The sequence below is a fragment of the Caballeronia jiangsuensis genome, from assembly GCF_046030135.1.
Taxonomy (GTDB): Bacteria; Pseudomonadota; Gammaproteobacteria; order Burkholderiales; family Burkholderiaceae; genus Caballeronia; species Caballeronia jiangsuensis.
Map to the genome: position 1 here is coordinate 1 of NZ_JAQQDB010000049.1, position 57,671 is coordinate 57,671.

The 57,671-nt window shown below is 62.8% G+C and carries 49 protein-coding genes (1 of these 49 running past the window's edge); 18 read left to right on the forward strand and 31 right to left on the reverse strand.

Features of this window, described 5'->3' with window-relative positions; translation table 11 throughout:
• Positions 1–606: 606 nt before the first annotated feature.
• The gene (locus tag PQR08_RS33240) at positions 607–1,989 is read right to left on the reverse strand and encodes an FAD-containing oxidoreductase (protein WP_250483648.1); all 1,383 of its coding nucleotides are present in this window, start codon (positions 1,987–1,989) and stop codon (positions 607–609) included.
• A gap of 210 nt (positions 1,990–2,199) precedes the next feature.
• Between PQR08_RS33240 and PQR08_RS33245 the strand changes: the two genes are divergently transcribed.
• Together PQR08_RS33245 and PQR08_RS33250 are read left to right on the forward strand one after the other, a co-directional pair.
• Positions 2,200–3,513, forward strand: a complete 1,314-nt coding sequence (locus PQR08_RS33245) for a cation:proton antiporter (protein ID WP_187604674.1) — start codon at positions 2,200–2,202, stop codon at positions 3,511–3,513.
• A 31-nt stretch (positions 3,514–3,544) separates the two neighbouring features.
• Complete coding sequence (locus PQR08_RS33250; RefSeq protein WP_238218501.1) at positions 3,545–4,126, forward strand: P-loop nucleotide/nucleoside kinase family protein; 582 nt, start codon at positions 3,545–3,547, stop codon at positions 4,124–4,126.
• A gap of 6 nt (positions 4,127–4,132) precedes the next feature.
• On the opposite strand, the gene PQR08_RS33255 is transcribed toward PQR08_RS33250, so the two are convergent.
• The 3 genes from PQR08_RS33255 to PQR08_RS33265 all read right to left on the reverse strand — a co-directional run bounded on the left by PQR08_RS33255 (position 4,133) and on the right by PQR08_RS33265 (position 6,861).
• Entirely contained in the window at positions 4,133–5,242 is a 1,110-nt protein-coding gene (locus PQR08_RS33255; protein ID WP_250483649.1) for a saccharopine dehydrogenase family protein, read from the reverse strand.
• Positions 5,243–5,394: 152 nt separating this feature from the next.
• Positions 5,395–5,850, reverse strand: a complete 456-nt coding sequence (locus PQR08_RS33260; protein WP_187604671.1) for an Lrp/AsnC family transcriptional regulator — start codon at positions 5,848–5,850, stop codon at positions 5,395–5,397.
• Between the two features lie 120 nt (positions 5,851–5,970).
• Positions 5,971–6,861, reverse strand: a complete 891-nt coding sequence (locus tag PQR08_RS33265; protein ID WP_035507845.1) for a LysR family transcriptional regulator — start codon at positions 6,859–6,861, stop codon at positions 5,971–5,973.
• 163 nt (positions 6,862–7,024) lie between these two features.
• On the opposite strand from PQR08_RS33265, the gene PQR08_RS33270 reads away from it, so the two are divergent.
• Both PQR08_RS33270 and PQR08_RS33275 read left to right on the forward strand, forming a co-directional pair.
• A complete protein-coding gene (locus PQR08_RS33270) occupies positions 7,025–7,543 on the forward strand; it encodes a Spy/CpxP family protein refolding chaperone (protein WP_238218498.1) in 519 nt (172 codons plus the stop codon).
• A 119-nt stretch (positions 7,544–7,662) separates the two neighbouring features.
• A complete protein-coding gene (locus PQR08_RS33275; protein WP_250483650.1) occupies positions 7,663–8,091 on the forward strand; it encodes a PGDYG domain-containing protein in 429 nt (142 codons plus the stop codon).
• Here the strand turns inward: PQR08_RS33275 and PQR08_RS33280 are convergent.
• The 8 genes from PQR08_RS33280 to PQR08_RS33315 all read right to left on the reverse strand — a co-directional run bounded on the left by PQR08_RS33280 (position 8,088) and on the right by PQR08_RS33315 (position 16,359).
• Positions 8,088–8,453, reverse strand: coding sequence for a DUF3022 domain-containing protein (locus PQR08_RS33280; RefSeq protein WP_035507842.1), 366 nt, complete (start codon positions 8,451–8,453; stop codon positions 8,088–8,090). The two genes, PQR08_RS33275 and PQR08_RS33280, sit on opposite strands and share 4 nt — an antisense overlap.
• A 40-nt stretch (positions 8,454–8,493) precedes the next feature.
• Positions 8,494–9,285 (reverse strand): YhfC family intramembrane metalloprotease, encoded by a 792-nt coding sequence (locus PQR08_RS33285; protein WP_250483651.1) that lies wholly within the window; start codon positions 9,283–9,285, stop codon positions 8,494–8,496.
• Entirely contained in the window at positions 9,286–10,374 is a 1,089-nt protein-coding gene (locus PQR08_RS33290) for a LacI family DNA-binding transcriptional regulator (protein ID WP_187605054.1), read from the reverse strand. It abuts the gene before it with no gap.
• A 104-nt stretch (positions 10,375–10,478) separates the two neighbouring features.
• The gene (locus PQR08_RS33295) at positions 10,479–11,447 is read right to left on the reverse strand and encodes a 2-hydroxyacid dehydrogenase (RefSeq protein ID WP_250483652.1); all 969 of its coding nucleotides are present in this window, start codon (positions 11,445–11,447) and stop codon (positions 10,479–10,481) included.
• Between the two features lie 702 nt (positions 11,448–12,149).
• Positions 12,150–13,430, reverse strand: a complete 1,281-nt coding sequence (locus PQR08_RS33300; protein ID WP_187604664.1) for an MFS transporter — start codon at positions 13,428–13,430, stop codon at positions 12,150–12,152.
• 44 nt (positions 13,431–13,474) lie between these two features.
• Positions 13,475–14,476, reverse strand: a complete 1,002-nt coding sequence (locus PQR08_RS33305) for a sugar kinase (protein WP_250483653.1) — start codon at positions 14,474–14,476, stop codon at positions 13,475–13,477.
• Between the two features lie 43 nt (positions 14,477–14,519).
• A complete protein-coding gene (locus PQR08_RS33310) occupies positions 14,520–15,335 on the reverse strand; it encodes a sugar phosphate isomerase/epimerase family protein (RefSeq protein WP_250483654.1) in 816 nt (271 codons plus the stop codon).
• Positions 15,336–15,468: 133 nt separating this feature from the next.
• Positions 15,469–16,359, reverse strand: coding sequence for a LysR family transcriptional regulator (locus PQR08_RS33315; RefSeq protein WP_035507833.1), 891 nt, complete (start codon positions 16,357–16,359; stop codon positions 15,469–15,471).
• A 115-nt stretch (positions 16,360–16,474) separates the two neighbouring features.
• Between PQR08_RS33315 and PQR08_RS33320 the strand changes: the two genes are divergently transcribed.
• The 4 genes from PQR08_RS33320 to PQR08_RS33335 all read left to right on the forward strand — a co-directional run bounded on the left by PQR08_RS33320 (position 16,475) and on the right by PQR08_RS33335 (position 22,235).
• On the forward strand, positions 16,475–17,548 hold the full coding sequence (locus tag PQR08_RS33320) for a YeiH family protein (protein ID WP_035507832.1): 1,074 nt from the start codon (positions 16,475–16,477) through the stop codon (positions 17,546–17,548).
• Positions 17,549–17,614: 66 nt separating this feature from the next.
• A complete protein-coding gene (locus PQR08_RS33325) occupies positions 17,615–20,545 on the forward strand; it encodes a molybdopterin oxidoreductase family protein (protein ID WP_250483655.1) in 2,931 nt (976 codons plus the stop codon).
• 11 nt (positions 20,546–20,556) lie between these two features.
• Complete coding sequence (locus PQR08_RS33330; RefSeq protein ID WP_250483656.1) at positions 20,557–21,276, forward strand: 4Fe-4S dicluster domain-containing protein; 720 nt, start codon at positions 20,557–20,559, stop codon at positions 21,274–21,276.
• A 20-nt stretch (positions 21,277–21,296) separates the two neighbouring features.
• Positions 21,297–22,235 (forward strand): dimethyl sulfoxide reductase anchor subunit family protein, encoded by a 939-nt coding sequence (locus PQR08_RS33335; RefSeq protein WP_250483657.1) that lies wholly within the window; start codon positions 21,297–21,299, stop codon positions 22,233–22,235.
• Positions 22,236–22,342: 107 nt separating this feature from the next.
• Here the strand turns inward: PQR08_RS33335 and PQR08_RS33340 are convergent, their stop codons facing one another.
• From PQR08_RS33340 to PQR08_RS33370, 7 genes are all read right to left on the reverse strand, one after another.
• Positions 22,343–25,318, reverse strand: coding sequence for a hypothetical protein (locus PQR08_RS33340; RefSeq protein ID WP_408163759.1), 2,976 nt, complete (start codon positions 25,316–25,318; stop codon positions 22,343–22,345).
• Between the two features lie 107 nt (positions 25,319–25,425).
• Entirely contained in the window at positions 25,426–25,995 is a 570-nt protein-coding gene (locus PQR08_RS33345) for a hypothetical protein (protein ID WP_250483659.1), read from the reverse strand.
• Positions 25,996–26,032: 37 nt separating this feature from the next.
• Positions 26,033–26,527, reverse strand: a complete 495-nt coding sequence (locus tag PQR08_RS33350) for a hypothetical protein (protein WP_250483660.1) — start codon at positions 26,525–26,527, stop codon at positions 26,033–26,035.
• 123 nt (positions 26,528–26,650) lie between these two features.
• Positions 26,651–28,036, reverse strand: a complete 1,386-nt coding sequence (locus PQR08_RS33355; protein WP_250483661.1) for an HlyD family type I secretion periplasmic adaptor subunit — start codon at positions 28,034–28,036, stop codon at positions 26,651–26,653.
• The gene (locus tag PQR08_RS33360; RefSeq protein ID WP_250483662.1) at positions 28,033–29,760 is read right to left on the reverse strand and encodes a type I secretion system permease/ATPase; all 1,728 of its coding nucleotides are present in this window, start codon (positions 29,758–29,760) and stop codon (positions 28,033–28,035) included. Before PQR08_RS33360 ends, PQR08_RS33355 begins: the two co-directional genes overlap by 4 nt.
• Positions 29,757–31,154 (reverse strand): TolC family outer membrane protein, encoded by a 1,398-nt coding sequence (locus tag PQR08_RS33365; protein WP_250483663.1) that lies wholly within the window; start codon positions 31,152–31,154, stop codon positions 29,757–29,759. Before PQR08_RS33365 ends, PQR08_RS33360 begins: the two co-directional genes overlap by 4 nt.
• Positions 31,155–31,357: 203 nt before the next feature.
• Complete coding sequence (locus PQR08_RS33370; RefSeq protein WP_250483664.1) at positions 31,358–32,599, reverse strand: cystathionine gamma-synthase family protein; 1,242 nt, start codon at positions 32,597–32,599, stop codon at positions 31,358–31,360.
• Positions 32,600–32,791: 192 nt separating this feature from the next.
• On the opposite strand from PQR08_RS33370, the gene PQR08_RS33375 reads away from it, so the two are divergent.
• The 7 genes from PQR08_RS33375 (at position 32,792) to PQR08_RS33405 (ending at position 40,222) form a co-directional block, all read left to right on the forward strand.
• Positions 32,792–33,526, forward strand: coding sequence for a glutathione S-transferase (locus tag PQR08_RS33375; protein WP_250483665.1), 735 nt, complete (start codon positions 32,792–32,794; stop codon positions 33,524–33,526).
• A 34-nt stretch (positions 33,527–33,560) separates the two neighbouring features.
• Positions 33,561–34,364 carry an aldo/keto reductase gene (locus PQR08_RS33380; RefSeq protein ID WP_250483666.1) on the forward strand — a complete coding sequence of 268 codons (804 nt, stop codon included), beginning with the start codon at positions 33,561–33,563 and terminating at the stop codon, positions 34,362–34,364.
• A 145-nt stretch (positions 34,365–34,509) separates the two neighbouring features.
• The gene (locus PQR08_RS33385; protein WP_035507824.1) at positions 34,510–36,246 is read left to right on the forward strand and encodes a ClcB-like voltage-gated chloride channel protein; all 1,737 of its coding nucleotides are present in this window, start codon (positions 34,510–34,512) and stop codon (positions 36,244–36,246) included.
• 228 nt (positions 36,247–36,474) lie between these two features.
• Positions 36,475–36,741: a hypothetical protein gene (locus PQR08_RS33390; RefSeq protein ID WP_035507822.1), complete on the forward strand. Its 267-nt coding sequence runs from the start codon at positions 36,475–36,477 to the stop codon at positions 36,739–36,741.
• 38 nt (positions 36,742–36,779) lie between these two features.
• On the forward strand, positions 36,780–37,022 hold the full coding sequence (locus PQR08_RS33395; RefSeq protein ID WP_035507820.1) for a DUF2795 domain-containing protein: 243 nt from the start codon (positions 36,780–36,782) through the stop codon (positions 37,020–37,022).
• A 519-nt stretch (positions 37,023–37,541) separates the two neighbouring features.
• A complete protein-coding gene (locus PQR08_RS33400; RefSeq protein WP_284508950.1) occupies positions 37,542–37,931 on the forward strand; it encodes a DUF2946 domain-containing protein in 390 nt (129 codons plus the stop codon).
• A gap of 191 nt (positions 37,932–38,122) precedes the next feature.
• Positions 38,123–40,222, forward strand: a complete 2,100-nt coding sequence (locus tag PQR08_RS33405) for a TonB-dependent receptor family protein (RefSeq protein WP_250483668.1) — start codon at positions 38,123–38,125, stop codon at positions 40,220–40,222.
• A 15-nt stretch (positions 40,223–40,237) separates the two neighbouring features.
• On the opposite strand, the gene PQR08_RS33410 is transcribed toward PQR08_RS33405, so the two are convergent.
• Positions 40,238–42,610 (reverse strand): AsmA family protein, encoded by a 2,373-nt coding sequence (locus PQR08_RS33410; protein WP_250483669.1) that lies wholly within the window; start codon positions 42,608–42,610, stop codon positions 40,238–40,240.
• A gap of 136 nt (positions 42,611–42,746) precedes the next feature.
• Between PQR08_RS33410 and PQR08_RS33415 the strand changes: the two genes are divergently transcribed.
• Together PQR08_RS33415 and PQR08_RS33420 are read left to right on the forward strand one after the other, a co-directional pair.
• Complete coding sequence (locus tag PQR08_RS33415) at positions 42,747–43,460, forward strand: ABC transporter ATP-binding protein (protein ID WP_250483670.1); 714 nt, start codon at positions 42,747–42,749, stop codon at positions 43,458–43,460.
• Positions 43,457–44,272 carry an ABC transporter permease gene (locus PQR08_RS33420; RefSeq protein ID WP_250483671.1) on the forward strand — a complete coding sequence of 272 codons (816 nt, stop codon included), beginning with the start codon at positions 43,457–43,459 and terminating at the stop codon, positions 44,270–44,272. Before PQR08_RS33415 ends, PQR08_RS33420 begins: the two co-directional genes overlap by 4 nt.
• A 1-nt stretch (position 44,273) precedes the next feature.
• Here the strand turns inward: PQR08_RS33420 and PQR08_RS33425 are convergent, their stop codons facing one another.
• The 11 genes from PQR08_RS33425 to PQR08_RS33475 form a co-directional block, all read right to left on the reverse strand.
• Positions 44,274–44,750 (reverse strand): VOC family protein, encoded by a 477-nt coding sequence (locus tag PQR08_RS33425; protein ID WP_250483672.1) that lies wholly within the window; start codon positions 44,748–44,750, stop codon positions 44,274–44,276.
• 29 nt (positions 44,751–44,779) lie between these two features.
• Positions 44,780–45,250 (reverse strand): VOC family protein, encoded by a 471-nt coding sequence (locus PQR08_RS33430; protein ID WP_035507810.1) that lies wholly within the window; start codon positions 45,248–45,250, stop codon positions 44,780–44,782.
• A gap of 132 nt (positions 45,251–45,382) precedes the next feature.
• Positions 45,383–47,320, reverse strand: coding sequence for a hybrid sensor histidine kinase/response regulator (locus PQR08_RS33435; protein ID WP_187604643.1), 1,938 nt, complete (start codon positions 47,318–47,320; stop codon positions 45,383–45,385).
• A gap of 74 nt (positions 47,321–47,394) precedes the next feature.
• Entirely contained in the window at positions 47,395–47,859 is a 465-nt protein-coding gene (locus PQR08_RS33440) for a response regulator (protein WP_035507806.1), read from the reverse strand.
• Positions 47,852–50,221 carry an ATP-binding protein gene (locus PQR08_RS33445; protein WP_250483673.1) on the reverse strand — a complete coding sequence of 790 codons (2,370 nt, stop codon included), beginning with the start codon at positions 50,219–50,221 and terminating at the stop codon, positions 47,852–47,854. The genes PQR08_RS33440 and PQR08_RS33445 overlap by 8 nt, the downstream gene beginning before the upstream one ends.
• Positions 50,221–50,850: a biliverdin-producing heme oxygenase gene (locus tag PQR08_RS33450; protein ID WP_250483674.1), complete on the reverse strand. Its 630-nt coding sequence runs from the start codon at positions 50,848–50,850 to the stop codon at positions 50,221–50,223. The genes PQR08_RS33445 and PQR08_RS33450 overlap by 1 nt, the downstream gene beginning before the upstream one ends.
• Before the next feature lie 204 nt (positions 50,851–51,054).
• On the reverse strand, positions 51,055–51,306 hold the full coding sequence (locus PQR08_RS33455) for a hypothetical protein (protein WP_238214424.1): 252 nt from the start codon (positions 51,304–51,306) through the stop codon (positions 51,055–51,057).
• Between the two features lie 73 nt (positions 51,307–51,379).
• On the reverse strand, positions 51,380–54,079 hold the full coding sequence (gene ligD, locus PQR08_RS33460) for a DNA ligase D (RefSeq protein ID WP_408163766.1): 2,700 nt from the start codon (positions 54,077–54,079) through the stop codon (positions 51,380–51,382).
• Positions 54,080–54,105: 26 nt separating this feature from the next.
• The gene (ku, locus tag PQR08_RS33465) at positions 54,106–55,002 is read right to left on the reverse strand and encodes a non-homologous end joining protein Ku (protein ID WP_187604638.1); all 897 of its coding nucleotides are present in this window, start codon (positions 55,000–55,002) and stop codon (positions 54,106–54,108) included.
• A 313-nt stretch (positions 55,003–55,315) separates the two neighbouring features.
• A complete protein-coding gene (locus PQR08_RS33470) occupies positions 55,316–55,867 on the reverse strand; it encodes a DUF6013 family protein (protein ID WP_187604637.1) in 552 nt (183 codons plus the stop codon).
• 152 nt (positions 55,868–56,019) lie between these two features.
• Entirely contained in the window at positions 56,020–57,036 is a 1,017-nt protein-coding gene (locus PQR08_RS33475) for a zinc-binding alcohol dehydrogenase family protein (RefSeq protein WP_250483676.1), read from the reverse strand.
• Between the two features lie 99 nt (positions 57,037–57,135).
• Between PQR08_RS33475 and PQR08_RS33480 the strand changes: the two genes are divergently transcribed.
• Positions 57,136–57,671: the 5' portion of a LysR family transcriptional regulator gene (locus PQR08_RS33480; protein WP_250483677.1), read on the forward strand. Its footprint extends 421 nt past the window's final position; 536 of the gene's 957 nt are visible here — the first part of the coding sequence; the start codon lies at positions 57,136–57,138; its stop codon lies beyond the right edge, outside the window.

Below are 57,671 nucleotides of genomic sequence, written 5' to 3' on the forward strand. Positions count from 1 at the left end.
CAGTTACTTTCTTTGCTGCTGCAAAGAAAGTAACAAAAGAAAGCAGCTTCTCACCGCCCGCAGTTACACGCACGTTGGCCATGCTTGCCAGCCGTCGATGGCACTCGCCTAAGTGTCGCCCTCGAAGGCCCAATCGGGCTTGGCTCGCGCACGGTCTTTCGCCTCGCACCGCTTCACTGACTGGTTCAGCACCAAACGGCTCCGTCCCGCTCCGCGGCCGATGGGTCAATCGGGTTTGCGGGCGCACGGGTACTGCTACGCTTCCATCTCACTGCATTCGTGATTCGTTGGTTTCCCTAGCATACCCAACGGCAGCGCGTAGCGCTGTGCCGAAGCTCTTTCGTGCTGAACCAGCGCGCTAAAACATTTGGGCCGGCAGACCGTGCGCGAGCCAAGCCCAATTGGGCCTGTGAGGGCGACACTTAGGCGAGGGCCACCGCGGGCTGGCAAGCATGGCCAACGTGCGTGTGACCTCGGGCCTGAACGAGCTGCTTTCTTTGGTTACTTTCTTTGCAGCAGCAAAGAAAGTGACTGCCGCCCCGCACAGGGGCAGTGCCAATAGACCGACACGAATACGGGACCCAGCGAAAGCAAAAACAAAAAAACTCACCCCAACGGCCTCAACCCCTCCAGCAAAGTAGGAATCAACTCACTCACCGTCGGATGAATATGCATAGCCCGCTGCAAAGTCATAAACGGCGCATCCGCATTCATGATATCGATGAACGTATGAATAACCTCATCCCCTTCGATGCCATAAATCGCCGCACCTAAGAACCTTTGCGTCCTGGCATCGACGAGCGCCTTCATAAAACCATCGGTTTCACCGCGCTCTCTCGCGCGCCCCACCCGCGACATCGGCATGGTCGCAATGAGCGCCTCGCGGCCGTCCTTGCGCACCTCTTCCTCGCTCATCCCAACACGCGCGAACGGCGGATCGACGAACACCGCGTAAGCCATGATGCGCGTATCGACGCTTCGCGACTCCCCATCGAGCAGATTCGAAGCGATGATCTCGTAGTCGTTCCAAGACGTATGCGTGAACGCGCCGCGCCCGTTGACATCGCCGAGCGCATACACGCCTTCCACCTGCGTGCGCAACTGCCCGTCCACGTCGATCATGCCGTGTCTGTTCACCGCGATACCCGCATGCTCCAGACCGAGATCGTCGGTGTTCGGCGTGCGTCCCGTCGCGAAGAGCAGATGCGACGCGTCGAGGGTTTCATCGCCGCAGACGATGCGCATGCCACCCGACGACGGCTCCACGCGCTCGATCTGCGTCCCGAACCGGAACACGACACCTTCGCGCACGAGCACGTCCTGCATCGCGCGCGCAACGTCTTCGTCTTCACGCGTCAGAATGCGCTCGCCGCGCACGAGCAAGGTTACGCGGCTGCCGAAGCGCCGGAACATCTGCCCGAATTCGAGCGCAATATAGCTCGCCCCGACGATCACGAGATGCTCGGGCACTTCGGTCAGTTCGAGAATCGTCGAGTTAGTCAGATACGGCACACGTTCGAGACCATCGACCTTCGGCACCACAGCGCGGGTGCCCGTGTTGATGAAAACGAGATCGGCGTCGATGTCTTGCGTCGAACCGTCGGCCGCCTCGATGGAAAGCGCGTGCGGCGCCGTGAAGCGTGCATGTCCTTTGAATACCGTGACGTTCTTCGTCCCGCGCAGCCACTTCTCGATGCCCGTGCGCGAGCCTTCGATCACCTCGTCCTTGCGCGCCTTCACGCGCGCCATGTCGATGGTGATATCGCCGCCGATCATCACGCCATACTGCGCCGCCGTTCGCGCGACATGCGCGGCGCGCGCGCTCGCCACGTACGTCTTGGTCGGCGTGCAGCCGACGTTCACGCAAGTGCCACCGAACAGATGCCGCTCGATCACGGCCGTGCGCTTGCCGCTTTGCGCGAGCCGCACGGCAAGCGGGGAGCCACCCTGCCCCGTGCCGATGACCACTGCATCGAAATGCTGTGCCATGCTGGGTTCTCCGTGCGAATGAAGCAGATGACGAATCGCGATGCCGCCATCGAAATGCATCTTACGCGCAAGTCGATGAACCGGCAGACACGCTGTACGAGGCGTGTCCCGCGCAAACGGGCATGGCGCGTGCTGTCGCTGTTACGAACGTGACGCGCGTCACGGCGCGCGGTCCGCTCAACCATCAGCACACGAAGTCCGAAGGCATTCATGATCGAGACGATCTGGTTTCTCGTCGTCGGCGGCGTGCTCATTTTCATGGGCCTTGCCAGCTCGACGTTCAAGCGCCTGCCGATCAGCACCGCGATGTTCTATCTCGCGATCGGTTTCGCGATGGGCCCCGGCGTAGCCAATCTGCTGACGCTCGACCTCGCGGCCGATGCAACCGTTCTCAGGCGCATCACCGAAGTCGCGATGCTCGTGTCGCTATTCGCGATCGGCCTGCGGCTGCGCGTGCCGCCCATCGACCGCCTCTGGATTCTGCCGATCCGGCTCGGCTTCGTCGCGATGGTGCTCACGGTCGCCGTCCTCACGCTCTTTGCCGCGTACGCGCTCGGCCTCAACTGGGGACCGGCGCTGTTGCTTGCCGCGATGCTAGCGCCGACCGACCCCGTGCTCGCCCACGACGTGCAAGTGGAAGCACCCGGCGACATCGACTTGCTGCGCTTCTCGCTGACGGGCGAAGGCGGGCTCAACGACGGCATTGCGCTGCCCTTCGCGCTGCTCGGCATCGCGGTGTGCAATGTCGATGCGACCCCGAACGAGGCGTCGCTCGGGAGCTTCGCGTTGCAGGCGATGTGGGGCATCGCAGGCGCGCTCGTGAGCGGCTGGCTGCTCGGCGCCTTGTCGGTGCGGCTCGTCGCCTATCTGCGCACGCGCCACGGCGAAGCGCTCGGACCGGAAGGTTTCTACGCGCTCGGGCTGATCGCGCTGTCGTATGGCGTCGCCGAGCTGCTGCATACTTATGCGTTTCTCGCGGTCTTTGCGGCTGGTCTCTCGATGCGCCGTGTCGAGCAGAAAGAAAGCGGCGGCAAGTCCGCGCGCCAGGCGGTCGGCAACATCGATGCAGAGGATGTCGGCGCGGCCGCTGCCGATCCGGCGCGCGCGCACGCGTTCATGGCCGAGCGCGTGCACGGCTTCACGATCGAGCTGGAACGCATCGCCGAAGTGGCGGTCATGCTGATGGTCGGCGCCGTGCTCGCGACGATGTGGCGCGACCTGCTCACCTGGAAAGCGGCTGCGCTCATCGTCGCGCTATTCTTCGTGTTGCGGCCCGCGGCGGTCGAGGCATCGCTCATCGGCTCGCATGCGACAGGCGCGCAACGGCGGCTCATGAGCTGGTTCGGCATACGTGGCGTCGGCTCGTTTTATTATTTGCTTTATGCGCTCGAGCATGCGCCGCGTGATGTGGCCGCGCCGCTCGTGCCGCTCGTCATCGCGACCATCGTCGCTTCGGTCATCGTGCATGGCATCACCGCCACGCCGCTCATGAACCGCTATCAGCGCGCGCGCCCGGATGAATGAGTTTGCAACTTCTCTCGAGGACCGATCAGGCGTGAAGCATCTGATTTTTTTCTGCGGCCATGCCGGCACCGGCAAGACGACGCTCGCCAGGCAGCTTTTCGCGCCGCTCATGCAGGCGACCGGCGAGCCCTTCTGCCTGCTCGACAAGGACACGCTCTACGGCGCCTACAGCGCGGCGGCGATCGGTGCGCTGACCGGCGATCCGCACGATCGGGACAGCCCGCTTTTCATCGAGCATTTTCGCGATCCCGAGTATCGCTGTCTCATCGATACCGCCGCTGAAAATCTCGCGCTCGGCGTGAGTGTCGTGATCGTCGCGCCGCTCACGCGCGAGGTGCGCAGCGCACGCCTCTTCGATCGCGCATGGCTCGGCATCGATGACGATGTCGTCATTCGCGTCGTCTGGGTGCATGTGGATGAGAGCGTGGCGCGCGAGCGCATCGTCGCGCGAGGCGATCCGAACGATGCGTACAAGCTCGCGCATTGGGAAGAATATCGTCAGCGGCTCTTCGTGCCGGACGCGGCGCTCGCACAGACGCTCGTCATGTTCGACAACACCGCTCCGTCCGATCAGGCGCGCGACGCATTGCTCGCACGCCTGATCGCAACGTAACCAAGCTCAGGCAGCGGCCAGTTGCCGCGCCGTCACCACCGCGTTCGCGCCTTCGTACAGCTTGCCGAAGCGATTGTTGAGGAACGCGTCGAGCGGCACCTGCTCCTGACGCACGAAGCCGCTTTGCGGCAGCACGCCTTCGCGGAAGAGATCGAGTTCCGCGCAGATCGCGCCGGCGGTCGTGATCTGGATCGCGCTCATCGGCAAGCCGCACACGTCCTTCGCGAAGATCTTGCGCGTGAAGACGTCCTGCACGAGTTGCCCGCGACGCATGCCCGTCACCGTGACGAAAATCAGCACGACATCCTGCGCCGTCGATGGCACCGCGCGCTTCAACATCGTCTTGAGACCGTCGCGGTCGGATGACATGCGCAGATCGTCGAGCAGAAACTTCATCAGGTCGCGATGCCCCGGATAGCGCACCGACTTGTAGTCGAGCGACTCGACCTTGCCCGCGAGCGTTTCGCACAGCGTGCCGAGTCCGCCCGACGTATTGAACGCCTCGTACTCGATGCCATCGAGCGAAAAATGTTCGACGCCTTCGAGCGGCTGCACCCATTGCGTGCGCCCTTCGCGAATCGCCTCGCATGGCTGGCAATATTCATTAATAAGGCCGTCGATGCTCCAGGTGAGGTTGTACTTCAGCGCGTTCGTCGGAAACTCGGGCAGCGCGCCGACGCGCATTTTCACCTCGCGCACGTCGTCGAGACGCTTCGCCAGATCGTGCGCGACGATGCCGATGAATCCCGGTGCGAGCCCGCATTGCGGCATGAACGCGACCTCAGAATCGTCGGCGATCGCGCGGATCGCGTGGGTCGCGCGCACATCCTCGGTCAGGTCGAAGTAATGCACGCCCGCCGCTTTCGCCGCCGACGCGACATTGATCGCGAGGTAATACGGCAGCGCATTGACGAGCGCATCGAAGCCGATCAATGCCTGGCGCAGCGCGGGCGTGTCGGCGGAATCGACGCGGCGCGTCGGGATGCCTTGCGCATCGAGAAGCGCGAGCGCGTGCTCGTCGCGATCGAACGCGACGACGTCGAAATCCCCCGTTTCACGCAGCAAATGGGCAATGCTTTGTCCGATCAATCCGGCGCCGACGAGGGCCACTTTCATATTCATCTCCTTTATGTGTGCGGATGGCGGGCGATCCAATGCCCTTCTTCACACAGTTTAGGAGCGCGCGAATACTGATCCTAGACACAAAATGATGCGCTTCGACGATGCTTTTCGTCGTTTCGACGATCGAACGCTGCGATATGTAGCGCTCAGCCGACGCGATCGATCTTCCGCGCGAGGATGATGGAGGTCGTGGTCCGCTCGACGCCTTCCAGCGCGCCGATCTCGTCGAGCAGGTCGTTGAGCCTGTCGGGCGAATCGGCGCGCAGCCACGCGACGTAATCGAACTCGCCGCTCACCGCGCAGAGCAACTGAATCTCCGGCATACGCGCAAAGCGCTTCTGCAGATCGCGGCCGTACTTCGGCGTGAGCTTGATGCCGACATACGCCTGGATGCTCGCATCGAGCACGTCCTGCCCGAGCCGCACGCCGTAGCCCGCGATCACGTTGTTCTTTTCGAGCCGCGCAATGCGTGCGATGACCGTCGTTCGCGCGACGCCCAGTTGCCGCGCCAGATTCGCGACGCTCTCGCGCGCGTTCATCTGCAGAAGCGCGACGAGATTGCGATCGATGTCGTCGAGCTGGTCGAGGCGCGGCGGTCTCATGTGTGCGTCTCCGTTGGCATCTTGTGTTTTGCGTTATGCGTTTTGAATGCCATCTGGCATTCGGCGTTTTGTGTTTTGCATTATCGCCGAGACGTCGTGAAGCGAATCCCGATCACGCGATCACACGCCGAGCTTCGTCACCATGAAATCGACGAAGCTCGCGAGCTTGGGCGTCGCGCGCGTATCGCGTGGATAGACGAGATGCGCGGGCGACGGTTTCGGCAGGCAATCCTGCAGCACCGCGACGAGCGCGCCGCTTTTCAGCTCGTCTTCGACGAGCGCATGCGGCTGAAGCACGAGACCGAATCCCGCGAGCGCCGCCTTTTTGAGCGCTTGCCCGTTGTTCGCGCGAAAGCGTGCGGACTGCGTGCGATGCGCGTGCATGGCGTCATCCTCGCCTTCGAGCCGCCAGCCCGCCTCGCGGCCCAGATGCACGAAACCCAGGCACTCGTGACCCGCGAGATCGGCTGGCGTCGCAGGCGTGCCCGCGCGTGCGAGATAGGCAGGCGACGCGCACACGGTCATCGCATACGGCTTGAGCGGACGCGCGACGAAGCTGGAATCGGCGAGCGTACCGATGCGCACGGCCGCGTCGAAACCCTCCTCCACGATGTCGACCATGCGGTTGGTCAGATCGAGCTCGACGCTGATCTGCGCGAACGCCGCCAGAAACTCGGTCACCGCGGGCGTGACGAACTGCACGCCGTAAGTGAGCGGCACGGTCACGCGCAATACGCCACGCGGCGTCGCGCTCATCGATTCGGCGAGCGAATCGGCCGCATCGACTTCCGTCAGAATGCGACGACAGCGCTCGTAGTATTCGCGGCCGATCTCGGTGAGGCTCTGACGCCGCGTCGTGCGCACGAGAAGCCGCGCATCGAGCCGCGCTTCGAGCGCCTGCAGATGCTTGCCCGCCATCGGCGCGGATATCGAAAAGCGCTCAGCCGCGGCGCTCAGGCTTCCGGCCTCGACGATGGCGACGAAGACCCGCATGCTCAACAAGGTATCCACTGCGTTTTTTCCAGAGACGTTTCGAATGTAAGCAGTTGTGGCAATGCAGGCGAATTCGCATGCAATCGTGATACTAATATCCGCCGATGGCGTGCTCATCGCGCTGCCTTTCAGCGCAGCTTACGACGCACGCCGCTCTCCATATCGATCGAAGGTAACCCGAATGAAAAGAACACTCGTTGCATTGGCCGCTTTCTGCGCTTTGAGCCCGGTTTTCGCGCAGACGTCCGCGCCCGCCGCGGCATCGGCGCCCGCCGCGCAGGCCGCGGCATCCGCTCCGGCCGCCAGCAAGCGCGAGGCGCGCGTCGAGGAGCGTATCGCGGATCTGCATTCGAGCCTCAAGATCACGCCACAGCAGGAAGATCAGTGGTCGAAATTCGCCGACGTGATGCGCGACAACGGCCGCACGATGGCCGATCTGTATCGCCAGCGCATCGCGCAGCGCGACACCATGTCCGCGCTCGACGACATGAAGCAATACGAGCAGATCACGCAAGCGAACGCGGACGGCACGAAGCGCCTCGTCGAGGCTTTCGAGCCGCTTTACGCGAGCCTTTCGCCCGAGCAGAAGAAGCTCGCCGATACGAGCTTCCGCGACGAGCACGGCAAGGCGAAGCACACCCACGCGCATCGTCGTCCGCATGCGGCGGGTGCGGACGCGGCATCGACGACCAAGCCCTGAACGGCCGTCGAACCGGAAAGCCCGCATCGCGCGATGCGGGCTTTTTTTCGTCCGACGGGTGCACAATGGCGCGAATGCCGTTACGATCCCGCTCCGCCAACGTCACTCCGGATCGCATCATGCTCAATCTCTCCAAGCTCGATCTCGCCGCCGATCCCGCCGCACGCCGCGTCGTGAAAGACGAAGCCGTCGCCGTTGAATTCGCAGCCGCATCGGGCGAACTCATGAGCCTCGAAGGCCCGAACCGCTATGCGAGCGGCGACGCGATCGTCACGGGCAGCAGCGGCGAGCGCTGGGTCGTGTCGCGCGAACGCTTCGATGCCAAGTACGTGCCCGAAGGCGGCATCGCGCATGGCGAGGCGGGCGTCTATCGCAACCGTCCGAGCGTCGTGCTCGCGAAGGAGATGCGCGAGCCCTTCTCGATCGCACGATCCGCGGCCGGCGACATCCTCACCGGCGACGCCGGCGACTGGGTCATGCAATACGCACCGGGCGACTATGGCGTCGTGAAGGCGGCGCGCTTCGCGAAGGTCTATCGCGAAGCTTAAGCGAAGTCCTCGCCCATCTCGATGTCCACTTCGCGCGGCACGGTCTGGCCGTCCGCGTACATCTCTTCGAGCGATCCGAGCGTCGCTTCGACATACGCGCGCAACACCGCGTAACTGCGCGCGTGCATGCGCGGCGGCATCGCACGATAACGCGCGAGCGCGGCCGGATCGAAGCGCACGTCGATGGTGATGCGCCGCGCGCTCGACCCGAAGCGCATCGCTACGTAGTGAATCACGAGCGAGGTCCGGCCCTCATCGTCCTTACGTTCGGCGAACTGCGTCTGCTCGGGAAAGAGGTCGCAGATCACGTGCGCGAGCATGTCGATGTCCGCGCTCGGACAGTCGTATTGGTAGTCGTCCATTCGATATCGAAATCCGATTGAAGCGCTCGCCCGGCCGCGTTCAGGCGATCCGGGCGGCAGCGCGCCGATAGTAGCGCACGAGCGCCACCGCGACGATCACGCCGAGCGCGAGATACACGGCGTCGGCGGCGATGAGCGGCACGAGCCGCGCCTGAAACAGCGCGGCGGGCAAGCCGACGAGCGCATGCGCGGCGATGAGACATACGAGCGCATGACGCGAGCGCTCGCGCAGCATCTGCCACATCAGCGCGGAAAAACCGAGTTGCAGCACGAAGGCGCTCGCGCGTTCTACGATGAAGATGCCCGCCGACAACGGCGACAGGCTCATCAACACCAGATGAATGCGTGCGAGCGCTTCGAGCGGCGCGCTCTCGAAGTGCGAGTCGAGCGTGCCCCGGTTCGCGAGCACCGCGTAGACGATCCATTGCACCTGCACGAGCACGCCGACGATCCACGCTTCCGCCCCGCCGTGCCCGATGCCGTAGCCGAGCGCCGGCCCGTGACGATCGAGCGCGCCCGGCTCGCGCGAAATGAGCCATTTCATCGCGAGAAAGCGTCCGACTTCCTCGCACAGACCCGCCGCGATCGCGCCGTAGATGACGAATATCGCGGGATTCACGAGCCACGCCGACGTGACCGGATTGCTCAGCATGAAGCCGTGCAGCGCGCGTTCGATGACCATCGCGAAGAGCGCGAACACGGCGATGCCGAGAATCGCCTCGCGCGGCACGAGGCCGAAACGCGGCCGCAGCTTCGTGTACAGCACGATGGGCATCGCCGCGATGATGAGCGTCGCGAGCGCTAGGCTCAGCAACGTCGAAACACTGACCATTCAGATTCCCTGTGATGCTTGTTGCACTTGTTGCGTTTCCCGTGTCGTCGATGCGCGCACGACGAGCTCGCCCGGCAGCAGACATTCGCGCGCGGGCATCGCGGCGCCGCCGAGCCGCTCGTGCAGAAATTCGACCGCACGCCGGCCGATATCGTACGTCGGCTGGCGCACTGTCGTCATGCCCGCGAGTTGCGCCCATTCGGAATCGTCGATCGACATCAGCGCGACGCTTGCCTGCCAGTCGGCGCCATGACGCTCCTTCAGATGCACCGCGACGCGCAGCGCAACCGGCCCGTTCGCGGCAAAAAGCGCGACGCGCCTGCCCGCCGCTTTCGCCGCCGCGACGCGCGTGTCGAGTTCCGTGAGTGCGGGCGATGCATCGGCGAGATCGATCACGAGCGTCGAACCGCTTGCATCGAGCGCGGCGACGGTCTCGCGAAACGCGGCTTCGCGCAGACGCCGCGAGCTCACGTGCGTGACGGGCTGCACGATGAACAGCAGCTCGTCGAAACCTTCATCGACGAGATGACGCGTGGCGAGCTGCACGGCGGCGGGATTGTCGAGCCCGACCATGTCGGTGATGAAACCATCGACCGAACGATCGACGAGCACGACCGGAATGCCGCCTTGCGCGAAGCCTTGCAGCAGTTCTTCCTTCACGCCGAGCGCATTGACGATCACGCCTTCCACGCGATACGTCGTCAGCAGTTGCAGATAGCGGCGCTCCATGTCGATCTCGTTGGCCGCGTGACAGATGAGCGGCATGTAGCCGAGCGCGTGACACGCGGCCTCGACGCCTTGCAGCACTTCGACGGAATACGGATTGGTCAGGTCGGCGAGCAACATGCCGATCAGACGATTGCGGCCGCGCTTCAGGCCGCGCGCCATCTGATTCGGCCGATAGTCGAGCTTCGCGATGGCGGCCTCGATGCGCTCGCGCAGATCGGGCGACAGCACGCCCATCTCGCCGTTCAGATAGCGCGAAATGCTGGTTTTGCCGGTGCCGGCTTCGCGGGCGACATCGGTGATCGTCGCGCGGCGCGCGCCGTAGGCGGCCGGGCGGTTGGTCAATGTGGGATCGTCGGACATAGTGGTCGTGGGCACGCGCTTCGCCTTGAAGCGGGACGCGATGCCGTCATTATCGTTCTCCTCGCATCGCGCATGTTAGCGCATGCCCGCCCGACGCCGCGCTTTCAGCGCCCGAGCGCGTCGCGATTGACGATGTTCTGCGTGAGCGTGCCCTCGAGTGCGCCGATGAGATTTTCGGCGGCATTGCGCGCCATCGCGTGACGCGTTTCGTGCGTGGCCGAGCCGATATGCGGCAGCGCGACGACGTTCTTCATCGCGATGAGCGGCGAATCGGCGGGCAGCGGTTCCTGCTCGAACACGTCGAGGCCCGCGCCGCGAATCGTGCCGTTCTTTAGCGCTTCGATGAGCGCGCTTTCGTCGACGGTCGGCCCGCGCGATGCGTTGATCAGGATCGCGCTTGGCTTCATCTTCTTCAACTCGTTTGCGCCGATCAGACCGCGTGTTTGCTGCGTGAGCGGCACTTGCAGGCATACGAAGTCGGATTGCGCGAGCAGCTCGTCAAGCCCGACGCGCTTTGCGCCGAATTCTTTTTCCGCCTGCTCGTTTGCGCTGCGGTTCGTGTAGAGCACGTTCATGCGAAAGCCGAGCGCGGCGCGCCGCGCGACCGCTCCGCCAATGCGTCCGAGACCTACGATGCCGAGTGTCTTGCCCTGCACGTCGACGCCGAAGCACGCCTCGCCGATGCTCGATTTCCAGTGCCCTTCCTTCACCCATTCTGCAAGCTCGACGACGCGGCGCGCGCTCGCGAGGATCAGTGCGAAGACGGTGTCGGCGGTGGATTCGGTGAGCACGTCGGGCGTGTGCGTCAGCACGATGCCGCGGCGCGTGAGGTCGTCGACGTCGAATTGATCGTAGCCTACGGAGATGGTCGATAAGGCTTTCAGCTTTGTGGCGCCTTCGATCATGTCGGGGGTGATTTTCACGCTTGCGCCGATGGCACCGTCGGCGGTTTTTAATGCGGCGACGAAGGCCGCATGGTCGTTTGGATCGACGTTCACCACGTCGGCGTTTTTGCGAAGGTAGGCTTCGATTTCGCTCGGCAAGGCTTTGTAGACTACGATCGTTTTTTTCATGGGTTTTCTTTAGGTTGGGCTTTTGGGGAATCCTGAATTCGTCGGTTTGAGTATTTGTGAAATCCTGAATTCGTGTCGGTCTATTGGCTCTGCCCCTGTGCGGGGCGGCAGTCACTTTCTTTGCTGCTGCAAAGAAAGTAACCAAAGAAACAGCTATCCCCAGCCTAAGCACTTCACACCGGCCGCGGCACAGGCGATTGGCTGAATGGCCCGGCTGTAGCGAGTGCCCTCACAAGCAGATAAGGGCTTGGATCGCGCACGGTCTGACGAGTCATAACCCTGAGCGCGCTGGTTCAGCACCAAATGGCTCCGGCCTGCTTCGCGGCCGATGGGTCAATCGGGTTTGCGGGCGCACGCGTACTGCGACGCTTCCGTCTCACTGCATCGTGATTCGATGGTTTCCCTAGCATACCCAACGGCAGCGCGCAGCGCTGTGCCGAAGCTCTTTCGTGCTGAACCCGCGCGCTAAAACGTCTAGCTTGTCAGACCGTGCGCGAGCCAAGCCCGATTGGGCCTGTGAGGGCGACACTTAGGCGAGTGTCACCGCGGGCTGGCAAGCATGGCCAAACTGCGTGTGACCGCGGGCCTGAACGAGCTGCTTTCTTTGGTTACTTTCTTTGCAGCAGCAAAGAAAGTGACTGCCGCCCCGCACAGGGGCAGTGCTAATAGACCGACGTGATAACGGGATCCACCAAAAAAACCTCAAGACCGCACAACAACCCCCGCCCGCACCGCAGCCTGCGGTTTAACAGCAAGCGTAAGCCAAACAGAAACCAGCAAAGCAGCACTCATGAACACGTAAGAGGCCGCCGGCGACCCCGTCGCCCCATTCAGATACCCAACAAAATACGATCCAACGAACGACCCCAACGCCCCCATGCTGTTGATGAGCGCCATCGCCCCGCCGGCGACATTCTTCGGCAGCAGCTCCGGCACGATCGCAAAGAACGGCCCATACGGCGCATACATCGCAGCGCCTGCGATCACGAGCAACGCATACGAAGCCCAGAAATTTGTCGAACCGAGCAAGTACGATCCCGCGAACGCAATCGCGCCGATCAGCAGGAACGGCCACACAAACGCCTTGCGCGCCTGAAGCTTGTCGGAAGCCCACGAAGCCAGCAGCATCGCGATAGTCGCCGCAAGATACGGCACCGCGGAAAGCCAGCCCGTCTCGACCATGCCGAGCGTCGAACCGCTCTTCAGGATCGAAGGCAGCCACAGCACGAAGCCATACACGCCGATGCTCCAGCAAAAATACTGCGCGCACAGCTTGATCACCGCCGGCGACTTGAACGCCTCGCGATAGTTCTTCACCGGCTTGATCGCAGCCTGTTCTGCGCGCATCGTCGCATCGAGATCCTTCTTTTCCTGCTCCGAAAGCCAGTTCACCTGCGCGGGCTTGTCCTTCACGATGAACCACCAGATCACCGCCCACACGATGGCAGGCACACCTTCGGCGATGAACATGTGGCGCCATCCGAACGAATTCACGAGATAGCCCGATACGACCGACATCCACAGCACCGTCACCGGATTGCCGAGAATGAGGAACGTGTTTGCGCGCGAGCGCTCGGACTTCGTGAACCAGTTCGCGATGAAGACGAGCATCGCCGGCATCACCGCGGCCTCGACGACGCCGAGCGCAAAGCGGATCGCCATCAGCGATGGAATGTTGCTCACCATGCCCGTGAGCGTCGCGCATCCGCCCCACAATACGAGGCTCCAGAACACGAGCTTCTTCACGCTGCGACGCTCGGCATAGATCGCGCCGGGAATCTGGAAGAAAAAGTAGCCGAGGAAGAACAGCGCGCCAATCAGCGACGACAATCCCTTGCTGATGCCGAGATCCTGGTTGATGCCCGCAGCCGCGGCGAAGCCGTAGTTGGCGCGGTCGAGATACGCGAGGCTGTACGTGATGAAGACGATCGGCATGATCGCCCACCAGCGGCGCACGGCAAGCTTGGGAGTCGTGGATTGCATGGTTGTCTCCGAACGCAATTCGGTTGAGTCTCTCGGTTGCTGGCTTAAGCCAGATCGAACGCGGCTTTGGCCGTCTTGTCGTTGGAATCTTTTGCTTCGAGCATGTCGAGCGCGGCGCGCGTCGGCAAGCCTTCGCTGTCGCCGATCACCTGAATCGCCAGCGCGCCGATACGGTTGCCGCGCGCAATCGCGTGACGGATGTCGCGTCCTTCCAGTAGCGCGCTCACGACGCCGACCGCGAAGCCATCGCCCGCGCCGACCGTATCGACCACGTTGTCGACCGGCACGCCCGCCACGACGCCCGCTTCGCCATCCGCCGTGCGGAAGTACGCGCCGTGCGCGCCGAGCTTGACGACGACGCCCTTCGCGCCACGATCGAGGTAGAACGCGGCGATGTCTTCGGGCTTCGCATGACCGGTCAGCGTCAGCCCTTCGGACACGCCCGGCAATACCCAGTCGGCCAGCGCGGCGAGCGCGTTGAGCGACTCGGCCATCGCCTCGCGCGACGGCCAAAGCGTCGGGCGCAGGTTCGGATCGAACGAAATCGTCTTGCCTGCAGCACGCATTTCGCGGGCCATGTGGAAGGCGAGTTCACGCGAGCTGGCCGATATCGCGGGCGCCACGCCGGTCAGATGCAGATGACGCGCGCCGAGCACGTAGTCGGCGACGTAATCGTCGAGCGACAGATGGCTCGCAGCCGAGCCCTTGCGGAAGTATTCGACCTCCGGATCGCTGCCGTCGTCGCACTTGCCTTTGAGCTGGAAGCCGGTCGGAAAGCGCTCGTCGATCGTCACACGGCTGGCGTCGATGCCCTCGGAGGCCAGCACGTCGAGCACGTAGCGCCCGAATGAATCGTTGCCGACGCGGCTCATCCAGCCCACCTTGAACCCGAGGCGCGACAGGCCGATCGCGACGTTCAGGTCCGCGCCCGCGATGCGCTTCGTGAATTGACCGGCCTGCGCGAGATCGCCGGTGACAGCCGCGACGAACATCGTCATCGCTTCGCCGTAGGTGACGACGTCGAGAGCTTCAGGCTTGGCTTGCATGTCGGGTCCTTTGCAGATGAATGCTGAATGCAAAATGTGTAATTCAGAATGCCGCGATTCGCGCAACCTGGCGTGCGGCGTCGGCGTCGAGCGAAACGTCCGCGCCCGGGATGAACGGATATTCGATGCCGCGCGGCACATCGCCCGGCAGGTGCGCGAGCAGCGTCGCGAAGCGTGCGTCGCCGTTCGCGGGCGCGGCGGCGAAACGGCGCGCGCCCTCGCCCATCACCGCCTTGCAGTGCACATAGGCGACGTGTGGAGCAAGGCGCCTCGCGGCGTCGAGCGGATCCTGCTCCGCCCAGTGCCAGTTGCCGGTGTCGAAGGTCATCGCGAGGCCGCTTTGATCCGGCAGTGCGGCGAACAGCGCGTCGAATGCGCCGATCGTTCCGCCCGCCTTCAGTTGCCCGTTCTCGACGACGACGCGCGCTTTCGACGCCGCGATTCCTGTCATCAGACGGTCAAGCGTGGCCGGATCGGTTGCGACGCCGCGCTCTGTGCCGCCCAGTTGCAGCTTGACGATGTGCGCGTTCAACGCTGCCGCTTCGTCGATGGCGAGTTCGAGCGCCGCGCGATCGAGCGAGCCGTCGTCATGAAAAAGCGTCGCGGGCGTCGAATACACGGCCCACAAACCCAGCGCGCTGATCCGGTCGCCGAGCTGTGCGAGCGATCCCGCCTGCGCGTCGGCTTCGTTTGCGAGCAGTTCGCGGCGCACTTCGAAGCCGTCCGCACCCGCGCGCGCCGCGGCGGCGGCCCAGAAGGCGTGACCGTCGCGCCGAATCGAATCCGCGCCGAACGCGCTCGCGACGATCACGACTTCGGTGCCTTCTCTATCGATCCGGGAAATCTCGTTCACTTGCATCTCGCTGTCGGTTTCAGTGCCAAAACCAGTTTGGAACCGGTTCCATAAACGATCTTCAAAAAGGACGCCGCAGCGCCCCTGTTGAGAACGAATGGTGCGTCAGACCGCCATCGACGCGCCATAGTGGAATTCCCTAGCCGAGCAGACCCGGCTCGTCGCACAACTCCAGAAAGCGCGCCGCGACGCGCGACGGCGTCGCGGCATGCGGCAGCAGGATGGAAAAGCGCCGCGTAAGCGGCTGGGGCGCGATGCGCACACGCTGCAGCGCGCTGTCCTCGTGACGAATCGACATCGCCGAGACGAAGCCGATGCCCATGCCCGCGCGCACCGCCTCCTTCACGCCCTCGACGCCCGCGATTTCCAGCGCGACGCGCATCGGCGCGTCGCAGTCCGCGAATGCGCGCTCGATCACCTGCCGCACGCCGGAGCCCGGCTCGCGCAGCACGAGCGGATGCTCGCCCAGTTCGTCGAGCGTGACGGATTCGCGCCCGTCGGCGAGCGGATGGCCGTTCGGCAGAATCGCGACGATTTCGTCCTCGCGCCACGACGTAACGGTCGTGCCGAGCGGCAGATCGTGGCCGGGCGAGCCTTCGACCAGCGCGATATCGAGCGAGCCGAGGGCGGCGACGATATCGGCGGTATTGCCGTCGATGGTCGTTACGACGACGTCCGGATAGCGCTTGTGAAACGCCGCGATCAGATACGGCAGCAGATAGCTCGCGGGCGTCGTGCTCGCGCCGATGCGCAGCGTGCCGCGCTCGAGCCCGCGCAACGCGTCCCGCAGCGCATGCGCCGCGCGGAAAGTCTCGCGCAGGCGCTCCGCGTGGCCGAGCAACTGTTCACCGGCGGCGGTCAGACGCACGCCGCGGCCGTCGCGCTGATACAGCGGCTCGCCGAATTCCTCCTGCAGAAGCCGCAACTGGCCGGACACCGCGGGCTGCGACAGATGCAGCGCCACCGCCGCGCGGCTGATATTGCCGTGCTCCGCGACAGTCGCAAAAGTTATCAGTTGTTCCGGGGTCATCTTCCGTAAATATCAGCTCGTCCGATACTTCTCATTCTAAATCACGATTTTTCATATTGATATATCGGGAATAGGATTAGCCCATCGAGTCATCCAATCCAAAACAGGTTCATCCATGTCCACGGTTCAGTCCGCACATACTCTCGCGCCAGCCGCGTCGTCCACACGGGGGCAGCTCAACGGCATCCTGTTCGTCGCGTTGTTCGCGGCCGCCGTCACGCGGCTCGCAAGCATCCCCGCCGTCGCCGGTCTCGGGATCAGCCCGCTGATCGTCGGCATCGTCGCGGGTGGCATCTACGGTAACGCGTTGCGGCACGGCATGCCCGATAGCTGGGCGGCAGGCGTCAACTTCTCCGCGCGCAAGCTGCTGCGCATCGCGGTCGCGTTTTTCGGGCTGCGCGTGAGTCTTCAGGAAATCGCGCAAGTCGGCGTATCGGGCTTCACGGTGTCGGTGCTGGTCGTCGTCAGCACGCTCGTGATCGGCACGTGGGCCGGCATGAAGCTGATGAAGCTCGATCGCGACACCGCGCTCCTCACGGCAGCCGGCAGCGCGATCTGCGGCGCGGCGGCGGTGCTCGCGTTCGAATCGACCCTGCAATCGAAGCCGCACAAGAGCGCGATGGCCGTCGGCAGCGTCGTCTTGTTCGGCACGCTCTCGATGTTCCTCTACCCGCTCGCGCTCAACGCCGGCTGGCTGCATCTCGATACGCTCGGCGCGGGCCTGTTCTTCGGCGGCACGATCCACGAAGTGGCGCAGGTCGTCGGCGCGGCGAGCAACGTGAGCCCGGAAGCGACGCACATCGCGACCATCGTCAAGATGACGCGCGTGATGCTGCTGGTGCCCGTGCTGCTCGTGATCGGCTTCTGGATCAGCCGTTCGCGTGCCGCGTCGGCGGACGGTTCGGCGCAAGGCAAGGGCAAGATCGCGGTGCCCTGGTTCGCACTCGGCTTTCTCGCGCTCGTCGTCGTGAACTCGCTGCACGTGCTGCCCGATGTCGCGACGAGCACGATCAACACGCTCGACACCTTCGCCCTCACGATGGCCATGACCGCGCTCGGCATGGAGACGCGCATCGCGCAGATCCGCCAGGCCGGCCCGCGTGCCCTCGCCACCGGCGCGATCCTGTATGCATGGCTCGTCGGCGGCGGTCTGGCCATCACCCTTGGCGTCGAAAAGCTGTTCGGCTGATCGAAGCACTGAAGTACCCATCGCGCGAGTGTCCCCCTCGCGCGAAACGCTTTTGGAGGAGCACTCATGGAACACGGCGCTCGTACCCAGAACGAAAAGCTCGAAGTCAAGACCACGACGTGCTACATGTGCGCATGCCGCTGCGGCATCCGCGTGCATCTGCGCGACGGCGAAGTCCGGTACATCGACGGCAATCCGAACCACCCGCTCAATCAAGGCGTGATCTGCGCGAAAGGCGCGTCGGGCATCATGAAGCAGTACTCGCCCGCGCGCCTCACGCAGCCGCTGATGCGAAAACCCGGCGCACTGCGCGGCGAAGCGCAATTCGAGCCGGTCTCATGGGAGGTCGCGCTCGACACGCTCGAAAAACGTCTCTCACATCTGCGCGCCACCGATCCGAAGAAGTTCGCGCTCTTCACGGGCCGCGATCAGATGCAGGCTTTGACCGGCCTCTTCGCGAAGAACTTCGGCACGCCCAACTACGCGGCGCACGGCGGCTTCTGCTCGGCCAACATGGCAGCCGGGATGATCTACACGATCGGCGGCTCGTTCTGGGAATTCGGCGGCCCCGATCTCGATAGCGCGAAGCTCTTCTTCATGATCGGCACGGCGGAAGATCATCATTCGAATCCGCTCAAGATCGCCCTTTCGAAGTTCAAGCGCGCGGGCGGGCGCTTCATCGCGATCAATCCGATCCGCACGGGCTACGCTGCCATCGCCGACGAATGGGTGCCGATCCGCCCCGGCACCGACGGCGCGCTCTTCATGGCGCTGATCCACGAACTGATCGCCGCCGATGCGTGGGATCACGAGTTCGTCACGCGTTACACGAACGCGGCCGAACTGCTCGACATGAACGAAGCGAGCGATACCTTCGGGCTTTTCGTGAAGGACGGCGAGACGCCCGAGTCGAATCCGCTCTTCCCGCAAAATCATCTGTGGTGGGACACGAAAACGAATCGCGCGGTCGCGCATCATGCCGATGACGCCGAGCCCGCGCTCGATGGCCGCTACACGCTCGACGACGGCACGCCCGTTGCGCCCTCCTTCGCACTGTTGCGCGAGCAGGTGGCATCGTGCACGCCCGAGTGGGCCGGCGACATCACCGGCATTCCCGCCGCGACGATCAAACGTCTCGCCGCCGAAATGATTCAGGTGGGCCGCGATCACAAGATCACGCTGCCGATCGAATGGACCGACTGCTGGGGCAAAAAGCACGCTACCGTGACGGGCAATCCCATCGCTTTTCACGCGATGCGCGGGCTCGCCGCACACTCGAACGGCTTCCAGTCGATCCGCGCGCTCGCGGTGCTGATGTCGCTGCTCGGCACGATCGACCGGCCGGGCGGTTTCCGTCACAAGTCGCCGTTTCCGCGCGCGGTGCCGCCGTCCGCCAAACCGCCGAATCATCCCGATCAGGTCAAGCCGAACACGCCGCTCGCGAGCGGCCCGCTCGGCTGGCCGGCCGCGCCCGAAGACCTCTTCATTCACGATGACGGCACGCCCGTGCGCATCGACAAGGCGTTCTCGTGGGACTATCCGCTCGCGGTGCACGGCGTGATGCACAGCGTCATCACGAACGCGTGGCGCGGCGATCCTTATCCCATCGACACGTTGATGATCTTCATGGCCAACATGGCATGGAACTCGTCGATGAACACGATGGAAGTGCGCAAGATGCTCGCCGACAGAAACGATAACGGTGAGTACAAGATTCCGTTCATCGTCGTATGCGATGCGTTCCAGTCGGAGATGACCGCGTTCGCCGATCTCATCCTGCCCGACACGACCTACCTCGAACGTCACGACGCGATGTCGATGCTCGATCGCCCGATCTCCGAGTTCGACGGTCCCGTCGATTCGGTGCGTGTGCCGGTCGTGCCGCGCACGGGCGAATGCAGGCCGTTTCAGGAAGTGCTGGTCGAACTCGGCAGCCGCCTGAAGCTGCCAGCCTTCACGACGCCAGAAGGCACGCGCAAGTATCGCGACTATCCGGACTTCATCATCAATCATCAGACGGCGCCCGGATCAGGCGTGGGCTTTCTGATCGGCTGGCGCGGCAAGGATGGCAAGGACGCGCTCGTCGGCGAGCCGAATCCGAACCAGTGGGAAGAGTACGCGAAGCACGATTGCGTCTATCACTACACCTTGCCCGAATCGCTGCAATACATGCGCAACTGCAACGGGCCTTATCTGCAGTTCGCCGTCGACAAGGGCTTTCGCAAGTTCAGCGAGCCGATCCTGATCCAGCTCTATTCCGACGTGATGCAGAAGTTCCGCCTCGCCGCGCAGGGGCGCACGAAAGGCCGCCAGCCACCCGAGCATCTGCGCGCGCGCATCGAACAGTATTTCGATCCGCTGCCGTTCTGGTACGCGCCGCTCGAACTCGATACGACCGATCTCAAGGCGTACCCGCTCGCGGCCGTCACGCAGCGCCCGATGGCGATGTATCACTCGTGGGACTCGCAGAACGCGTGGCTGCGGCAGATTCACGGCGAGAACCTGCTGTACATGAATCCGCGCATGGCGATGGCAAACGGCATCGAGGATGGCGGCTGGATCTACGTCGAATCGCAATGGGGCAAGGTGCGCTGCATGGCGCGTTACAGCGAGGCGGTCGAGCCGGGCACGGTGTGGACATGGAACGCGATCGGCAAGGCGTCGGGCGCGTGGAGTCTCGGCCCCGACGCCAACGAATCGCAACGCGGCTTCCTGCTCAATCACCTCATCACCGACGAGCTTCCGCCGTCCGCGAACGAAGGCACGCGCTTCTCCAACTCCGACCCGATCACCGGTCAGGCGGCGTGGTACGACGTGCGCGTGCGTGTCTATCCAGCCGAAGCCGATGCGAGCCACACGCTGCCGCAATTCGCACCGATGCGCCCATCGCCCGGCATGCCGGGTCCGATCCAGCGCGTCGTGCAGACGTATTTCGCCGGGCGCGGCGAGTTTGCGGCGCGTTTGCGCAATGTCATCAAGCGAAACCCAGGCAACTGAAGGAGACCATCATGACTCAAATGGCCCTCGTGATCGACCTGAACGTCTGCGTCGGATGCCACGCGTGCGTGACGAGCTGCAAGGAGTGGAACACGTCCGGCGAAGCGGGCAGCCTCGCGGATCAGCGCCCTTATGACGCCGATCCGTCCGGCACCTTCTTCAACCGCGTGCAGACCTATGAAGCGGGCGAGTTTCCGCTCGCCGACACGATCCACTTTCCGAAGTCCTGCCTGCACTGCGAGGATCCGCCGTGCGTGCCCGTCTGTCCGACCGGCGCGAGCTACAAGCGCAAGGAAGACGGACTCGTGCTCGTGGACTTCGACAAGTGCATCGGCTGCAAGTACTGCGCGTGGGCGTGTCCATACGGCGCGCGCGAGCTCGACGAAGAACGCAAGGAGATGACGAAGTGCACGCTGTGCGCCGATCGCATCTACAACGAGGCGCTGCCCGAGCGCGATCGCAAGCCCGCATGCGTGCTCGCGTGCCCGACGTCGGCGCGGCTCTTCGGCGATATCCACGATCCGGATTCGGTGGTGTCGAAAGCGATCGCGGAACGCGGCGGCTATCAGCTGATGCCCGAATGGGAGACGAAGCCCGCGAATCATTATTTGCCGCGGCGTCCGGTGAACTCGTGCAGTAGCGGCGGTTCGTGCGGCTGTCATTCCGCCGATGAAGCCGCGCCCGAAACACACGGCGACCTGAATCTCGCGGCGATGGCCGTGCGCGTCTGACTTTTCATCGGAGCTCAACCATGAAACCCGCGTTTTCCGTCGTGTTTCTCACGACATTGAGCGGCGCCGCGCAAGGCTTGCTGATCGCGCTCGTCGGCGTCGAACTATTCGCGAAGCTCGGCTTGACCGGCGCGCCTTCGCAGATGTTCTTTTTCGTCGGCGCGGCATTGTCGGTCGTGCTTGGCGCGCTCGGGCTGCTCGCGTCGTTCTTTCATCTCGGCCATCCGGAGCGCGCCTGGCGTGCAATCGCGATGTGGCGTACGTCGTGGCTCTCGCGCGAATGCCTGTGCCTGCCCGCGTTTCTCGCGTGCGATGCGCTGTACGGCGTCGCGCATTGGCTCGGCACGCCCTGGTCGCTCGTGATCGGCGTGATCGGGGTGATTGCGTCGGCGGCGCTTTTCGTCTGCACCGCGATGATCTACGCGTGCCTGCGCTTCCTGCAGGAATGGGCGACGCCGCTCACGATGGTCAACTTCGTGCTGCTCGGCTGCGCCTCCGGCTTCACGCTCGCGACCGCATGCGCCGCGCGGCTCGCGCCGTCGTCGGCCGCGGGTCTCGCGGCTTGCGCTTGCACGTTGACGCTCGCGGGCTGCGCGACGCGCGTCGCCTCGCTCAGGCGCAATGCCCGCTTGCGGCCCAAATCGACCGTGCAAAGCGCGACGGGCATCAAGGGGCCGAACGTCGTTCAGAAATCGCGCGGCTTCACGGCGGGCGCGTTCAATCTGCGCGAGTTCTTTCACGGACGATCGGCTGAAGCGATCAAGCGCATCAAGTGGACGTTTCTCGTCGGCGCGTTTGGTGTGCCCTTCGTGCTGATGCTGGCGGGGATCGGCGCGCAGTCCGTGGCGCTGTTCGGTCTCGCCTTCGTCACGCAGTATCTGGGGCTCGTCGCCGAGCGATGGTTCTTCTTTGCCGAAGCGCGGCATCCGCAGAACATCTACTACGCGCGCGCTTCGTGAAAGATAGTGATTTTTCTTGCGAGTCCTAAATACATATGCCGCATTGAGCGGCATATGTATTGCCCGACTAACGAATCAGCCCTGGCATGTCAAAGTGCAGCGCCACGTCACCAGTTGAATCCAAAGTCTCCTCCGTAGCCAAAGTCGTTGTTGAACGACCCCCAATCCCAGTCGTCCTCGCCGCTTCCATAGTCGTCGCTGAGAGAGAAGTTGTAAGCATTTCCTCCCGATGACATGACCATCCCGTTGCCGCCGTAGTCGGCCCAACCGGTCTCGTAGCCCGTCGGTCCGTAGGCAATGGCGTCATAGCCGCCGCCTGCTCCATACGTGAACTGAGTGAAGCCTGTGAGTTGACCGCTGCTGTTGAAAGCGTCGTACTCGATCTCCTGACCGTTGCCGTTGAAAATAATGGCGTCTTGCGAGTTATCGGTGTTGAACAAGTGGGCAATCATGCTGCCATCGTTGCCGTACTTGTCGTACTCCGTCTCCCGCCCTGTTGTGTGGTCGAAGAAATAGTCGTCCGTTTTCTGGCCGGCCGAGCTGAACTTCGCGAACTCGATTTCGTTCCCGAATGCGTTGTAGACGGTAGCTGTCTGTGAATTGTCCGCACCGAAGGTTCTGACGATGGTCTGCGTATTCGAGTATTCGTTTAATTGAGTTTCGCGGCCGGTTGCGTCAAAGAAAGCGTCGCTCGTGATCTGGCCGTTTTTGCCGTAGGTTGCATACTCGGACACACGCCCGGACGGATCGAAGACCGCTGAGTTTTGCGTTCCATCCGTATTGAAGACATGTGCGACGCCACCGCCCGAACTGTTGTAGTCGGTTTCCTGCAACTCGCGCCCGGTGCTTCCGTCGAAGATGATGTCCTGAGTCAGTTTCCCGCCGGTATCGAACGACGCCTGCTCCGTCTGATGGCCAGCGCTGTTGTAGACGATCGCGTTTTGGGTGCCATTGATGTTCAGGATATGGTCGACCTGGCTGCCATCGGCGTTGATGTCGTTTTCTTGCGTTTCGCGGCCCGTGTTTGCGTCGAAGTAGACGTCCTGCGTCATCTTTCCATTTGTGCCGTACGTGGCGTATTCGGTCTCGTGGCCAGCCGCGTTATAGACGGTCGCGTTTTGCGTGCCGTTGGTATTGAAGATGTGATCGACCTGGCTGCCGTCGGCGTTGATGTCGTTCTCTTGCATCTCGCGGCCCGAGTTCGAATCGAAGAAGACGTCTTGCGTCATCTTGCCATTCGTACCGAAAGATGCGTATTCGGTTTCGTGGCCAGCCGTGTTATAGGCGATCGCATTGTGGGTGCCGTTCGTATTGAAAATATAGTCGACCTGGCTGCCGTCGGCGTTGATGTCGTTTTCTTGCGTTTCGCGGCCCGTGCTTGCGTCGAAGTAGACGTCCTGCGTCATCTTGCCATTCGTGCCGTACGTGGCGTATTCGGTCTCGTGGCCAGCCGCGTTATAGACGGTCGCGTTCTGCGTGCCGTTGGCGTTGAAGATGTGATCGATCTGACTGCCGTCGGGGTTAAGGTCGTTTTCCTGCAGTTCTCGGCCCGTATTCGAGTCGAAGACGACGTCTTGCGTCATCTTGCCGTTGACGCCGTATGTCGCGTACTCGGTCTCGTGGCCCGACGCACTATAGACGATGGCGTTCTGCGTGCCATTGGCGTTGAAGACGTGATCGATCTGACTGCCGTCGGCGTTGACGTCGTTTTCCTGGATTTCTCGACCCGTGCCGGCGTCGAAGAAAATGTCTTGCGTCATCTTGCCGTCCGCGCCATATGCCGCGTGTTCGGTCTGCTGGCCGGCGGCGTTATAGACGTTTGCGTTATGTGAGCCATCTGCATCTAGCAGATAGTCGGTCTGGCTGCCGTCCGCGTTGAAGTGATTTTCCTGTGTCTCGCGACCGGTGGTGGGGTCAAAGAATACGTCCAGAGTCTTCTTGCCGTCGACGCCAAAGACGCCGTACTCGGTTTCGTGGCCAGAAGCGTTGTAGACGGTCGCATTCTGCGAACCGTCTGCATTCAACGTGTAGTCAACCTGACTGCCGTCGGCGTTGAGGTGATTTTCTTGTGTCTCGCGGCCGTTTGTGGGGTCGAAGAAGGCGTCGAGGGTTTTCTTGCCGTCGGTGCCGAAGGTGGCGTATTCGGTTTCCTTCCCTGAGCCGTTATAGACGGTTGCTGCTTGGGAGCCGTCGACGTTGATTTGGAAGGCAACTTCAGACCCGTCGGCGTGAAATTGATCTTCGTTCGTCAAGCGCCCTTGAGCATCGTAGATGTCTGCGTTGTAGCTGCCGTTTCCGTTCCGCGCATATATTGTTTGAGAAATAATATTGCCCGACTGGTCTGTCTCAACCGAGGAAGCGAGAGAAGAATTGCTGAAATGGAGAGAGGTGGAGTCGCCGTTGCTGAATTTTTCCGTAACCGATGAAAAATCGCCGTTCGGTCCTGAATCCGTAAAATCAACGTCGGTGATCGCGCCAGGTAGAGCCTTCCCTGACGCAATACCCATCTCGTTGAATATTTCGCCCCCGTGGGCAGCATATAGGTCCGCGTAGGTCTCCGAGGGATCTGTTCCGCTAAGATGCAATCCTGCAAACATTTTTCCGGCAGTTTCGATCATTGCGTTCATGTCCTGCGCCGAATCGAGTCCATTGGCCATGTCGGACGCATGCAACGATTTTAGTGTCTGATCGATTTTACCATTTGGTCCAGCGTCGCCATTAATGTAAATGGCGCTTCCGCCCTTTTGCACGATTTCCTGCTGGACGAGCCAGTTGTTATACACTGCCTCCCCTTCCGCCCGCAAACCTACCGCACTATACAGTGCACCGGCGTTTGGGTCATCCGCGTTGATTTGCAGACTGTTAAAAAACTGGTTGTCATTTTCCAGGTTCACAAAGTGGCCGATTTCATGGCTTAGATTACCAACAAATTGCTCTGGCGACCATGATGCCCAGTTTATTCCGAACTCCACAAGGTGTCCTGTGAACTGTAATAGTCCAGCCTGCTCAAGATTAACGGTCATTGGCTGGATCGTTCCATCACCACTTGCCGCCGCCGCACCATACTGAAGTAGTTCGTTCACAAGTGTGGAACTTTTGTTTATCTCATCAAGTGTATCTTTTGAGAGTTGTCCCTTCAACGGGCCCCAAAAGGCTTCATTTCCTGAAATTTGAGGTATAGCCGACATAATTACTCCGACAACTTATTTTGATCGATATTAATGAACTCAAGGCAACGTGTTTGCCTAGAAAAAACATAAATCACAATTACATTATCATTCCTCTTCGAAATAAAATCGTACCGAACATGCGCTTCGTACGACAGCCTTTCGTTCCATCCCTCGCCACCCACAGCGCCCGTCAATCTTTCTTGCGTCAGGCATTCTGCGTCTGGTCGAATTGGGATTTGCATGAAGCTTGGATTTTGGTCGCGACTTCTATTGAGTACATAGACAACCTTGCTCTGATCTATGAACTTCCCGTAATAACTGGACGGCGACATAGCCTCATAGCTTATGGAAAGGATATTTGTTTTCACGCCCAGCCTAAAAACTGGCTTTTTGGCCTTAAGGGCAAAGTCGATTCCAAGCTCTTTCGAGGTATATTTGTAGTCACCAAGATCCCCGTATCTCGCTATATTATGTATAGTTGAAACAAGACCGCTCCATGAACCGTCATGACGGGCGATATCCGTTGCCCCAGAGCAGGCGGAGACCGTGATCAGACATGCCGAATTCATCAGCAGGAGCATCTTTTTCAACCAATGATTGCGGGTCTCAGTCGGCACAGTTATTCACCTAGTCAAATCGATTCTGAAAAAGATAGAAAGCGTTTGCGCACTTTTCATTTGAAGGATCGAACATTACACCTAAGTCATAACTCTGCCCCCTCTTAATGAAATATCGAAAGATTTTGACCGGAACATCGGGGTTGAGAAAAGGTCTTGCAAATCCGAACGCTTTGAACATAGACGCTTCATCGATACAGCTTTTGGACCCTAAGTGGTATATCGACAATCCCCCTCGATACTTGTTTCCCCCACTCGCCCTAGAGAGTCCATAATTGAAATCATTTGGCATCACAGAGAACCTGGCCGTTATGCTTTCATCTGTGAAAAACTCCATCCGGTCCCCCCGGTAGTTATGTGTCTCCGGATCCGAAAGCGTTTCCAATGGCCCCGCCTTGATATTGATGCCGAGTCTTTGAGCCACATACTTATAGTCATCGAGCTGACCGTGATCCACGATGTCGCGGATTGCCGCCGCCAAGTCCGGATTGTCTGCGCTCGCCATTCCGGCGGACCCACATCCGGATAAAGCAGCGATTAAACTCAAGCAATACAACCAAATACGCATCTTGATTAACGGCACAAAAATCCACCTCCCGTTTTGAATTTGATCGCGAGCAAGCTCAACTCAATCCCGCATCGACCTCTGAATCCCATCCCTGACAGGCTCCAGCAAATACTCAAACGCACTCCGCGTACGCGTCCTGATGAAAACCTCCGCCCGTAAGCCGGGCCCCAGCACCACCGGTTCCTTCGCCAACCGATTCGCTCGTGCCAGCGCCTGCGCCGAAATCTCCACGCGAGCTACGTAGAACTGCTGATGATTGTCACGATCCGCAAGCGAATCGGCCGAAAGATAGGCGACCTTCCCCTCGAGAACCGGCGACGTTCGCGGGTTGTACGCGGTCAGTCGCACATCGGCCTCGCTGCCGATAGCGATCTCGCGGACGTAATCGGGCTTGATCTTCGCCTCCACGATCAGCGGCGTTCCAGACGGCACGAGGTCGAGGATAGGATCACGTGGGCCGATTGCTTCCCCGATCGTATGCACTCTCAGTCCGACGACTTCCCCGGCCACCGGCGCGACAATGTGCGTTCGTGCATCCATGTCCCGCGCGGGACGCAACTGCTCTTCGATCTGTCCAGTCTTTTCCTTGCATTCTTTGAGTTGAGTATCGGCCGATCGAACATAGTCGTTACGCAATGAGGCGATCTTGAGGGTGAGATCCGTTTGTCGCTGCCGCGATCGAATCAGCTCCGCTGTATCGGATTGCTGGCGTGACTGATAGTCGGCAGCAGCACGACGAAGCTCCATCATTTTGGTTTCCGTAACATAGCCTTCGGTTCGCAACTGCTCGTTGACATGCAACTCCTGCTTCGCGATGCCGAGGCTCTGCTCACTGGTGCCCACGAGTGCGCGTTCCGCTTCCGTTTCCTGACGTGTTTGAGCAAGTTGTTGTTGCAACAGAACGAGTTGATCGTCAAATGCGCGACGTTCCGAATCGAACAGCGTGCGCTCGCGTTGCAACTGCGCAGCGACCGCAGGATCGCTCTGCCGTGCGAGCAGGCGCTGCGAAAATGCGATCGAACTTTGCATGTCTCGCTCCGCAGTCAGACGCGCCGCCTTCGCTTCTTCATCGTCCAGTTGCGCTTGCAGGGCGGTCATTTCGGCGTTGGGGCGCACGTCATCGAGCATGACGAGCGCCTGGCCAGCCTTGACGCGGTCGCCGTCCTTCACGAGGATCGCCCGGACGATGCCGCCTTCCTGATGCTGAATGGTCTTGCGCTCACCTTCGTCGCGGACCATACCTTCGGCCACGACAGCCCCGGACAGCGGCGCAACCGCTGCCCAGACACCCATCGCGCACGTGCCCACGAAAACCGAGAGGCACCCGAATGCAATCACCCAGCGTGGCAAGGCGAGCCCTGGAGCCGGGACGGCAGAACGCATCACGCTGCGCCGGGCGAGGCGACACACCGCCCGATACACGCTCATCACAATACGAGTTCTCATGACGCGGGCGTCTCCTGCCGGGACTCGTGCGAAGGTGCAGCGGCCGGCTTCATGCGTGATTGCATCCATCCTTGCACGTGTTCGCGTGTGCCAAAGCAATCGATCTCGCCCGCGCGCATCACCATCACGCGATCAGCAAGCGCAAGCACGGTTTGACGATGCGTCACCACCACGACCGTCACGCCGTCGCGCTTCAGAGCCTGCAACGCCATATTGAGCCGACGTTCGCCTTCGACATCGAGGTTCGAATTCGGCTCGTCGAGAAGCACGAGGCGCGGGTCGCCGAAGAGCGCCCGTGCGAAAGCGATCATCTGCCGCTGCCCGCCCGACAAGGCCAGTCCGGAATCACCGATGTGCGTCTGATACCCGTCCGGCAAGGCGAGAATCATGTCGTGCACGCCCGCTCGTTTCGCCGCGAGAATGATGGCCGCCGAATCATGCCGTGACGCGTCGGGATCACGAGCGATATTGGCCGCTACGCTTCCTCCAAACAACTCGACGTCCTGAGGCACGTAGCCAAGGAATCGACCCAGCGACTCTCGCGGCCACTGGGCGATGTTCGCGCCATCGAGTCGAATCGCGCCGGCATGCGGCTTCCAGATGCCCGCAAGCAGGCGCAGCAGCGTCGACTTGCCGGAAGCGCTCGGACCTACAATCACCAGCAATTGCCCGGCCCCGAGCGTGAAGCGCACATTCCCGAGCAGCGCGCGCCCGCGCGGATCGCCGATCTCCCTGCTGCTGAAGCCGATGACATCGCTACTCAGATGACCGGCGGGACGTGGCAAAGCGACCGTCTGAGGCGCGGGTGGCTGACAACAGAGCGCGTTGAGCCGGCTCCACGCTTGCCGCACTTCGGTCAGCTGTTTCCAGCTTCCGATGATCTGATCGATCGGTGCGAGTGCTTTGCCGAGCAGCAGCGTCGTCGCCATCATGACGCCGCCCGTCGCGAATTGATTGATGACGAGCCACGCGCCGGTTCCCATCATCGCCACCTGAATCGCCTGCCGTGCAATCTTGCCAATATTCCGATTGAGCGCCGACACGTCCGCTACCGATGTCTGAGCGTCGACATCGATGCGTCGACGCTCGGACCAGGCGTCGATCATCGCAGTGTTCATTCCGAGGACCGTCACGATTTCGGCGTTCCTGTTGATCTGCGCGTAGAGCTGCTCGGTTTCCCGCTGACGCGCCGTGTTGCTTCGAATGTTCGCCTCGGTCAACCGGTCGTTGACGAGCGCAAGCCCGATCAGCAGCACCGCGCTCGACATGGCGATCAATCCCAATGACCAGTGGAACAGAAACATGATGAAGAGATAGAACACGAGCCAGGGCAGATCCATCAGGGCGATGACCCCGGCGCCCGACAGAAACGAACGAAGCGCCGCGATATCGGAGGGGTTGGCCAACGCATGTGTGGACGCACGACGTGCCTGCATCTCGACCCGCGCGGCCAGCGCAAGACGATCGAGTCGATCGCCGATCTCGCGCGCGAGATGGCTCAGAATGCGCGCACGCACGACATCGACACACAGCATCATGCCCAATGCAATGCACATGAAAACGATCAGCATCAGGAGTGTTTCGATGCTCCGGCTAGGCAGCACCCGATCGTAGACCTGCAGCATATAAAGCGTAGGCGCGAGCACGAGCAGATTGCTGGCGACACCGAACGACGCGGCGACGATGAGATGTCGTCTGATCGCGTGCAAAATGGATCCGTTCATTTCTGTTGCGCTTCCGAATGTTTCACCGAAGCATTCGCGAGGTCTTCGAGTGTCGTCTCGTCCAGTCGAGCAACGCTTGCCCGCAAGCGCAGAAACTGCATCACGGCGTCGTAACGGGCTTTCGCAAGATCACGCCGCGTCGTGAAAAGCTTCTCCGCCGCGCCGAGCACATCGGCGTTGATGCGCACGCCCGCCTTGAATCCCTTCTGATTCGATTTGAGCGACGTTTCCGCCGACAGTTGGGCCGTGCGCAACGCGGCGATCTGCGCAACGCTTTCTTGCAGCGCGAGGAACGACTCACGCGCGTCGAGAGCGGCCGAGCGTCGAGCGTCCTCGAGATCGCCCCGTGCCTTGTCCTGCAATGCCAGCGCCTCGGCTTTTTTGCTGGACGTCTGTAAGCCGTCGAAGAGGGGAATGTTTATCTGAATGCCGATTTCGCCCGAGCTTGCCCGGTTGGCGCCCGTGTAGAAGCTGGTCTGGCCGTTGATGAAAGCGGCATTTCCGTGGTTGATGTTGCCGACGATCGATACGCTCGGCAGGTAGCCCGCATTGACCTTGCTCACCTCGCGCATTGCGATTTCGAGCGCGATCTCCTGCTGCCTCACGTCGAAAGACTCGCGTTGCGCGGTATCCGCCCAATGATCGGCGCCATCCGCGCCGATTGCGGGCGCGCTCACGTCTGGAGCGAAGGCATCGACGTCGGTGACCGGATGCGCCACGATCTTCTCGATGGCCGCATAGCGCTTCAGTACCTCCGCACTGGCATGCACGAGATCGGATTGCGCCGCGTCCGCACCGGCCTGCGCTTCGTTCAGGTCCACGATCGTGGCAGTGCCGAGGTTGAATCCGCGCTGACTGATGGCCAGTTGTTCGTCGAGCGTACGGACATGCTCGCGCGCAAGGACATGCTGATCCTGGGCGGCGAGCGCGTCGAAATAGGCCTGCGCGGTGCGCAGAAGCAGATCCTGCCGTGCCGCCGCAAGTCCAAAGCCGGCGGATATCGCACTGAGCTTGCCTTCCTGATAGGACTGCCAGTCATCCCACTTGAAAACAGCTTGATTGAGCGACAGGCTCGTGCCGAGCGTCGAATACGATTCGGGGGATTTGCCCGGAACAAAGATGCCGTTGCGGAAGACGGACTGACTCAGCCCCAGATGAGGCAATAGCGCCGCTCTTGCTTCCGGTTCTTTTTGTATGGCCGCGCGAAACTGCGCGTCGGCGCTTGCGAATTTGGCGTCATGCTGTGCAGCTTCCTGCAAAAGCTCAGGCAGGCTTTCGGCCGGACAAGGCGCTGCAACAAGGATCGTCTGGAGTCCTGATAGGACAATAAGGCGCTTGATGCAAAGCGCCCGCCGCCGCTTCCCGCAAAGCGGCGCAACTGCTGTTTTTCTCATTCTTGCTGGCCTCGATAGTGAACGGGGTCCCGAACGTTTCCCTATTCACCATCGCGACTATGCCGCACCACCTGCGTTGTGGCCCTAATCCAAATCCGAATTAAATAGTTAATGAATAAGCAAGCTTCCTTGCATTTTGATGCGGCCTTTAAACCTCATAGCGTGCATTTGAAAGCTTGGTTTAAATCGCGCCCATGCTCCGATTACACCGCGAGCCTGAGCGCCTGTTCAAAATCGGCGATGAGATCGTCGATATCCTCGATGCCCGCGGACAACCGCAGCATGCCGTCCGAAATGCCCATCGACTTGCGCACTTCCGGGCCGGCTTCGTAGAAGATCGTCGGCGCGACGGGAATGATCAGCGTGCGTGTGTCGCCCAGACCCGTCGCCTTGATCGGCAATTGCAGCGCGTTGACGACGTCGATCATGCGGCCGGCATCGCGCAACTCGAACGACAGCAGCCACGACGCGCCCTTGAACAGCGCCTGCGCGATCTCGTATTGCGGATGACTCTTCAGCCCCGGATAGAACACCCGCCCGATAGCCTCGTGCTGCTCCAGAAACTGCGCGAGCGCGAGCGCATTCTCGCTGCACTTCGCAACGCGCAGCGCGAGCGTTTCCGCGCCCATCGCGATCGAATGCGCCTGCTCCGACGACAGCGACGCGCCCATGTCGCGCAGCCCCTTCTTGCGGATCTGCAGAAGCCCTTGCTCCTTCGACGGCGAGCGGCGGTAGTCATCGGCGATATTCGGGTACTGGCTCCAGTCGAAGAGGCCCGTGTCCGTCACCGCGCCACCGAGCGCCGCGCCATGCCCGGCGATGGTCTTCGTCAGCGAATTGACGACGAGACTCGCACCGACCGCCTTCGGCCGGAACAGCGCGGGCGACGTGATCGTATTGTCGACGACATACGCGAGACCACGCTCGCGGCACAGTTCGCCGATGCCCGCGAGGTCGGGAATCTGCGTGCCCGGATTCGCGATGGTTTCGACGAACACCATGCGCGTGTTCGGCTGGATCGCGCTCGCGACGTTCGCGGCCGATGTCGAATCGACCATCGTCACGTCGATGCCGAGCGTTCGCAGCGTGCCGAAGAGGCTGTTGGTGTTGCCGAACACGTAGCGGCTCGACACGACATGATCGCCCGCGCGCAACAGCGTGAGGAACACCGCCGTCAGCGCCGCCATGCCGGTGCTGAAGCAGATCGACCCGACGCCCTCTTCGAGATTCGTGATCTTGCGTTCGAGCGCGGCCGTCGTCGGCGTGCCCTGGCGCGCGTAATTGAAGCCGCCCTTTTTCGTGCCCTGAAAGACGCCGATCAGATCCTCCACGCGCTCGAATCCGTACTGGACCGATGTGTGGATCGCCTGATGTACGCCGCCATGTTCCACGCCCACGTTTCTGTCGCCGTGGACGATGCCTGTGGTGAAGCCTTGCTTGTCCATCCCTTCTCCGCTGCGTCGAAAACCCAAAACATCGATTTTGGCACGATCCGCGCCGATTCATGGCGTCGCCGCGAAACAGGAACGCGTGTTGCTCGCTCGCCATTTCGTACGCGTGTTTCGCAGCACGCCAAAAAACGCGCACACTCAACCGTCGCCGCGGATGCGGCACGCCTCGACGAGGAGCCTTTTCTCATGGCTTACGAACTCCACTACTGGGACGGATTGCAGGGCCGCGGCGAATTCGTCCGGCTCGCGCTGGAAGATGCCGGTGCCGAATACATCGATGTCGCCCGCGAATCGAAAACGCATGGCTACGGCATGGACGCGATGATGAAAGTCCTGAACAGCAAGACCGAGCCGCACATCCCTTTCGCCCCGCCGTTTCTGAAAGACGGCGAGCTGATCGTGCCGCATGTCGCGAATATCCTGCTGTATCTCGGACCGAAGCTGAAACTCGCGCCGAAGGACGAAGGCCTGCGCTACGTCGCGCATGGCCTGCAACTGACGATCGCCGATTTCGTCATGGAAGTGCACGACACGCATCATCCGCTCGCGACCGATCTCTACTACGAGGATCAGAAGGACGCAGCAAAAATCCGCACACAGAATTTTCTCGACAAGCGCGTACCGAAATTCATGAAGTATTTCGAGCGCGTGCTGAAGCAGAACCCGCACGGCGACACGCAGATGATCGGCGATGCGGCGACTTACGTCGATCTTTCGATCTTCCAGATCGTCGACGGTCTGCATTACGCCTTTCCGCGCGCGATGAAGAAGTTCGGCGCACAGTATCCGCGCGTCGCGGCAATCCATGACGCGGTGCTGCAAAGGCCGAACATCGCGGCCTATGTCGATTCGGAACGGCGTATCCCGTTCAACGAGTCGGGCATTTTCAGGCACTATCCCGAACTCGATCAGGACGCTTGAACCGCTCGAATCCCAACGCAAACCAGGAGCCAGCATGGTAGAAACGATTCCTTCCTTCGGTCTCGGCACGTTCCGCGTCGATGCCGCGAAAACCACGAACGCCGTGAAGAGCGCCTTGCAGATCGGTTACCGTCATATCGACACCGCGCAGTTCTACAACAACGAGGCGGCCGTCGGTCAAGGCGTGCGCGATTCCGGCGTGCCGCGCGACGACATCTGGGTCACGACGAAAGTCTGGTGGGAGCGGCTCTCGCGCGATGCGCTCGTCGCGAGCCTGAAGGACAGTCACGCGAAGCTCGATATCGGCACGATCGATCTCGCGCTCGTCCACTGGCCGTCGCCCGATGGCGCTGTGCCGATCGCCGAAACGCTCGCGGCGATGCAGGAAGCGCAGAAGCTCGGTCTGATCCGTCATTACGGCGTGTCGAATTTCACCGCGCCGCTGCTCGAAGAAGCGCTGAAGGCGCCGGGCGGCAAGGAGATCGTCACGAACCAGTTCGAAGTGAGCCCCTTTCTCGCGAACCGCAAGCTCGTCGATGCGACGCAGCAGCTCGGCGTGAAGGTGACCGCGTATATGCCGCTCGGCGAAGGCCGCGCGCATACCGACGCGACGCTCAAGGCGATCGCGGAGAAGCACGGCGCGACGCCCGCGCAGGTGACCTTCGCTTGGCTGCTGTCGCGCGACATCGTGGTGCTGTCGGCATCGACGAATCCGGCGCATCAGCAGGCCAACTGGGATGCGCAGAAGCTCAAGCTCGGCGCCGACGACATCGCGAAGATCGACGCGCTCGACGAAGGCAAGCGCCACGCGAATCCGCCCTTCGCGCCGAAGTGGTGACGCGCGGAGCATCGAACGGAGCCCGGCTGTAAACGCCGGGCTTTTTTTGTACTCGTCGCAAGCGTGCCCGCAGCGCCGCCCTGCGATGCTATCCTTGCGAGTCCCTTATTCCGTTTGCTTCTAAGCTTTCCACGATTTCGTAAAAGTGCTCTCATTCCTGCTCAAGCTCCGGACACGCGCTCAACGCCTCTTCCGTCTGTCGGACTCGCATACGATGCTCGTCTGGGCGGTCGTCGTCGGCGTGGCGGGCGCCTTCGCGACGTCCGTCTTTCGTGAAGGCATTCAGGTCCTGCAACGTCTTCTGGGCAATCCATCGGAAGGGCTCGTCGCGCTCGCGCATGTTCTGCCCTGGCCCGTTCGCGTCCTGCTGCCGGCCGTGGGCGGGCTCATCGCGGGTGTCTGTCTGCTGATCGCGCGCAGGCACGCCAGCAAGAACGCGAGCACGGACTACATGGAAGCCGTCACCATCGGCGATGGCGTCGTGCCCGTCTGGCAGAGTCTCTGGCGCAGCCTCTCCTCGCTCATCACGATTTCGAGCGGCGGTTCCATCGGCCGGGAAGGCTCGATGGTGCAGCTCGCCGCGCTCTCGTCGTCGCTGATCGGGCGCTGGGTCCACTTCGATCCGCCGCGCCTGCGTCTGCTCGTCGCGTGCGGCGCGGCGGCCGGCATCACGTCGGCGTACAACGCGCCCATCGCCGGCGCGTTCTTCGTCACCGAACTCGTGCTCGGCTCGATGGCGATGGAAAGCTTCGGACCGATCGTCGTCTCGTCGGTCGTCGCCAATATCACGATGCGCGAGTTCGCGGGTTATCGCCCGCCGTACGAGATGCCGGTGTTCCCGACCGTCACGGGCGTCGAAGTGCTGCTCTTCGTCGTGCTCGGGCTGCTGTCGGGCGTGCTCGCGCCGCATTTCCTGAGACTGCTCGCGGCGTCGAGGAAGCGCTTCTCGACGCTGCCCTTGCCGTTGCCCCTGCGCCTCGCGCTCGGCGGCCTGATCGTCGGCGTGATTTCGATCTGGTGGCCCGAAGTCTGGGGCAACGGTTACGAGGTCGTGAACTCGCTCCTGCACGAGCCGTGGACGTGGACTGCGCTTCTCACCGTGCTCGTCTTCAAGCTCATCGCGACGGCGGCAACCGCCGGCTCGGGCGCGGTCGGCGGTATCTTTACGCCGACGCTCTTCGTGGGCGCGGTGCTCGGGTGCCTGTACGGCATCGGCGTGCACACGATCTGGCCGGACTCGACGTCCGCACCCTTCGCCTACGCGATGGTCGGCATGGGCGCGTTCCTCGCCGCCGCCACGCACGCGCCGCTGATGGCGATCCTGATGATCTTCGAGATGACGCTCTCGTATCAGGTCATGTTGCCGCTCATGGTGTCGTGCGTGATCGCCTACTTCATCGCGCGCACGTCCGAGCAGACGTCGATGTACGAAGTCACGCTGCGCCGCAATCGTGAGGAGAAAGAGCGCGTGCGCCTCGCCGCGACGCAGATGCGCGAGCTCGTCAAGCCCGCGGACACCGTCGTGCCGCTCACCGCGAACATCAAGGACATGACGCGCGTGTTCCTCGAATATCCGGTGAAGTATCTGTACGTGGTCGATGAAGCCGAGCGCTTTCGCGGCGTGGTCGCGCTGAAGGACATCACCTCCGATCTCCTCGACGAGCACGACACCAAAACCAAGACCGCCGCCGACTATCTTCAGCCGCAATTCGACGTGCTCACGCCCGACATGTCGCTCGGCGAAGCGCTCCAGCACTTCCTCGCGTTTCAGGGCGAGCGCCTTCCGGTGATCGAGAAAAAGACGCAGCCGCTGCTGCTCGGCGTCGTGTACAAAACCTCCCTTCTGGACGCATACTTCCGTTTGAACCCGACGTCGCGCTGAAACTGCGCAGCCGTGCAATTTCGCGGCGCGCAACGACGCGTGCGCGCGTGTTTCGCGCGAGTCGGACCGACTTCACAATTCACTCGAAGTATGTCCGCGCGACGCCCACTCGTCGCGCCCGTGTGCGCATCGTCCGAACGGACCGCGTGCATGGCGAGCGGTGCAAAGGCCCATCGGCATAGGCTTTGCTTGGTGCCTTTCGCTGCTTACGTGAGGAGGGGTTGCCCGATGAAGACCTCAACGTTGTTGTCGATGGCCCTGGTTTCGGTCTCGTGCTATGCCGCGCCGCTGCATACGAGTTCGACCGACGAATCGACCGCCACTATCACCGCGACGCGCGCCGCGCTGCGTATGAACGCCGCGCCCGTTGCGCCGCCCGCGCCCGAAATTTCGTCGCAGGACCTCGACCATGCGCGCTGGCGACACGTGCCGCTGCCGAAGTCCCGAACGCCGAATCACGGCATGGCGAGCCAGCCCATTCAGGTGCAGACCTGAGCGCCCTCCTCTCCACCGACTCGACCCTGGACCTCGGAATGACCGACACGCACGCAAAACACGCCTTGAACGACGAGCCGATCGACGACGAAATCGCCCAGGTGCTGCGCCTCGTGAAGTATCCCGCCAACAAGGACGCGATCGTCGATGCTGCGCGGGAAGCGGGCGTATCCAACGACGTCATCACGGTGTTCGACGGGCTGCCCGAGCAGGATTACACGGACGCGAATTCCGTCGAGCAACTGCTGGGCAGCAACGGCGGGCCAGGCATTTCCATCTGATCCCGTCGCGGCGCGCGAACGATGCGCGCCGGTGCGTGCGCGCGTTCGGTCAGGTCGTACAAAACGTGGTTCATCAAACACTTAACATCGATACGCGCGCCTTTTCAACACTGCTATCCACAGAAAATGTGGATAAGTCAGGCATCGGACCGATGCGCCTCGCGAGCGCGAAAAAGTGGCGCGATCCGCGTCGCTCGGGGATTTCAGCGCGAAATCAAGAAACTAGATGAGTCGCCAAGCGGTTTTCCACAGCCCTTTCCCCTTGCGCTGGGGATAAGTTATGCAAGGCCCGACGCGCATTGATGCGCCACGAGGCGCACGCGACTTTTCCTTGGGCATCAGTCATTTAGCAGACTTTTGAGCGCCTTTTCAACAGGGTGCTCCCCAGTTCGTGGGGACAACCTGCTTTCGACATGCCCGCCGTCTGATCCCAGGAATTTCTGTCCGTTTTGCTTTGTAATACAAAGTAACCCGATGGCATAATCCCCGCACTCGGGATCTGAACAAACCTTCACCCTCATGCGCGGTCGCGTCCATCAACGAACGGGTTCACTGCTGGCATTGCTCGCAATGCTGCTGATCACGTTCGCGCCGATGGTCTCGCAACTGCTCGCGGCCAACGCGCATGCCGGCGACCTGAGCGCCGAGCTCTGTTCGGCGCATGCGTCCGCTTCCACGGTCGAGCTTTCTGCCGGCCATCACGATCCAGACGCGCTCGCGCATCTCGACGATCACGCCTGCGGCTACTGCCATTTCTTCGCGCATGCGCCGGCAATCTCGAGCGCACGCGCATCCGCGACGCTCGACGTCCCGGCGCGCCGCATAGTCGTCGTCGCGCGGATTGGCGACGAGCGTCCCGCTCCCGCGTTCACCACAGCGCAACCACGCGCTCCACCGGTTCTCATCTGACTTCGTCAAAACGGATCGATGCCATCGCGGCATCGAACGGCGTCGCGCGTCCATAACATCGCGCCGCGCTCCTTCATCACGAATTCAAGAAGAACCATGCTCACTCTTTCAGCGAGGGGCGGCGTCAGGCCGTCCGTACATCCGCGCGTCGATGGCGCGTCCCGATCGCACGACATCGCGGGGACGCAATCATGAAGCGTTCCGCCCGACGAAGCATCTTCGTGACCGGCATGACCGCGATGTTCGCCACACGCGCATTCGCACAGACCACGGAAACCGGCGAGCCCACGACGCTTCCCGCCGTGATCGTGCAGGGACAGGCGCAACATTCGCTGACATCGCAAAACGTCGCCGACGAGAAGCGGACGCTCGATCAGACGGTCGGCTCCGTAGGCTTCGTCGATAGCGCCGACTACCAGAACACCTATGCCTTCACGCTGCGCGACGTCCTCAAGAACGTGCCCGGCGTGTTCGTGCAGAACCGCTACGGGCAGGAGCTGCGCGTGTCCATTCGCGGCTCGGGGCTCGCGCGCGGCTACCACACGCGCGGCCTGGAGATCCTCCAGGACGGCATCCCGACCAATCTCGCCGACGGCAGCGGCGACTACTACCAGATCGATCCGCTCGCACTGCAATCCGTCGATGTCTACAAGGGCGGCAACGGCCTCGCGTACGGATCGTCGATGATGGGCGGCGCGATCGACTTCGTGACGCCCAGCGCCTATACCGCCGATGCGCCCAACATCCTGCGGCTCGAAGGCGGGAGCTTCGGCACGGTCAGGGGCAGCGCGCAGTTCTCGCGCGTGATGGGACCGCTGGATTTCATCGGCACGTTTTCCGTGAATCACGCGGACGGCTATCGCGATCACGAGCGCGGCCAGTACGAGCAGTTCAACGCGAATATCGGCTATCGATTCTCGCCGGCCGTCGAGACGCGCTTCTATCTCGGCGCGTATGTCGTCGATCAGCAGCTTCCCGGCACGCTGTCGCTCTCCGATGCGCTCAACAACCCGACGAAGGCATCCGCGAGCGCGCTAGCCGGCGATCAGGCGCGCGACACGCGCACCGAGCGCATCGCCAACAAGACGACGGTCAAGCTCGATGTCGGCCAGCTCGACTTCGTCACCTGGGCGATCCACAAGAGTCTCTATCACCCGATTTTTCAGGTCATCGCTCAGGACGGCTGGACCTACGGCTTCGCGCCGCGCTATACCGCGACGTTCAACGTCGGCGGCATGCGCAACGACGTCATCGCCGGCGCGCGCTTCTTCGGCGGCACCACGCAGGCGCGGCAGTATGTGAACGTGTCGGGCAACGAAGGCGCGCAGACGCTCGACTCGACGCAAAGCGCTTACAACTACGAGGCGTATGTCGAAGACCGGCTGTTCTTCCTGCCGACGGTCGCGCTGATGGCCGGCTTCAAGGCGTTGCGCGACGTGCGCAAGTACGTCGATCACGGCGGGCTCGCGGCCGATCCGACCTACAAGTCGGCGAGCGAAACGTTCAGCGGCGTGAATCCGAAGCTCGGCGTGATGTGGCAACCGAATCGCGAGATTCAGGCGTATATCGACATCACGCGCAGCCAGGATGTGCCGGATTTCACCGACCTCACGCAGACCTTCGCGAACACCACGCGCTTCACGCCGCTCACGTCGCAGCACGCGTGGACGCTCGAACTCGGCACGCGTGGCACGCGCGATCGCGTGAGCTGGGACCTCACCGCGTATCGCTCGCTCGTGCGCGATCAATTGCTTCAGTACACGACGAATCCCGACATCCCGGCATCGACGTTCAATGCGAACAAGACAGTGCTCCAGGGGATCGAGGCGGGCTTGTCGGTCGATGTGTGGCGCGACATCACGCACGCGGGCGCGGGCGACAAGCTCACGCTGTCCGGCTTGTGGAACCTGAGCGACTTCCGCTTCAAGGACGATCCGCAGTACGGCAACAACCGCATCGCGGGCGTGCCGGTCAATGTGCTTCGCGCGGTGCTCGGCTACTCGCGGCCCAACGGCTTTCATGTGTCCGCATCGGTCGACTGGGTGCCGGCGGGCGCGTGGGCCGACGACGCCAACACGCTGCGCGTGCCGGGCTATACGCTGCTGGGCGTGCAGGCGGGGATGGATTTTCGCAACGGCCTTTCGGTCTTTCTCGATGCGCGCAATCTGACCAACAAGCGTTATGTGAGCGACATCAGCACCATTGCGAATGCGCAAACGGCGTCATCGACCGCGATCTTCTATCCGGGCGAAGGCCGCAGCATATTCGCGGGCGTGCGGTACGCGTTCTAGCCGCGAGGCGGTCGATCAACTCCCCCGATACTGCGCCGCACTCGCCGGCGCAGGCGCGGCGGGCTTCTTCGCGCCCTTGTCCTTTGCCGCGCCACTCGCCGCCGCATCCGACGACATATACGCCGGCGCCGCCTTTGCCTGCTGCTTCTGCCCGGCGGGCGGCGCGCTCGGCGGACGGCCGATGTCGGCGAGCATCTGCTGGCAAGGCAGCGGCTTGTTGTTGCTCGGCGCGATGAGCGGAATCAGCGCCGCGAACGGATTGATCAGCCCCAACCCGACAGCGGCGGCGCCACGCAACGCCAGGACCGGACTCACGCCGATATGCGGATCCTTGAACGTGCCCTTCACATACAGCGGCGAGCGCAACGAGAAAACGCGCAGGCCCTTCGTGTGGGGATGGATGCCGAGATCCATGTCCTCGGTCTTGAGATTGATCGTGCCATCGACGTTGATGACCGCGTCGTCGGTATCGAGCGCGAACACGCGTGAATCGAGCACGCCGTCGGTCACGACGAAATCCGCCGCCGCGCAGTTGATGTTCACGTCGCGCTTGCCGAACAGCTTTTCGTACACGACGTTCGCCACGTTCAGCCCGGCCGCCTCCATATACAGGCGGCTCACGGTGCCCTCCGTGATGAGCGCCTTCACTTCGCCGTTCGATGTCGCCGCCAGCGCCGCGGGCGAGTTGCCCGTGGCCGAGAGCGCGGCGTCGCCGTTGACTTCGCCGAGCGCGGACTGCATCGTCTTCACGGTCGGGAAAAGCTGCTTGAGCTTCAGATGCCGCGCCTGCGCCGACACGCGGCCCTTCAGCGGCGTGGTGCTGCCGTCGAGATGAATGTTCGATGCAAGCGAGCCGCCCGCCACGCCGAACTTGAGCGGCTCGAACGAGAGCACGCCGTTCGTCATCAGGACATGCGTGTACAGGTTCGTGATCGGCAGATCCGGGTCCTTGATGATGCGCTCGCCGGTGAATTTCACGTCGGCGTCGATGGCCTTCCAGCGATCGGTCTTGAACTCCTCGGTCGGCAGCGCCTTAGACGTCGGCTGCTTTTCCGTCTCGCCGCGCTTGGCCTTGCTCGCGTTCGAATCGGCGCCGATGATCGGCGCGAGGTCCTTGAACTGCAACAGATGCGACACGAGTTCGCCCTGCAGCAGCGGCCGCGGCTTCTTGCCCGCATAAACGAGCGATCCGTTGATGTCGCTGCCGCCCACGCGCCCGGTGAAGTTCTCGTAGTGGAACACGTTGCCGTCTTCGCGGAACTGGCCGGTCAGGCGCCCTTCGGTCGCGAAAGGCGGCGTCTCAGGCAGGGTCACGCCGGTGAACGGATAGAGATGCGCCATGCTCACGGCCTGAATCCACAGCCGCAGATCGAGCGCGGCGAGATGCGCGGGATCGGTCACGGTGCCGACGAACGCGATATGCGTGTCGCCCAGGCGCACGTCGGCCTGAACCGGGAACGGGCGCGTCGCGTCCTGCACCGCGAGCACGCCGCCCAGCTTGCCGTCGCCGGAGACCTTGCCGCCGTTGTAGGTGCCCTTGACGGTCCAGCCGAACGCGTATGGCGGAATCGGCGGCTTCGGGCCTTGCTTGGTCGTGATGCTCGTATTCGCCGACGTGCTCGCCGGATTCGGCGCGGACGCATTCGCCGCGGCGGCAGCGGACGCGGCAGACGCCGCCGACGCTTCCGATGCCGCGGCCGCATCGGCCTGTTTGTTGAGCTTCGCCGCGCCGCTCTTGCCGACCATCTCCGACGACGACTTCGCGGATGCCGCTTCCTGCTGCTTCATCACATCGCCGATCGGCACGGGCTGCCCGAGCGTATCGATGACGACGTGCATCTCGGCCTTGGTGACCTCATCGCGCACGTCGACGGTGCCCTTCGCGAGGGAGATATCGCCGAGCTTGAGATTCCAGGTGGACGGTTCGGTGGACTGCTTGAACTTGAACGTCCAGTTGTTGCGGTTGTCCTTGAGCCGCTCGATATCGATCGACGGATTCACGAGATTGATCGTCGGCACCACGATGTCGTGCGCGAGCAGCGGCAGCACGGCCACCTGAAAGTCGATTTCGTCGAGCGTTGCGAAGAACTTCTGACGCGTCCAGTCCGGATTCGCGATGGTGATTTTTTCAGCGGAGAAGCGCGGCCACGGCACCCAGCGTTTCCAGCCCGTCTCGTTGGGCGGACGACGCCAGCCGACTTTCAGATCCCCCGTGATTTCGAAGCGGCGGCCGATCGCTTCGGACACTTTGTCATCCATCCAGGGTCGCAGACGGTTCCAGTCGAAGGTCAGGAATATGACCACCAGTATTGCGATCAGAACCGCCAGAACGGCAAAAAACCATGCGACGATCCTTCCGATTTTTCCGGTCGTTCTGGCCTGCGGCATGACGGCTCCATCCGTTTTTTCTGATTATGAGTGCGGCAGCACATAGTGTGCCCGCGCGAATCGCGCGCGTTGTCGCCGCAAACCGCCGAATGTCCGTAAGATGTCCGCTCGAAGAACGAGACCCCACATAAAAACGATGCCCGACGCGACATCGCCCGCCCTTTCGCCTTCGCCTTCGATCGAGCTCGTCGCCGCGCATGGCGTCGTGCGCCGCGACGCCGTGCGCGGCACGGTGCTTCTGCATCCCACGGACTTCACGCTCTACGCGGGTCAACGCGCGGCGATCACCGGGCCATCGGGCTCGGGCAAGAGCGTTTTCCTGCGCACGCTCGCGCTGCTCGATGCGTGCGATGCCGGTCATGTCACGTGGCGCGGCGAGCGCATCGCGCGTTCGCGCATACCGGCTTACCGGCGGCGCGTCGCCTATATCGCGCAGCGGCCCGCGATGCTCGATGGCACTGTCGAAGACAATCTGCTTTATCCGTTCACGCTGAAAACCTATCGGGACGCGCAGTTCGATCGCGACACGGCGATGCGGCTCGCGCTGGCTGCCGGCCGCGCCCCGGATTTCCTCGACAAGCTCGCGAGCGACCTCTCCGGCGGCGAGGCGCAGATCGCGGCGCTCGTGCGCGTGCTGCAACTTGCGCCCGACGTGCTGCTCCTCGACGAGCCGACCGCATCGCTCGATCCGGCTTCGGCGCGCTCGATCGAAGCACTCGTTTCCGCCTGGTTCGACGCAAACGCGGAGCGCGCGTGCATCTGGGTGTCGCATGATCTGGAACAGGCGCGGCGCGTCGCCACGCGTCATCTGACGATGAACGCGGGCGTGCTCGGAGGCGATACGCGATGAGCGACTATCAGAACCTCAGTCTCTTCGATATCGGCCTGGCGGCGGCGCTGATCGTCGTCAATGGCGCGCTGTCGGTCGCGCTCGACCTCGGGCTCGAACGCAGACTGCTCATCGCCGCGGTGCGGACCGTCGTGCAACTGCTGCTGATCGGCTATGTGCTCGGCTGGGTGTTCGCGTTCAGCCGCTGGTATGTGGTGCTGCCGCTGATGGCGCTGATGACGATCATCGCCGGCTTCGCCGCCTCAGGCCGCGGACGGCGGACCTACGCGGGACAGCGCGCGGACAGCATCGTGTCGATCTGGGGCAGTTCGTGGCTGATCGGCGCGTTCGGGCTGTTCGTCGTGATCCGGATTCATCCGTGGTACGAGCCGCAATACGCCATCCCGATTCTCGGCATGATTCTCGGCAACACGCTGACGGGCGTGTCGCTCGGCATCGAGCGCATGACGGAGGAACTGACCGCGGGACGCGCGGCGGTCGAGATGTCGCTCGCGCTCGGCGCGTCGCGCTGGGAAGCGGCGCAAGGGCCCGCGCGCCAGGCCGTGCGCGCGGGCATGATTCCGACCCTGAACCAGATGGCCGTGGTCGGGCTCGTCAGCCTGCCGGGGATGATGACGGGCCAGGTGCTGGCCGGGCAGTCGCCGTTGCAGGCGGTGCGGTATCAGATCGTCATCATGTTTCTGATCGCGGCGGCGTCGGGGCTCGGCGTGGTCGGGGCCGTCGTGCTGACGTATCGGCGGCTGTTTTCGAGCGATCACCGGTTCATGGCGTCGAAGCTGATCGAACGCAACGCCCGCAAGCGCGCCGCGTAACTCACTCGCCGTTGTATGCCCGCTCGAGCGTCGGGAGATCGAGCTTGATCATCTCGCGCATCGCTTTCATGGTGCGGTCGGCCTTCACCGGGTCCGGGTCCTGCAGCATCTTGAGCAGGCGTCTCGGCGCGATCTGCCACGTCACGCCGAAGCGATCCGTGAGCCAGCCGCAGGCCAGCGGCTGGCCGCCGTCCAGCAGCTTGTCCCAGTAGTGGTCGATCTCTTCCTGCGTATCGCATTTGATGAACATCGAGATGGCCGGCGTGAACTTGAATTCCGAGCCGCCGTTCAGCGCCAGGAACGCCTCTCCTTCCAGTTCGAACAAGACGGCGAGCACGCTGCCGACCGGTCCCGGACTGGACTCCGTATGACGCATGATCTCCGTGATGCGCGCATTCCTGAAGGTGTCGACATAAAAGTTCACGGCCTCTTCGGCATTGGCGCTTTCGAACCATAGACAGGGCGAAATCTTGTGCATATGCGGATCTCCGTTGGTGGAATCGTGCGTCACGCGCACGGTTGCTGTCCCATCGCCTGCTTCATTTCTTCCGGCGTGACGTCGCGCGTGTGCGTCGCGACCGACCATTGATGGCCGAACGGGTCTTCCAGACGTCCGTAGCGATCGCCCCAGAACATGTCGGCGACGGGCATCGTCACTTTCGCGCCGGCGCTTTCGGCCTGCTTCACGGTGGCGTCGGCGTCTTCGACATACAGGTGGATCGTGACCGGCGAGCCCTTCAGCGCCTTCGCACCGACCGATCCAAATTGCGGGAATTCATCGACGAGCATCAGCATCGAATCGCCGATCTTGACCATTGCATGCATGAGCTTGCCGTCCGGTCCCGGCATGCGGCCCAGCTCGACGGCGTTGAACGCGCGCTTGTAGAACTCGATCGCTTCGGCCGCGCCCGCGCAGACGAGGTGCGGGGTCAGCGAATGCATGCCTTCGGGGATCGGCTTGACAGCGGAAGTGGACATATCGGCTCCGTGTAGTGAACGAGGCGCGCCGGGCTCGGCGCGGCTCTCATACCCTACAACGAACGGGCAGCCGGTCAATCGACACGACTACCCACACCGCCGTCAAATTTCGTGTACCGGCACGCAGATAGCCTATTTCGAAGACTGCTCCGCGAGCGATTGAATCAGCGCTTCGAGCCGCGAGAAATTGACGGGCTTGGTCAGATGATCGCGAAAGCCCGCTTCGCGGCAGCGGCGAATGTCCTCGTCCATGCCGTAGCCCGTGATCGCCACCGATGGCTTGTCGGGCTGAAAGGTCTGCCATGCGCGAGCGACGTCGAGCCCGCTGCCGTCGGGCAGGCCGATATCGCTGACGAGCAGATCGAACGGCCCGCTCTTCGCGCGCTCCAGCGCCGCCGCGACGGTCACCGCGACCGTCACTTCGTGGCCGAGCATTTCGAGCACCTCGGCCATCGCCGACGACGTCTGCTCGTTGTCCTCCACAAGCAGCACCCTGAGTGCGCGCCCCTGCTCCTGACGCGCGGCCTCGACCGCCGGCTCGTCCTCGTGCGCGGGCTGAACGCGGGCGAGCGGCAGTGTGAGCGTGAAGCGCGCGCCGGCGTCGCGCCCCTCGCTATGTGCGGAGAGCGTGCCGCCGTGCTTCTGCGCCAGCGTGCTCGCGATCGCGAGGCCGAGGCCCAGGCCGCCGAACGAGCGCGTGATCGAATCGTCGGCCTGTTCGAACGCGGAGAAGATGCGCGGCAGCGCCTCGGCGCTGATGCCGATGCCGCTGTCCGTCACCGAAACCGCGATCGTCGCCGGGTCCGGGTTCCAGGTGCGCACGTCGATGCGCCCGCCCGCGGGCGTGAACTTCACCGCGTTCTTCATCAGGTTCCAGACGATCTGCTGCAGACGGGCCGCGTCGCCGAGCACGACGAAATGGTCCGCATCGAAACGCGTGTCGAGCGTGAGGTCCTTCGTGCGCAGATCGGCCTCGGACATGTCGAGCGCGCTCGTGAGCAGGGTATCGAGCGCGACGCTCGCGAAATTGAGCGACAGCTTGCCGCGCGCGATGCTCGTGAGATCGAGAAGATCGTCGATCAGACGCGCTTCCAGCTCGACATTGCGGCGGATGAGATCGAGCGTCGGATGGGCCTCGCGCGGCAACGAATGCTTCATCTCCAGCAAGCGCACGGCCGCGAGGATCGGCGTGAGCGGCGTGCGCAGCTCATGCGACAACACCGCCAGAAAATGGTCCTTCGCGCGATTCGCGGATTCGGCCTGATCCTTCGCGAGGCGCAGCGCGTCGGCGGCCATGTGGGCGTCGGTCGCGTCGCGCACGATCTTCGAGAAGCCGATCAGCTCGTCATGCTCGCTGCGGATCGCGGTCGTCACGCCCGACGCGAAGAACGAATGGCCGTCCTTGCGCCAGAGCCAGCGGTCGTCGCTCGCGCTGCCTTCGCGCCGCGCCGTCTCCAGCTCGGCCTCGAACACGCCCGCTTCGCGATCTTCCTGCGCATAGAAGATGCTCGCGGACTGGCCGAGCACGTCCTGCGCGGGAAAGCCGAGAATGCGCTCGGAGGCCGCGTTCCACGTGCGGATGCGCCCTTCGGGATCGAGCGTGATGACGGCGTAGTCCTTGAGCGCATCGATGAGCAGGCGAAAATGCGTTTCCGTCTCGCGCAGCGCACGCTCGACCGCGATGCGTTGCGCGCGCTCCGCGCTCTCGCGCATCGCCCGGCGCACGACCGCGGGCAGACGTTGCAGGCGCTGCTTCAGAACGTAATCGGTCGCGCCGCGCTTGAGCATATCCACCGCATGTTCTTCGCCGAGCAAACCCGACACGAAGATGAACGGCGTGTCCGGCGAGCGCTCGCTCGCGATCGTGAGCGCCTCGATGCCGGAAAACGTGGGCATCACGAAATCGGCGAGGATGACATCGAAGCGCTTCTTGTCGAGCTCGCCGATAAAGGCCGCGGAGTCGTACACGATCGATGCGTCGACCGCGTAGTCCGCGCGCTCAAGCTGGGCGATCGTCAGCTCCGCATCGAGTGCGTTGTCTTCGACGAGAAGCAGATGCAGAGGCTGCATGATCTAGACGTCCTCTTCAAAGGACGCTTGCGGGCCCATCGGACGGGGCGGGTTCGCGAACATGAGCGCTGCGGTCATTGAGTGGACGTCGGCCGCCGGAAGCGCGTGGAGCCGGGCGGCGGCTCGTTGAGCACGGCCCAGAATACGCCGAGATCGCCGATCGCCTCGACGAATTCGGCGAACTCCACGGGCTTGACGACGTACGCGTTCACGCCGAGCTCGTAGCTGCGTATGAGATCCTGTTCTTCGCGCGAGGAGGTCAGCATGACGACCGGCACGCTCTTCAACGATGCATTCGAGCGGATCATGTCGAGCACTTCGAGACCGTCGATCTTCGGCAGCTTCAGGTCGAGCAGGATCACGGCCGGATTGCCGGGCGCGCGCTCCTTCCACTCGCCTTCGCAGGTGAGATAGTCGATGGCTTCCTGGCCATCGCGCGCGACGATCACTTCGTTCGCGAGCTGACTCTTGTCGAGCGCGACGAGTGTGAGCTCGAGGTCGTTTGGATTGTCTTCAACGAGCAAAATCGGTTTAAGCATGGTCTTTTCTTGACTTTGTAGCTGGCGCGCCCTGCGTTCCATTCGCATTGCGGAATTCGACCGGCAGCGAGAAATAGAATACCGCGCCCTTTCCCAGCCGGCCTTCGGCCCATGTGCGTCCTTCGTGACGCTCGACGATGCGCCTCACGTTGGCGAGCCCGATGCCCGTGCCTTCGAATTCTTCCGCGCGATGCAGCCGCTGGAACACGCCGAACAGCTTCGCGCCGTACTTCATGTCGAAGCCGACGCCGTTGTCGCGCACGCCGATCACGTATTCATCGCCGTCCCGGCTCGCGAATATCTCGATTTTCGCCGATTCCCGCGTCCGCGTATATTTCACCGCGTTCGAAATCAGGTTGCGCAGTGCAAGCTGCAGGAAAGCCGCGTCGCCGATGACGCGCGGCAGCTCGCCGATGACCCATTCGATGCGCCTTCCCGCGCTTTCCGCCTCGAACTCCTGGACGACGCCGCGCACGAGCTGCCCGAGATCGGCCGGCGCGGGTCTGAGCGCCGCTCGGCCCATCTGCGAGAACGTCAGGAGATCGTCGACGAGCGTGCCCGCGAAGCGCGCCGAATCCAGCATGTTGTTCAGAAAGCGCCGGCTCTTGTCCGACATGCGTTCGCCTTCCTGCTCGCGCAGCAGATCGCCGTAACCCGCGATATGACGCAGCGGCGCGCGCAGGTCGTGCGACACCGAGTACGAAAACGCTTCCAGCTCCTTGTTCGCGCGCGCGAGCTCGGTCGCGAGCTCGGCGCGTTCTTCCGCGCGGCGCAGCACGATGTTCAGCAACGCGCCGCGCAATTCGCCGGCGATTTCGAGTTCGCCCTGACGCCACATCGCGGACTGGCCGCGCACCGTTTCGAGCCACGGCGAAAAGTTCGTGCGCGGCGCGCTCGCGCCATCGGCGCCTTCTATCTTGACCGGCTCGCCCGCCCACTTGATGGTCTGCATCACTTCCGGTCTGAACCACAGCAGATAGTTGCGAAAGATCTGCGAGACCGGCACCGCGAGCACGCCGCACGCGTGGTCTTCGTGTCCCTTCGCCGGCGCCCATTCGCGCGCGAGCGAATCCGTCGCCCATACGCCGGACGTGTTCTCCGCGAGCCAGTGCGTGAGCGCGCGCACGGTGTCCTCGTCGGGCGTCGAGCCGAGCAGCGTGATCTGGTCGTCGAAGACGATCGCCGCGCCTGCCGAGCGCGCGAAGCTCAACACGTCCGTCGGCACCGCCTGCAAGCCCGCGACGAAGTTCTCATGCTCGCCCATCGCGGAGATCAGACGGCCCATCGTGCGACGCAGCGCGGCCAGATACTCGCCTTCGGCGCGCTCTTCCTTCGCTTCGATCTGCAACGACAGCATGTGACCGAGATGCTCGACCGCGACGCGCGTATTGAACGGCACGATGCGCGCGTCGTGATCGTGACACGAGACGAGTCCCCACAACTGCCCGCGCACGACGATCGACACCGACATCGACGCATGCGTGCCCATGTTGCGCATGTACTCCAGATGCACCGGCGAGAAACTGCGCAGCGTCGCGTAGGTGAGATCGGTGGGACGGCCCGTGGCCGGGTTCACGCCCGGCACGAGCCGCGCGGGCGTGTAGTTCACGTCGGCGACGAGGCGGATGCGGTGCTTCAGATACAACGCGCGCGCCTGGCGCGGAATGTCCGATGCAGGGAAGAACTGATGCAGGAACGACGGGTAACTCTCCTCGCGATCTTCCGCGAGCACATGGCTGCGGCCTTCCTCGTCGAAGCTGTAGAGCATCACGCGGCCGAAGCCCGTGATCGCGCGCACTTCGCGCACCGCGAGCTCGGCGAGCGCCTGCACGTTCCCCGCGTCCTGAAGGCCGCGCGCGAACGTACGCACGAGCGGATACATCGATGCGAAGGCATCGCCACTGGCCGCGGCGGCTTCCATCTCGACGATGAGCGCGCCCTCATGACGATGCATCGTCACATCGAAGCGCAGCGGATTGTCGGAAGACGCAGCGGTCACGTCGATCGGACCGATGTAGAGCGGCGCATCGTCGAGCGCGGACGTGACGGCCGCCTGCGCGATGCGTTGCGCGCCCGCCGCGCCGATCACAGTATCGAGCGGCGCGCCGAGCAATGCATCGACGTCCTCGCCTGTCAGCGACGCAAGGTTTTCGCTTGCCTGCACGATGCGCAGATCGTCGGCGAGCACGAGCAGAAATCCATGCGGCTGGATGCCGCCGGGAATATGAATCGGCTCGGCATCGCAGTCCTTGCCCGCGACGCCCGAACTGAGCGTGCGACGACGCGCCTCGGCATCCGGCGGTCCTTGCGATGCTTCGTGCGAAGCCTTCGCGATGGGCGGTTCGCTTGCGGACTCGTTCATCAGGCCGCTCCCGCCGCCGGCTGCAGACGCTGCTGCACATCGTCCGCTTCGGGGCATAGCCACGCATGCAGACTATCGAAGGTCGCGATGGCGGCTTTCACCGCATCGTCGTACTGGCTTTCGGGTACGCTGGCCGCCGCGGTCTCGCGAAACGCATTCCACATGCTGCCAGTACGCGGGCCGTAGCCTTCGAAATACGCATTGCCGCGGCCCGGTGCGAGATCGAGCCGTTCGGCGACGTGAGGCGCGATGAAGCGCCCGCCGAGCGTGCTGCCTTCCATCACGTACATCGAGCCGAATGCATCGCCGATGTTATGCATGCGCGGCAGATCGTCGTGCGAATCGGCGTGTTGTACTGAAGCGCTGCGCTGGGTCTCGCCCGTCAGCGCGACGAGGTCGGCGGCGAGAAGCTGCGCCTTGCGGCGCGTATCGAAGAAGTCTGCGAGCGATGCCGGCATGCACGCCGCGGTCGCATCTTCCCACGGCGCGACATAGCCATAGAATCGTTCGAGCAGCGCGATGTATTCGTCGCCCTGCAGATCGTCACGCATCAGGTCGAGCGCATTCTCGAGCCGCGCATGACACGCGGCGGTTTCGTTCTTCAGACGGGACAGAAGGTCGTGTGGCATGTTCCGTTAAGTTGGCTTCGGTCCGCATGGCGGGGCAAAGGATGCAAGCATCGGAAGGGCTTACCGTTCGCGCGTCCCATCTATTGCGTGCATCGGTAGAAAAAACGCGGCAAACGATAGCTTCCAGACCCGCTCATGATCAACGGTTCATTCTACGCAAGCGGCCCGTGCGGTGCCATTCGCGAAGGCTTTTCACCGTTCGGTTCACCGCTTGGCCGAGCGCCCTTCATCGCTGTTCACGTTTGCGTGTTCGTCGCGCTGCGTATCGCGTTGATAATCGTCGCCGCCCCGTCGATCCGTATCGACCAGACCGCGTTCGATGTCCTCATGCGCCTGCATGCCGACATCGCGCGGCTCATGTTCATGCTGCGATTCGACGCTCTGATCCGCCTCGTGAGGCAGCGGCGCGTTCGATGCATCGTCATGCGTTTGGGTCGCGCGATCCTTGCTCGCCATCTCGCGTCCGCGATCGGGCGCGCTCGCGGGTGTTGTGTTCGTCTGCTTCATCTTCGTCTCCCTGTGTGAACGCTCACTTGCGTGAGCCGTTCATGCCGAGCCGCTTCTTCATCTCGGCCGTAAGTCGTTGACGCGCCTTGTCATAGCCCGCCCACGGATCGCCTTTCAACGCATCGAGCCGCTCGCGCACGTTGCCGATGTTCCATTGATCGCCGCTTTTCACATCATCGAGTTCGTCCCACGAGAGCGGCATCGATGCGCCGAGCCCCGGCCGCGCGCGCAGCGAAAACGCCGCCACGGTGCTCGACCCGCGGTTGTTGCGCAGATAGTCGATGAAGATCTTCCCCTTGCGGTTCTGCATGCCCATCTTCGCGGAGAAGAGCTTGGGCAGCGCGCTCGCCATGTGCTGCGCGACCGCCTGCGAGAAGTCCTTCATGTCGTCCCAGCCGGCCTGCTTCGCGAGCGGCACGACCACATGAAAGCCCTTGCCGCCGCTCGTCTTGCAGAACGACGTGAGGCCGAGTTCGGCGAGCAGATCCTTCGTCAGCTTCGCGGCCTCGATCATGCGTTCCCAGCCGACGCCTTCGCCCGGATCGAGATCGAACACCATGCGATCCGGCTTCTCGATGTTCGATGCCACCGCGTTCCACGTATGCAGCTCGATCGTGCCCATCTGCGCGGTGCCGACGAGCGCTTGCGACGATTCGATCGTGAGCAGCGGCGGATGCCCCGGATCGATTTCGGGATGCTGCGTGATATGCGGAATCGCGAGCTTCGCGCTGTGCTTCTGAAAGAACAGTTCGCCGCCGATATCTTCGGGCGCGCGCACGAGCGACACCGGGCGATCCTTCAGATTCGGCAGCATCCAGTCGGCGACGGACGCGTAATACTCGACGACATCGATCTTGGTGAAGCCGGTGGATTTGTCGATCACGCGATCCGGATGGCTGATCTTCACGCCTTCGATTTCCGCCGAACCCGCTTTGGCTTTGGTAGCCGTTTTCTTTGCAGGCGCTTTCTTCGACGCCACTTTCTTCGCCGATGCCGGCACTTCCTTCACGATCTGACGCGCGGGTTTATCGTCGCGCAGACTGACGAACGAGGCTTGTCGCACGATGCGCTCCTTGGTCCATTCCGCAAAATTGCATTCGGCCACGAGTTCGGGCTTCACCCAATGCACGGGCGTACGGCTGCGTTCCTGCGGCTCGCTGGCGAACGGCATGCGCTTCACTTCGCGCTTGTCGAGCTCCTTCTTCACCGCGATGAGCGTCGCGTGATCGAAGCCGCTGCCCACGCGTCCCGCGTACTGCAGTTTGCCGTGCGTGTCGTACACGCCGAGCAGGAGCGCGCCGAACTGCCCGCGGCTGCCCGACGGCTCCGAATAGCCGCCGATCACGAACTCCTGCCGGCGACGGCACTTGAGCTTGATCCACGAGGTGCTGCGCCCCGACACATACGTGCTGTCGATCCGCTTGCCGATGATCCCTTCGAGCGCCATGTCGCACGCGCTTTTCAGGAGATCGTCGGCGTGAAAGGCGAAGTCCTGCGAATAGCGCAGAACGGGATCGTCTATCGGCTCGATGAGCGCCTTCAGGATCGCGCGGCGCTGCACGAGCGGCACGTTGCGCAAGTCGTAGCCGTTCAGATAAGGCACGTCGAAGAAATACACGACGATGTCCTGCGGGCGTCCTACATCGAACGCGTTTTGCAGCGCCTGAAAATCAGGAAGGCCGCGATCGTCGAGCACCACGGCTTCGCCGTCGAGCCAGCCGCTTTCGATATCGAGCCGTTCGAGCGCCTTCACCTGCTTCGAAAACTTCGCGGTCCAGTCGTTGCCGTTGCGCGTATAGATCAGAATCTCGTGCTTGCCTTTGATGGTTTCGATGCGCGCGAGCACGCGATAGCCGTCGAATTTTATTTCGTAGGCCCAATCATTTCCGGGCGGCGCGGCATCGACGAGCGTTGCGAGTTGCGGCTTGAAGGTCGCGGGCAGCTTCGCCTTTACCGCGCCTTCGATCGCCGGTTCGTGCGACAACGTGCGCAACGACTCCGCGCTGCGATTCGCGACGATATCCGGATGCGCGTGTCCGTTCGCTTTCTTGCCGGCCGGTTTCCGCGCCGGCGCTTTCTTCGCGACGGCCTTGCGTTCGGTGCGCTCGCGTACCGCGCCGCTTTTGTCGCGCGCACCGAGCGATGTCGACATCACGCTGCCCGGCTTCTTCAGCAAAATGTCGTATTCGGCTTCGGGACGCGCTTCGTCGTCGCGTTCTTTGATGAGCAGCCACTGCTCCTTGTCGCCGCTGCCGCGCATGTGGCTCTTCACGAGCGTCCAGCCGCCGTGCAGCTTTTCGCCGTCGAGTACGAACTTGAGCTTGCCTTTCTCGTACTCGCGCGCGGCCTCCTCGACAGTGCCCGACTGCGGCGCCCACGTCCCGCGATCCCACACGATGACGCTGCCCGCGCCGTAGTTGCCCTCGGGAATATCGCCTTCGAACGAGCCGTAGTCGAGCGGATGATCTTCGACATGCACCGCGAGCCGCTTGACCGAAGGATCGAGGCTCGGTCCTTTCGGCACCGCCCACGATTTGAGCGTGCCGTCGAGTTCGAGACGGAAGTCGTAATGCAGACGGCGCGCGTCGTGTTCCTGGATCACGAACGACAACGCGTGATCCGCGGACTTCCTTGCGCGCGCACTTCGCTTCGCGGCGCCGGAAGGCTCGGGCGTCTTGTCGAAGGTACGCTTGCGCTGATAGGTTTCGAGTTTGTCTGCCATCGTCGTCTATCGCCGTCTATGCGTGCTCACGCGCGTTTGCGACGCGTCGTCTTGCGTGCCGGGCGCGCCGTTTCCTCGCTGGTATCGTCGTCGGATGGCGCGGCCTTGCTGCCGCGTTTCGCCGGAGCGCCCTTCTTCAGACTGCGCTTGAGCAATTCCGACAGATCGAGAATTTCGGCGGATGCCTTTTGCTCGCCGCCCTCCTCGACCTTCATGACTTCGGCGACCTTGCCTTCCTTCACCTTCTTGTCGACGAGCGCCATGATGTCGTCCTTGAAGGTGTCGTGATACTTGGCCGGATCCCACGAGTCGCTCATGTCGTCGATGAGACGCTTCGCCATTTCCAGTTCCTTCGGCGTGACGCCGGCCTTCTTGGTGTCTTCGTCGGGGAACTTGAACTCGCTGAAGTCGCGCACTTCGTCGCCCCAGCGCAGCGTGTTGAGCGCGAGCGCGGGGCCGACTGGAATCAGCGCCGCCAGATGCTGCTTGTTGTGCAGCACGACGCTCGCGATGCCGACCTTGCCGGTGTCCTTCAACGCGTCTCGCAGAAGCGCGTAGACTTTCTCGCCCTTGCGATCGGGCGCGAGATAGTACGGCGTATCGAGCGAGAGGAACGAGATGTCGGGCGCGTCGACGAAAGCGAGAATGTCGACCGTCTGCGTCGATTCGGGATTGGCCGCGCGGATTTCGGCGTCGGTCATTACGACGTATTTGCCCTTCTCGTATTCGAAGCCGCGCACGATGTTGTCGCGCGTGACTTCCTTGCCCGTGTTCTTGTTGATCTGCTTGTAGCCGATCGGATCCATCGAGCGCTTGTCGAGCAGGTTGAAGCCAACCTTCTCCGACTGCGTCGCCGGATAGAGTTGCACGGGCACGTGGACCAGCCCGAAGCTGATCGCGCCTTTCCAGATCATGTGCGGCATCGCGGCACCTTCGCTGTCGGATCGAGTCGATGGATACGCCCGGCGCGTGTGCCGAGGCGGTTTTCGCGCCGGCAATCAGCGCGGTATCGAATGGAATCGCACGAAGCGTGCCAAGAGGCGTCCAGGCGCCGATCCGCGCAGCATATGAAGGATTGCGTTTACGCGCGAAGCGATGCTCCGTGCGTATCTGTAAGCTTTACTGACGATGAACGCGCGAGGGAAATCTGGGACGGTTGAAAATAAAGACCGTTAGTTGCGGATAGCGCTTTTAAAAAACGCGCCGATCGGAAATCGGCGCGTCGGACAGCGATGATTATTTGCGGTTCGCCGTGACGGTCAACTGCGTGCCGTCGTCGAGCGTGACGGTTTTCTTGGAGCCTGTGGACGTCGGCATCGAAAAACGCACGATCTGGCTGAAGCGATTATCGACCGGACATTGCACGGTCTTGCCGCCCACGTTCACCTTGCTCGTGCCCTTCGGCGCGTAGGCGCGAAAACTGATCTGCACGTTCGCGGAACCGTTATCCGCGACGACCGGCGCGAAGCGGATCTGCACCTGCCGCACCGCCTGCCCGTCCGCGCTCTTCGGCACCGACGCCGCCTGCGGGCAAGCATCCGGAACCGCCTGCGCGCCGCTCGGCGCCGAGCCCTGCCAGGTGAAGTCATCGGTCTGGCCGGAACGGATGGTGCGCGTTTCCTGCTCGTTGCCGAAACTCTTCGATGCCATCTTCACCGTGTACTTGATGGGACCGTCATTGGGCGCTTCGGAGAGAACCTTGATGCCTGGCGTCGCGTGGGCGGTCGCCGCGAACATTGCGAGCGCGGCGACGGAAACGATGCGACGAACGACCGAACGACGATTCATGCCGCCACCTCCGTATCGAGCGCTGAGGAAGGCCGGCGCCGCGAAGCGCCAGCGTGCTGTAGGGCGGTTTCAGTCTAGCGCCCCGCATGGCGGCTCATCCTAGTGGAAAACCCGCGTGCGCGGCACTGTCGATGACGTTCGTCAACGCGCGCTCAGAAGCCGGTCAGCACGAGCTTGCCGACCGTGCGCCCTTCTTCCAGCAGCCGATGCGCCTCGCGCAGATTCGCGGCGTCGATCCTGCCGAGATCGCGTCCGAGCGTCGTGCGAATCGTACCTGCGTCGATCAGCCGCGCCACTTCGGAAAGCAGCTTGTGCTGCTCGATCATATCGGGCGTCTTGAACATCGCGCGCGTGAACATGAACTCCCAGTGAAACGCCGCGCTCTTCGATTTCAGCAATTCGACCGGCAGCGGCTTCGCGTTCTCGACGATTGTCGCGATCGCGCCTTGCGGCTTGATGACTTCGGCGGCGGCGGGGAAATGCTTGTCGGTGTCATTGAAGATCAGCACGTAATCGACTTGCGGGAAGCCGATATCCTTCATCTGCTTCGGGATGTCCCCGAAGTGATCGACGATGTGATCCGCGCCGAGATCCTCCGCCCATTTCGCCGATTCGGGCCGCGAGGCCGTGGCGATCACCTGAAGCTTCGCGACGCGCTTGGCGAGCTGGATGCCGATCGAGCCGACTCCGCCCGCCCCGCCGATGATCAGCACCGACCTGCCCGCGTCCTTGCCTTCCGCCGACACGCGCAGCCGGTCGAAGAGCGCTTCCCACGCGGTGATGGTCGTGAGCGGCAGCGCGGCGGCGCAGGTGAAATCGAGCGACTTGGGCTTCGCGCCGACGATGCGCTCGTCGATCAGATGGAACTCGCTGTTCGCGCCCTGGCGCGTGATGTCGCCCGCATAGTAGACCGGGTCGCCCGCCTTGAACAGCGTGACCTCGGGACCGACCGCCTCCACGACGCCCGCCGCATCCCAGCCGAGCACGCGCGGCGCTGCTTCGACCTTGTCCTTCGGCGCGCGCACTTTCGTGTCGACGGGATTGACCGCGATCGCCTCGATTTTCACGAGCAGGTCGCGGCCCGTCGGCACGGGCGTGTCGAGCTCGATATCGACGAGCGATTCGGGGTTGGAAATGGGAAGGTAGCGCGTCAGGCCGATGGCTTTCATGTGTGTGCTCCGTGAAGTGGATTTGCTTCGATCTTAGTGCGCGATCGCCATCTCGAAAACGGTCATAATCGATGAAACATTTTTCGGGAAATCCATCGAATGGCGAGTGATCCCCTGACGGACGGCGCAACACGCGAGCGGCTCGATCTGCTCGACGTCGGCCTGTTCATGCGTGCGGCGGCGCTGGCGAACCTGTCGGCGGCGGCGCGTGAGTTCGGGTTGTCGCCGGCGGTGGCGAGCGCGCGCATCGCCGGGCTGGAACGCATGCTCGGCGCGCGGCTTTTGCATCGCACGACGCGGCGCGTCTCCATCACGCAGGAAGGTGAAATCTTCGCGGCGCATGCGCGCGAGCTGCTCGACGCCGCCGACGCCGCGCGTGCCTCGGTCGGGCAGGCGCGCGAGCATCCGCACGGCCGCCTGCGCGTGACGATGCCCTCGTCGCTCGGCCGCCAGCACATCTCGCCGCTGATTCCCGCGTTTTTGCGCGCGTATCCCGGCGTGAGCGTCGATCTGCGCATGACCGACCAGATCGTCGATCTCATCGATGAAGGCATCGACCTCGCGATCCGCATCGGCGCGCTGAAGGATTCGACGCTCGTCGCGAAAAAACTCGCGAGCAACCGGCGCGTGCTGTG

Excerpts from the sequence above, each read along its gene's own strand:
- PQR08_RS33355 (WP_250483661.1), bottom strand. The coding sequence starts at position 28,036 with ATGAGAACTCGTATTGTGATGAGCGTGTATCGGGCGGTGTGTCGCCTC.
- PQR08_RS33360 (WP_250483662.1), bottom strand. The coding sequence starts at position 29,760 with ATGAACGGATCCATTTTGCACGCGATCAGACGACATCTCATCGTCGCC.
- PQR08_RS33285 (WP_250483651.1), bottom strand. The coding sequence starts at position 9,285 with ATGGTCAGTGTTTCGACGTTGCTGAGCCTAGCGCTCGCGACGCTCATC.
- PQR08_RS33455 (WP_238214424.1), bottom strand. The coding sequence starts at position 51,306 with ATGGCGAGCAAGGATCGCGCGACCCAAACGCATGACGATGCATCGAAC.
- PQR08_RS33405 (WP_250483668.1), top strand. The coding sequence starts at position 38,123 with ATGAAGCGTTCCGCCCGACGAAGCATCTTCGTGACCGGCATGACCGCG.
- PQR08_RS33445 (WP_250483673.1), bottom strand. The coding sequence starts at position 50,221 with ATGAACGAGTCCGCAAGCGAACCGCCCATCGCGAAGGCTTCGCACGAA.
- PQR08_RS33470 (WP_187604637.1), bottom strand. The coding sequence starts at position 55,867 with ATGAATCGTCGTTCGGTCGTTCGTCGCATCGTTTCCGTCGCCGCGCTC.
- PQR08_RS33415 (WP_250483670.1), top strand. The coding sequence starts at position 42,747 with ATGCCCGACGCGACATCGCCCGCCCTTTCGCCTTCGCCTTCGATCGAG.
- PQR08_RS33365 (WP_250483663.1), bottom strand. The coding sequence starts at position 31,154 with ATGAGAAAAACAGCAGTTGCGCCGCTTTGCGGGAAGCGGCGGCGGGCG.
- PQR08_RS33260 (WP_187604671.1), bottom strand. The coding sequence starts at position 5,850 with ATGAGACCGCCGCGCCTCGACCAGCTCGACGACATCGATCGCAATCTC.
- PQR08_RS33395 (WP_035507820.1), top strand. The coding sequence starts at position 36,780 with ATGACCGACACGCACGCAAAACACGCCTTGAACGACGAGCCGATCGAC.
- PQR08_RS33370 (WP_250483664.1), bottom strand. The coding sequence starts at position 32,599 with ATGGACAAGCAAGGCTTCACCACAGGCATCGTCCACGGCGACAGAAAC.
- PQR08_RS33255 (WP_250483649.1), bottom strand. The coding sequence starts at position 5,242 with ATGAAAGTGGCCCTCGTCGGCGCCGGATTGATCGGACAAAGCATTGCC.
- PQR08_RS33440 (WP_035507806.1), bottom strand. The coding sequence starts at position 47,859 with ATGCTTAAACCGATTTTGCTCGTTGAAGACAATCCAAACGACCTCGAG.
- PQR08_RS33435 (WP_187604643.1), bottom strand. The coding sequence starts at position 47,320 with ATGCAGCCTCTGCATCTGCTTCTCGTCGAAGACAACGCACTCGATGCG.
- PQR08_RS33275 (WP_250483650.1), top strand. The coding sequence starts at position 7,663 with ATGCTCAATCTCTCCAAGCTCGATCTCGCCGCCGATCCCGCCGCACGC.
- PQR08_RS33430 (WP_035507810.1), bottom strand. The coding sequence starts at position 45,250 with ATGTCCACTTCCGCTGTCAAGCCGATCCCCGAAGGCATGCATTCGCTG.
- PQR08_RS33245 (WP_187604674.1), top strand. The coding sequence starts at position 2,200 with ATGATCGAGACGATCTGGTTTCTCGTCGTCGGCGGCGTGCTCATTTTC.
- PQR08_RS33270 (WP_238218498.1), top strand. The coding sequence starts at position 7,025 with ATGAAAAGAACACTCGTTGCATTGGCCGCTTTCTGCGCTTTGAGCCCG.
- PQR08_RS33450 (WP_250483674.1), bottom strand. The coding sequence starts at position 50,850 with ATGCCACACGACCTTCTGTCCCGTCTGAAGAACGAAACCGCCGCGTGT.
- PQR08_RS33280 (WP_035507842.1), bottom strand. The coding sequence starts at position 8,453 with ATGGACGACTACCAATACGACTGTCCGAGCGCGGACATCGACATGCTC.
- PQR08_RS33390 (WP_035507822.1), top strand. The coding sequence starts at position 36,475 with ATGAAGACCTCAACGTTGTTGTCGATGGCCCTGGTTTCGGTCTCGTGC.
- PQR08_RS33375 (WP_250483665.1), top strand. The coding sequence starts at position 32,792 with ATGGCTTACGAACTCCACTACTGGGACGGATTGCAGGGCCGCGGCGAA.
- PQR08_RS33320 (WP_035507832.1), top strand. The coding sequence starts at position 16,475 with ATGTCCACGGTTCAGTCCGCACATACTCTCGCGCCAGCCGCGTCGTCC.
- PQR08_RS33380 (WP_250483666.1), top strand. The coding sequence starts at position 33,561 with ATGGTAGAAACGATTCCTTCCTTCGGTCTCGGCACGTTCCGCGTCGAT.
- PQR08_RS33350 (WP_250483660.1), bottom strand. The coding sequence starts at position 26,527 with ATGGCGAGCGCAGACAATCCGGACTTGGCGGCGGCAATCCGCGACATC.
- PQR08_RS33305 (WP_250483653.1), bottom strand. The coding sequence starts at position 14,476 with ATGCAAGCCAAGCCTGAAGCTCTCGACGTCGTCACCTACGGCGAAGCG.
- PQR08_RS33335 (WP_250483657.1), top strand. The coding sequence starts at position 21,297 with ATGAAACCCGCGTTTTCCGTCGTGTTTCTCACGACATTGAGCGGCGCC.
- PQR08_RS33300 (WP_187604664.1), bottom strand. The coding sequence starts at position 13,430 with ATGCAATCCACGACTCCCAAGCTTGCCGTGCGCCGCTGGTGGGCGATC.
- PQR08_RS33425 (WP_250483672.1), bottom strand. The coding sequence starts at position 44,750 with ATGCACAAGATTTCGCCCTGTCTATGGTTCGAAAGCGCCAATGCCGAA.
- PQR08_RS33410 (WP_250483669.1), bottom strand. The coding sequence starts at position 42,610 with ATGCCGCAGGCCAGAACGACCGGAAAAATCGGAAGGATCGTCGCATGG.
- ligD (WP_408163766.1), bottom strand. The coding sequence starts at position 54,079 with ATGGCAGACAAACTCGAAACCTATCAGCGCAAGCGTACCTTCGACAAG.
- ku (WP_187604638.1), bottom strand. The coding sequence starts at position 55,002 with ATGCCGCACATGATCTGGAAAGGCGCGATCAGCTTCGGGCTGGTCCAC.
- PQR08_RS33420 (WP_250483671.1), top strand. The coding sequence starts at position 43,457 with ATGAGCGACTATCAGAACCTCAGTCTCTTCGATATCGGCCTGGCGGCG.
- PQR08_RS33295 (WP_250483652.1), bottom strand. The coding sequence starts at position 11,447 with ATGAAAAAAACGATCGTAGTCTACAAAGCCTTGCCGAGCGAAATCGAA.
- PQR08_RS33330 (WP_250483656.1), top strand. The coding sequence starts at position 20,557 with ATGACTCAAATGGCCCTCGTGATCGACCTGAACGTCTGCGTCGGATGC.
- PQR08_RS33290 (WP_187605054.1), bottom strand. The coding sequence starts at position 10,374 with ATGTCCGACGATCCCACATTGACCAACCGCCCGGCCGCCTACGGCGCG.
- PQR08_RS33310 (WP_250483654.1), bottom strand. The coding sequence starts at position 15,335 with ATGCAAGTGAACGAGATTTCCCGGATCGATAGAGAAGGCACCGAAGTC.
- PQR08_RS33315 (WP_035507833.1), bottom strand. The coding sequence starts at position 16,359 with ATGACCCCGGAACAACTGATAACTTTTGCGACTGTCGCGGAGCACGGC.
- PQR08_RS33400 (WP_284508950.1), top strand. The coding sequence starts at position 37,542 with ATGCGCGGTCGCGTCCATCAACGAACGGGTTCACTGCTGGCATTGCTC.
- PQR08_RS33475 (WP_250483676.1), bottom strand. The coding sequence starts at position 57,036 with ATGAAAGCCATCGGCCTGACGCGCTACCTTCCCATTTCCAACCCCGAA.
- PQR08_RS33240 (WP_250483648.1), bottom strand. The coding sequence starts at position 1,989 with ATGGCACAGCATTTCGATGCAGTGGTCATCGGCACGGGGCAGGGTGGC.
- PQR08_RS33325 (WP_250483655.1), top strand. The coding sequence starts at position 17,615 with ATGGAACACGGCGCTCGTACCCAGAACGAAAAGCTCGAAGTCAAGACC.